Below are 55,217 nucleotides of genomic sequence, written 5' to 3' on the forward strand. Positions count from 1 at the left end.
CGGCGCGATGTTCGGCTGCCGCCTGATGCTCGGCATCGGCGAGGCGGGCGCTTATCCGTCCTGCGCGAAACTGGTCGCGCAATGGTTCAGGCCGGCGCAGCGCGCGATTGCCACCAGCATCTTCGATAGCGGTTCGCGGGTCGGCTCGGCGCTGTCGATTCCGGTGGTCGCGCTGATCATCAGCGCGGCGGGCTGGAAGGCGTCGTTTGTCATCACCGGTCTGCTCGGCGTGGTGTGGATCGTCGGCTGGCTCGCGATCTACCGCAGCCCCGCGCACGGCGACATGACCGGCCCCGAGGACGTCGCGCCGCAGCGCCAAACCCGCTCCGGCGAGCCGCGCGCGACATGGGCTTCGCTGTTCCGTCACCGCACGCTGTGGGGCATGATGCTCGGCTTCTTCTGCCTGAACTTCGTGATCTACTTCTTCATCACCTGGTTTCCGAGTTATCTCGTGCAAACGCGTGGCTTCTCGCTCAAGTCGCTCGGCACGCTCGGGATGATTCCGGCGCTGATGTCGATTCCCGGCGGCTGGGTAGGCGGTCTCGTCTCCGACGCGCTGTACCGGCACGGCTGGAGCCTGACCGCGTCGCGCAAGACCTGCATGGTGGGCGGCATGCTGATGTCGTCGGTGATCACCTTGTCCGCATTCACCTCGGACATGTATCTGATGCTGGCGTTTTTCGGCATCTCCTACGGCAGCCTCGCGTTCGCCGCCGCGAGCATCTGGTCGCTGCCCGCCGACGTCGCGCCCACGCCCGATCACGTGGCGTCGATCAGCGGCATCCAGAACTTCGCGTCGAATCTGGCGGGGATCGTCATTACCACTTTTACGGGGGTGATGGTCGCGCTGACCAAGGGGTCGTTCACGATTCCGCTGGTGGTTGCCGGCGGGTTCTGCTTTCTCGGGGCGTTCAGCTATCTCCTGATCGTCGGCAAGATCGAGCCTTTGCCGGCCAAGCCGGGACGAAGCCATGAGGGCGACGCGGCGCATTCGGTGGTTTGACTGGATGCGTGGGTGCGGGCTTGGCTAGGGACGTGACTGCGGGCGCTTGACGTTGATCCACCGGTTTGCTCCGGCGGCTCGCCCCGGCGGTTTGACTAAAGGTTTGATCCAGCGGTTTACCGCCGGCCCGCGCGCGGTGTGACAATAGCGGGCTTTGCGTCGCCAGCCGTGTCGAGCTAGCCGCGCCGCCGCTTTTTCACGCTTTTGTCTCCGTCACCGCGCCCTCATCCGCATGCATACGCCACCCAACTCGTTCGATTCCGCCTGCGTCGCCGTCATCGGCGGCGGCCCTGCCGGACTGATGGCCGCCGAGGCGCTGGCCCAGGGCGGCGTGCGGGTCGACGTGTACGACGCCATGCCGTCGGTCGGACGCAAATTTCTGATGGCGGGCAAAGGTGGCATGAACATCACGCACTCGGAGCCGCCCGAGCCGTTTCTCGCCCGTTACGGCGCGAGACAGCCGCAGATCGCGCCGCTACTCGATGCATTCGGCCCGGACGCCCTGCGCGCATGGCTCACGGAGCTCGGCGTCGAAACCTTCGTGGGCAGTTCAGGCCGTGTATTCCCCACCGACATGAAAGCGGCGCCAATGCTGCGCGCCTGGCTGCATCGTCTGAAAGCGGCGGGCGTGCGGTTTCACATGCGGCATAAGTGGATAGGCTGGAGCACGTCCGACGCCGCCGCGCCTGACGCGCTTGACGCCCCTCCCGCACTCCGCTTCATGACGCCAACCGGCGAGCAGGACGTGCGCGCCGACGCCGTCGTGTTCGCGCTCGGTGGCGCGAGCTGGCCGCGCCTCGGCTCGGACGCCGCGTGGGTTGCGCTGATGAGCGAACGCGGCGTAGCGGTCGAGCCGCTGCGTCCGTCGAACTGCGGCTTCGACGCGAACTGGAGCGAGTATTTCCGCGCGCGCTTTGCCGGACAGCCGGTGAAACCGGTCGCCATCACGCTGTCCGGCATCGACGGTGGCGTGCAGCATCGGCAAGGCGAGTTCGTCGTCACCGAGACGGGCATCGAAGGAAGTCTGGTGTACGCGCTCTCGGCGCCGATCCGCGAACGGCTACAGGCCGAAGGCGGCGACGGCGAGGTGACGATCACCCTCGATCTGCTGCCCGGACTGAGCGAGCAGCGCGTGCTGGACGAAGTCACGCGGCCGCGCGGCTCCCGGTCGATGTCGAGTCATCTGCAAGGGCGTATCGGCCTCGCCGGCGTCAAGCTCGGCTTGCTGCACGAGGTGTTGTCGAAAGAGGAATTTGCCGACACGACGCGCCTCGCCCACACGATCAAGGCGCTGCCGCTCAAGCTCGTGCGTCCACGGCCGATTGAAGAGGCCATCAGCAGCGCGGGCGGCGTGCCGTTCGAAGCGCTGGATTCGCGTTTGATGATCGCGCGTCTGCCGGGCGTGTTTTGCGCCGGCGAGATGCTCGACTGGGAAGCGCCGACCGGCGGCTATCTGCTGACAGCCTGCTTTGCGAGCGGACGGGCGGCGGGACGCGGGGCGCTGGATTATCTGGCGGGGCTGAAAGGCTGAGAAGGCTGAAAGGGCCGATCCAATCCAGGCTGAAAGATTGATTCAGACCCACTGCGCCTCTTAAAAATCAGCGTCCTATCGCGCCTTCAACCGCCACAACGACGTCACCTCGGCCACCCGCGCCGCATGCAGCGGATCGCTCTCATCCGTCGACTTCGGATGGCGCGGTTTGATATCTTCCCGGCCGACGACGGTAAGCCCCGCCTTCTCGATAGCCGCCAGCAAAAACTCGCGGCTGCGCAGACCGAGATGCTCGGCGAAGTCCGACAGAATCAGCCAGCCCTCGCCACCGGGCGAGAGATGGTCCGCGAGGCCATCCAGGAAGCCGAGCAGCATACGGCTGTCCATATCGTAGATGGCGTACTCGATCGGCGAGGCGGGCCGCGCCGGCAACCACGGCGGATTGCAGACCACGAGCGGCGCTCGGCCTTCGGGGAACAGATCGGCCTCGATCACGTCGACCTGCTGCGCGTAGCCGAGCCGCGCCAGATTCTCGCGCGCACAGGCGAGCGCGCGCGGGTCCTGATCCGTGGCGACGATCTTCTTCACGCCGCGTTTGGCCAGCAAGGCGGCGAGCACGCCCGTACCGGTGCCGATATCGAACGCCTTGTTCAGCGACGGCAACGGCGTGCGCGCCACCAGATCCACGTATTCGCCCCGCACCGGCGAAAACACCCCGTAGTGCGGATGAATCCGCTCGCCGAGCGTGGGAATCTCGACGCCCTTCTTACGCCATTCATGCGCGCCGATCAGACCGAGCAGCTCACGCAACGACACCACCGACGGCTCGTCTGTCGGCGGCCCGTAGGTTTCCGTGCAGGCCTGCGCCACTTCCGGCGCGCGACGCAGCGGGATGGCGTAGGCGGCGTCGAGCGGAATCAGGATCATGCCCAGCGTGCGCGCCCGCTGCGACTGCGTCTGCCGATGAAAATTGAAGGCGTCGATCAGCGTCTCGGCCTGCTTGCGCGGCTTGCGCTCGACACGGCGCGTGACCGCCTGCAAAAGCTGACGGGCATTCTGGAAATCGCCTTGCCACAGGAGCGCCGTGCCTTCGCAGGCGAGACGGTAGGCGGTGTCGGCGGTGGTGCGATCATCGGCCACGACGACGCGTTTGGGCGGCGGCACGGCCGCTTCCGAGCGCCAGCGGGCGGTACGCGGGCCGTCTGCTTCAGGCCACGTAATGGTGGGAGGTTGCGTAGGATGCTGCGAGGGGTGTTGGTTCATTGAGCAAGGTGGGGGATCCGATATGACAGGGATATCGAATAGACCTGTATGGTAACGGATGGGACTGCGGGTGTCGCTCGCCGGGTAGCCGTTCGCTTCGTCTTGGCTTATAATGGCGCGCTGCTTTCGCCCCCTTAGCTCATTTGGTAGAGCACTTGACTTGTAATCATGAGGTGGTCTGTTCGAATCAGACAGGGGGCACCAAACAATTCAAGCACTTAGCCCGGCCTACATGGCTGGGCTTTTTGCTTTCTGGGGTTCGTGTAGGCGCGGTGTAGGCATTTTGAGTCAGCATCAATCCATATCGATCAATCCCGCCCTTTGGGAAGAAATGATGCTGTCACACGCGTGGCTCCAAAAACACACGAGTCAGCCGAGAAGTGGATCAGCATCAGATCAGCTACGCTGTCACCGCGCCAACCACTCGATTCCTGCACACACAACCGCGTTGAGAGGTTCGCCGATGACTGTTTTCGCCATAGGCTACGAAGATCTGAATATCGACACGTTTGTGTCGATGCTCGCCGAGTACAACATCGGGACCGTCGTGGACATCCGTGAGCTACCCGTCTCGCGCAAGCGTGGTTTCTCAAAGACAGCTCTGGCTGGCAGGCTCAATCCATCGGGCCTCGAATATGTCCACATGGCCAAACGGCGATGCAAATTACTGCGTAGGGTGGGTCAGGATTCCGTGCAAATCAACAACCAGACGCTCTTCAGCGTCGCCCCCTCTCCCAGTACACGCAGACGTGCCGCGCCCAAACGAGCAATCGGTCTAACAGAAAACCGCACAGACCAACCATTAGCAAGCCAGCATAGACATTTTGATATTGAAAGCGCGTACTGAAAATAGTCACGTAATAACCCAATCCACTACTGTCGCCGATCATCTCAGTTACCACCACCACCGTAATCGCAACAGGCAGTGCGATTCGAATGCCCGCGAAAATGGATGGTAATGCCGCAGGGAAGATGACCCGACGGAGCAATTGTGCGGGCGAAGCTCCGAGGTTTCTGCCCGTCCACAGCCAACGCTCCTGGATCCCTCGCATACCCACGTATGTGGTAATGACGATGGGATACAGCGCCTCCAGAAAGGTAAACGCTATTTTTGACGGCGTTCCAATACCAAAGATAAAGGTGAAAACCGGGAACAATGCAATCTTCGGAACGGGATAACCGGCAAAGAACGTGGGCTCGAGTAACCTCGAACACCACTTCGATCGGACCATTACAGTCGCTAATGGAACGCCCACTAGTAGCGCAAGCATAAATCCCGCAAGAGCACGTCCCATCGTGATCATCGCGGCATGTAACAGGACTCCATTAATCATGTCGTGCACAAATGCGTCTGCGATCTTCAGAAGACTCGGCACCAGTTGCGAAACGACAATCCCCGTACTCACGCACAGTTGCCATATCACGAACAGCAGTGGCAACGAATACCATTTTCCTACCATCGACATTGTACGGTTCATGGCCGTTGTAGCTCCAATGTGCCGACCGTTTGACCACGCAACACTCTCGCACGTACCAGCAGCAAAATTCGATCTGAAATGAAGCCGAGCACCGCAAAAGCGACGATGCCGGCTAACATCAGATCATAGCGAGCGGCATTTTCTCCCTGCTCAATGAGCCATCCCAAGCCCGACTGAGCGCTGATCAACTCCGAAGCAAATAGCATCACGAACGTCATCGACAAACCAATTCGAAGACCAACGAACACCTGCGGTGCCGTTGCAGGAAGGATCACGCGAAAAAATATCGTGACGCGTGATGCACCCATGTTTTGCGCCGACCAGACGTAGTTTGGGTTAATCGATGCAACGGCGTCGCGAGAAGCCAGAAACGAGGGGAAAAACACGGAAAGCGCTACGATTGCAATCATAAGGCCATGACCAAGCCCTAATAGCAGCAGAAAAACCGGCAAAAAAGCGATCTTGGGAATTGGATTAAAAAACGCCACAACGGGATCGAAAAAATTCCGAACCGGCTTCCAAAGCCCCGCTGCCAATCCTATTAGCACGCCGTCAACGGATCCAAGCGCGAATCCGACAAACCCACGGTAGAGACTCGCCGCGACTGCCGTGGCCAGTTCACCATCCCGAATAATCTCGTCGAATGCAAGAAATACGGCCAACGGCGAACTCAGATACTCGGGCAGATAGCCCAGCGAGGCAGTCAACTGCCACAAAATCACCACGCCGATGGGCAAAAGCGCGCCCTGCAGGGCGTGCACTGAATCGAAGCGCCCCCGACGCACAGTCGACGTATGCTTCGCCCGCGTAACGGCGGTCGCCGCAAGCGGCGTTGAAGCTCTTGAAATGCCCTTCACGCCGATTCCTCCTGGGCCCGGACCTTTAACACTTCCTCCCTCAACAGGTCCCAAACGTGATCACGCGTACGATGGTAAGCGTCGCTCTTGCGGAAATTCGCATCACGTTCCGGCCCAGCGGGCACCTCGACGTCGGCCTTGATACGGCCAGGATGCGCAGCGAACACGAGTACTCGCGTACTCAGGAAAATCGCTTCGTCGAGATCGTGTGTCACGAACATCACCGTCTTTCGGTGCGCCTGCCCCGCGCCTTCACTCGAAAAACGAAGCCACAATTGCAGCAGTTCCTCTTGAAGCAGTTCGCGCATTTGAGCATCCAGGGCTCCGAATGGCTCGTCCATCAACAACATCTCGGGATCGAGCGCCAGCAACCTCGCCAGCGCCACACGCTGCTTCATGCCGCCTGACAGCTGGGCTGGGTAAAAGTCGGCGTAGCGGGTCAAATTCACCGTCTCAAGAATACGTCGCGCACGCTCAATTCGTTCGGACTTCTCAATTTTCTTCATTTCCAGCGGCCAGCAAACATTTTGCAACACGGTGAGCCATGGATATAAAGAGAAGTCCTGAAACATCATGCCCCGCCGCGGAGAGGGCGCATTGATCGGGACGCCATGCATTGTCATGGTGCCCCCGGTGATCGACTCGAAGCCGCCAACCATATGCAGGAAGGTACTCTTCCCGCAACCGGACGGTCCCACAACACTGACGAATTCGCCCGCATTGATATCGAGTGAAAGGCCCTTGATTACACTAGCGCCTCCAGGCGTAAAAGCTTTCTCGAGATCACGGACCTGCAGAACTGGGGATGTGGCGGGCATAGTAGTCTAAAAGCACCGAAAGATAGGTTCACTAATACGTATCGAACTTCAATGAATGGCAGTTGCCAGCTTCACGTTCAGCTTTTACCCGGAGCAGGCAGATACTCATCGTCGACGCGTGTCTTGAGATCGGCCCGCTTCTGTTGAAAACCTGCCTTGACCTGCTCATCCTGCATCATCTCGAGTTCCGCAAGATCCGGACGACAGGTCGGATCCCGGTAATAGTCCGTCATGTGCAAATAAACGTCCGGGGCAACGCGTACAAGCTTGGCGTCGAGAATGTCCTGGCGCGCCTGCTGCATGTGTTGCGCATAATAGGTCGTTGCGCTCACAACATCCGCCATAAAGGCCTTCACAGCATCAGGATGCGCCTTAAGAAAATCGGTACGCGCAACAATGAGCATCAGTTCCTCTTCCTGCGGCACGGCGTCCTTCGAAGAAAATAGCACACGTGCGCCGCCCTGCTTTTGCATCAAGGCGGCGAACGGCTGCGGAAACATACCCGCATCGATCTTGCCGGAACGTAGCGCGTCACCCTGAGCCGCGAAATCCTCCGGGACCAACGTCACGTCGTCCTGGCTCATGCCGTGGTTCTTTAGATAAGCGTCCACCCACAAATTGCCTGATCCGCTGAAACCGTTAATACCGATCGTCTTACCCTTCAAATCCGCAGCCGTCCTGATTGGCGAATCGGCGCGCACCATGAACTGGGTAGCGAAGCCTCGGGCGCTTTCACGCGACAGTGAGCCAATAATCTTGAAATCGAGCCCTTCCGCTGCAGCGAAAATCGCCGCATTGGCGCTGACAGTGGAGACATCCAACGCTCCGGCCGCGAACGCTTGCATACGTTTGTCGGCCCCGGAAAATCGGCTCGGCTGAAGAGAATATTCGTGCCCTTGATGAACCGCTAACGCTGGCTTGGCAATAACGAGCCAGACCGGCTCTTCTACTGCAACGCCATAACCCAAACGGATCTTCACCGGATCGGGCTGGGCGGCCGTACAAACATCCATGGAGGCCAGCAAGATCATTGCAATAAAAACTGCTCCGAATCCACGCAATCTCGCCTTTACATGCATGCCAATTGTCATTTTTCTCACAATAGTCCTTCTCGAAGATTGGGGAGCGGAACGAAGCCATAAAGGCACTCACAAACGATATTTGTTCCATATATGAACTAGCGTTTATTAAGTGGAATAAGGATAAGATGCCAGAATCCCGGTGTCAACTGCGTCAAAACCGGTGTGCACGCATGATCTGTTCTGGCAAAACGGGGAACCGACGTCAACCGAACCGTAAGGAATCGCTCGAGAAAACGTGGACTATTGGACGTGGACTATTGGGTGTCGCTGCGCGGCGCTACAGACGGCAGCAGCTCGCAGGTCGTTGATGGGGCGGCGCAGGACAGAGCAGGTCGCTCGGAGTCTCAGCGTGAAGTAAGAGTGGCACGCTGGGCCAGCCGTACCGTGGGGTCGTCTACGCTCAGGCGATAGCCGAGTCGCACCGATACATCAATCGCTGCGCCACAAACGGCTATCACCAAGGGCTCTCGCTCGGCCAGATTACCCAGGTCAGAGCGCGGTACCGTCGCTGTCACCGTCGCCACGATGCTGCCCGTTTGATCGCGTACCGGCGCCGTAACCACTGAAATCCCTCTTTCGAAGGACGCCTCGCTTACTGCATAACCAAGTACTGCGGCTTCGCGAATGCGTTTGTACAACTCGTCGACCGTCGGCGGCGTCTGATCCGTGAAGCCTTCGAGCTTGCGCTCCGGATACAGTTGACTTAACTCCTCGCGCGTCAGATCACCCAGCAATATCTGACCATGCACGGTTGCATGAGCCGGCAAGCGCGTACCGACATGTACCTTCACCGAACTGAACATGGGCTCACGCGCCTGAGCCTTGGCGACAAATACCACTTCGCGCTGGTCGCGGATCAATAAATGCGTACTCAAGCCCGTTGCATCTCGCAGCCGTTCGAGTACGGGTGTGCCGACTTCAGTCAGTTCCAACGAGTTGAGATATTCGAACCCCAGCCGTAGTACAGCGACACCAAGCTTGAAATGCCGATCGCTAGCTCCTCGCTCGAGAAAGCCGAGCGCCTCCAGGGTTTGCAACAGGCGAAAGGTTGTCGTGCGCGGTATGCCGATGCGTTTGGACAGTTCAGGAGCGCCAAGCTCCGGTTCGCGGGCGGAGAATTCAGACAAAATTCGCAAGCCTCGCTCAAGGCCGGGTACCAGATAAGCAGAGGACGTTTCACCGTCGGAATTCAGGTCAGCGAGCAAGTCTTCATTCCCCTGTCGAACGGGGAAGTTTTCGAGAGCGATGCTGGGCTGATCGGACAGGCTACGTTCGCGTCCGGCCGTTTTGTCCTTTTTGATAGTCACGGTTATCTGCTGGTCTCAATATTAGAAACCAACATGATAGCGCGACCCAGCGGCGACCTATGGGACAGACCGGTGCGGACGACGGCAACCGTCGTCCGCTCACGATCAGCAATGGCACCACCTAAAAAAACAATGCGAGGAAATGGCCGCCTCCCGAATCAGAAGATCTGTCGGATCGCCAGGCGGACCAAAACCTGATGGTTCGTCGCCGAGTCGCCGAACTGATCCACGTTCGCCACCGCCGACTGACCGAGCGAATTGGTCCCGCTCGCCGTCTGATAGGTACACGCAGCGTAGATGTCCGTTCTCTTCGACAGCGACTCGTCCACGATAATCGAGAACTGGTTGTACGCCTGGTCGCCGAGATCACCCTTGACCGCGTTGCCCTTCGTGTAGCTATAGCTCAGGCCGGCGAACAGCGCCGGGTTGATCTGGATGCGACCATTGATGTCGAAAATATTGAACGTGGCCGATGCGCCCCCAAGGCTGCCGATATTGCCGTAGCGGACGTTCGAATACGTGCCGGCCAGCGTGTACCTTCCGAACAGATAGGATGCGCCCGCCACGATGTCCTGCCACGAACTGGCCGGATTGGCAGTGGCGAGATAACCTGCGTTGACCGAGCCGAATGCGTGTGAGTTAGCCGGCGTAACCGCGCTGCCGCCATTATTCAGGACGCCGCCAACGCTCGACGGATTCTTTTCGAACTCGTATGCAACGCCAGTGGAGAAGTAGCCGTGCGTATACTCCACCCCGAGCGTATAGCCACTATTCTGCGTGATCTCCCCCGCCACGCCGCCTGCCGTCACGGTTCCGCCGAACGTGAGTCCGCCCCAGTTAGGGCTCGCGTACTTGAGTGTATTGTTCAGCCGGTAATCGCGCGTCAGGTTGTCCATGTCGCCAGGGTGATTCGCGCCGCTTCCCCAGGGATCGAGCGGTCCGAACTGCGAAACGTAATCGTTGACGCTGTCGTACTGGCGGCCCAGCGTAACCGTGCCGAAGTGCTCCTGGCTGATACCGACGAACGCCTGCCGGCCAAACAACAAGCCGCCTTGCGCCATCCCACCGGTATTCACGTTGATCCCCGATTCGAGGGTGAAAATCGTGTGCAGGCCGCCACCCAGATCCTCCGTGCCCTTGATCCCCCATCTGGAGCCCCACGGACCGGCGAGGGAATCCAGCGCGTATTGCGGCGAGCCCACTTTCACGCCGTTCACTACGTGACTCACGTTGTTGATGTAGTCAACCCCTTCATCAAGAGCGCCATACAGCGTCACACTACTTTGGGGAAAAGCCGCCGCCGAATAGGCCACGAACCCCAGCGCGATGATTTTGCACTTCATTGCTTTTCTCCAGATTATTGATTCACGGCACCTTTGCTTCGCTTCACTTATCGGGGCAATTTCCCGGCACATAGAACGCGCCGCTGGCCCACCAGACGTTGGCTGCACGTCACATTTTCTCGTCTTTTTGTTCCATATATAGAACAATGATTATTCTATGGAAAACAATGCCCTCGTCGCAACGATTTCAAAAAAGATCTGCGTCGCGTTTACCCGACAGGGCACGTCGAGGCGAAACCGCCACCAGCGGCCTGGATCACCCGGTTAGCGGTAGCGTTAGCGTTTTCCCTTAGTGCCCCTAGATTTTTATTTTTCCGTAGTCCAACAGCTTCTATAATTATCCACATAAGAATCGCTGTTCCATATTAGGAACAAAATGGCCAAGTGAGAAGGTGACTAATCAATGAGTGAACAATGGCGTTGCGCTGGCTCTGCCGGTGACCTGTCCGACGACGTGCCGCTCGAATTCGAGTTCGGTGGCACCGAGATCGGCATCTACAAGGTGGGCGACGAGTTGTACGCGCTGGAGAACGTCTGCCCCCATGCATACGCGTTGCTGACGCAGGGCTTTGTCGACGGCGATACCGTCGAATGCCCGTTGCACGAAGCCGTGTTCCATATCCCGACTGGCAAGTGCCTGAAAGAGCCAGGCGGTCGCGACCTGAAGGTGTACGAGGTCCGTCTTGCCGGTGAAGAAATCCAGATCAAGGTGGAATGACATGCGAGAGCAAGCCGTGAAATTCAATCCCTCCCTGAAGCCGTGGCTCGCGCCGCAGCCGAACAACGTGGCCGGCAAGGGCGTCATCGAAAGGCCGGGCGAAGCGCAAAACCTCGTTTGGCAGACCCGCAAGGCCGAGCCGACGCAATACGAGAACGACTTCGGCGACGCGCTTGAAAAAGTGTTCGACGCAGGCGCCGTGGAGCTGGAGGAAGTCGTTGCCGGCCTGAACCGCGTCGGCTTCCGGACCCCGGATGGAGCGGCGTGGACCGCCGAACGCCTCGCCGCCGAATTCCGCCTGCTCGCCGAATAACGCGCCCCCGAACCATCGAGCGAACCCGTCTCACGCATCCGGAGTCTTCCCATGACGTCCCCCACTACGCCCCATACGACAGACCACGGCACGACCGATCCGCTTCAGGCTTACCTCGACCTCGGCCTGCGCAACTACTGGTATCCGGTCGCACCGAGCTGGCAAGTCGGCAATGCGCCGATTGGCCTGACGCGGCTCGGCGATCAGATCGTCCTGTGGCGCGATCAGGAAGGCCATGTCCACGCGCTTGAAGACCGCTGCCCGCACCGCGGCGCGCGTCTGTCATTGGGCTGGAATCTCGGTGGCAGCATCGCGTGCTGGTACCACGGCATTGAAATCGACGGTGGCGGCACGGTCACCAAAGTCCCGGCCGTGCCGAACTGCCCGCTCGAAGGCCAGAAGTGCGTGAAATCGTATCCCGTGCAGGAACATGCGGGCGCCATCTTCCTGTGGTTCGGCGATGACGCCCACAAGGAACCCGCCCCACTGGTGTTGCCGCAAGAACTGGTGAGCGAGGAGTACGCGAGCTTTCTGTGCATGTCGAACTGGAAGTGCAACTACCAGTTCGCGATCGACAACGTGATGGATCCGATGCACGGCGCGTATCTGCACGCTACCTCGCACTCGATGGCCGAAGGCGACAAGCAGGCCGAGATGCGCGTGCGCAAGACCGAAACCGGCTTGATGTTCGAGAAGGTCGGCCAGCGTGACGTCAATTTCGACTGGGTGGAACTCGGCGAAACCGGTTGCCTCTGGATGCGCCTTGCGATTCCCTACAGGAAAAAGGCCGGCCCGGGCGGCAACTTCGGGATCATCGGTTTTGCCGTTCCCGTCGACGAAAGCAACTGCCAGGTGTACTTCTGGCGCACGCGCAAGGTGTCGGGATGGCAGCGCGACGCATGGCGTTTCATGTATCGCAACCGCCTCGAAGGGCTTCATTGGGAGGTGCTGGAACAGGACCGCTATGTCCTCGAAAGCATGGCGCCGGATGCCCGCCAGCATGAATTCCTGTATCAGCATGACGTCGGTATGACCCGCGTGCGTCGCATGTTGCGGCAGCGCGCGCAGCAGGATTTCGATGCACTTGCCGTGCATCGTGCGCAAGCGGCCACCGCCACGGCGAGCGCGACAGCAGGGCATAGCCATGCATAACGCCAACGCCGCCCCCGCGGCACTCACCGGCCGGCGCGTGATCGTCACGGGCGGGGCGCGCGGTCTCGGCGCGGCGTTTGTGCGCTCGCTGGCGCAGGCCGGCGCGCAAATCGTGTTCGGCGATGTGTTGCACGACGAAGGTCGTGTGCTCGCCGAGACGCTGCAGAGCGAAGGTCACGCGGCGCACTTTCTGCCCGTGGATCTCGCTGATCCATCGAACATCCAGAGCTTTGTCGCCCAGGCGGTGAAGCAGCTCGGCGGCCTCGATGCGCTCATCAACAACGCGGCGATCACCAACTCCGGCGGCAAGTTTGCCGGCGAGCTCTCGGTCGATACGTGGGATGCGGTGATGAACGTCAACGTGCGCGGCACGTGGCTGATGAGTGCCGCGGCGCTGCCGCATCTGCGCGACTCGGGCCGCGGCAGCATCGTCAATATCGCTTCCGATACGGCGCTGTGGGGCGCGCCGAAACTGCTGGCTTATGTCGCCAGCAAAGGCGCCGTGATAGCGATGACGCGTTCGCTCGCGCGTGAATTCGGTGTCGACGGCATCACGGTCAACGCGATCGCACCGGGGCTGACCGAAGTCGAGGCCACCGCCTACGTGCCGGCCGAGCGTCACGAGCATTACCTGAAAGGCCGCGCGTTGACTCGCGCCCAGGTTCCCGACGATGTGACGGGGCCGGTCCTGTTCCTGTTGTCCGATGCCGCACGTTTCGTGACCGGCCAGTTGCTGCCGGTGAACGGCGGCTTTGTGATGAATTGATCTTGTCTTGACCGAAAGGAGAAAGAGATGGCGGACACCGATTTCGAACGTAAGTCGTGGGATCAACCCGCGGAAGCCAGTTTTGCGCAATGGATGGACACGCGCGTTGCACGTCTTGAAACCCGTCGTTACGACTGGGACGCGCTGAAGTTCCAGGCCGACTACGACCCGAAGTATCGCCGGGCGCAAATGCGCTATGTCGGCACGGGCGGCACGGGTGTCGCAAAGGATGTCAACACGGTGCCCGCAGGCGGCTTCACGTTCTCAACCATGGTGATTCCGGCCGGCAATATCGGACCGAGCCATATTCATATGGATGTCGAAGAAATTTTCTTCGTGCTGCGCGGCAAGATGAAAGTGATCTGCGAACGCGACGGCGAGGTTTGGGAATCGGTGCTCGGCGAACGCGATCTGATTTCGGTGCCACCGGGCGTGTATCGCACGGAAGTGAATATCGGCGAAGAGGACGCGCTGATGTGCGTGATGCTCGGTTCCCCGAAGCCGATCACGCCGACGTATCCGCCGGACTCGCCGCTTGCCGGGCTGAAGCGATAAGCGGCAAGCACCTGGGAGCGAAGCGCAGGGCACTGCCGGTTCGACGCCTTGCGCTAGAAATACCCACGCGACAACCCGCTCCGCACAGTCACCGTACTGAAGTCACCTTACTTTGCACTTGCAGATAGAAAACATGCCCGCTGTCCCGTCCGTCACTGCCGATCTCGCCGTCTCGCTGGAAGCGCGTCTTGCGCGATTTCCTCTGCAGCAGGCCGTTACCGCGGCGACGCAGACCGTGGGTTATCGCGAAGCGCGTGAACCGGCCTCTGTGCGCGACGAGGTATTGCCGCTTGTGCTGCTACATGGCATTGGCTCGGGCGCAGCGTCGTGGCTGCAGCAGTTTGAAGCGCTGGGCGCGACGCGGCATGTGTTTGCGTGGGATGCGCCGGGATACGGCGTTTCGACGCCGGTTGTTCCACCTTCGCCTCACGCGGCCGATTACGCAGACGTTCTGCGCGGCTGGCTCGACGCGCTCGGCGTCGAGCGTTGCGTGCTGGTAGGGCATTCGCTGGGCGGGATTGTCGCTGGTGCATTTGCTGCTGCAAATCCGCACCGCGTCGCTGGCCTTCTGCTGCTGTCGCCTGCTGGTGGTTACGGCGCGGCCAGCAAAGACTTGCGCGAAACGAAGCGCGAGCAGCGTCTAGCGATGCTCGCCGAACTCGGCCCTGCAGGCCTCGCCGAAAAGCGCGGCGCAAACATGCTGTCCGCGCACGCCGACGAGACAGCTCGTGCATGGGTGCGCTGGAACATGGCGCGCATCCTGCCGCAAGGATACGCGCAAGCGACGCATCTGCTCGCCAACGCCGATCTTGCCGCCGACCTCTTGCGCTTTCACGGACTCGTCAACGTTGCCGTAGGCGCTGACGACACCATCACGCTGCCGTCCGCCTGCGAACGGCTGGCGCAAATTGCACGCACGCCCTTGCAGGTCGTGCCGCGTGCCGGCCACGCCGGTTATATCGAAGCCGCTGACGCGTACACCGCGATCATCGACACGTTCTGCCGCGCCAGTGCGGCACCACGGAACCATTGAATGACGCCCGACACGATCAAGGCCGAGCGCGTAATAGACGAAGACAGCGCTGAATCCGGCTACAAAGTGCCCGGTCTCGAACGCGGTCTGAAGATTCTCACTGAGTTCTCGCCGCGCGAACCGGTACTGGGCGCACCCGAGTTGTCCCGGCGCCTGAAGATTCCCCGCACGACGGTCTTCCGTCTGCTGCAGACGCTCGAATCGCTTGGCTTTCTGGAGCGAGCCGACAAGGACCGCAACTATCGCCTGGGCGTTGCAGTGCTACGCCTCGGCTTCGAATTCCTGAGCTCGCTCGAACTGACCGACCTCGGCTTGCCGATCATCGAGGCCTTGCGCAACGACACCGGTCTGACAAGCCATATCCTGATTCGCGATGGACGCGATGTCGTATTCGTCGCCAAGGCGCAGAGCCACGCCGCCTTTTTCAGTTCGGTAAAGGTAAATGTCGGCACCCGTCTGCCAGCTTATGCCACTACACATGGCCAGGTGCTGATGGGCGATCTGTCGCTCGCCGATTTGCGCGCGCTGTACCCCGAACCGAAGCTGCATTGCTTCACGAAGCTGACGCCGGCCACCATCGAAGAGTTGTACGAACGGATTCTCGTCGACGCGCAGCGTGGCTTTGCGATCAGCGAGTCGTCGTTCGAGCGTGGCATTTCGGTGGTGACGGCGCCGGTTCGCGATGACACCGGCCGCATCGTCGCAGTGATCACCACGACGATCCCGCGGCCCGAGATCGAGGCCGCGCTGCTCGACAGCGGTCTGATCGACAAGGTGCGCGGCGCGGCTGACGAACTCTCGCAACGCCTGAACTATCGGCCCAAGAACGGACCGACGACGGGCAGCAAGTACATGAAGGCATTGGGGCTCTAATGATCCAGATCGATTTGACCGGTCAGGTAGCGGTGGTGACGGGCGGCTCGTCCGGCATCGGTCTTGCAACCGCCGAACTGTTTTTGCGTGCGGGTGCATCGGTCGCTATCTGCGGACGCGACGCCGAACGCCTCGCGCACGCGGAGACGGCTCTGATGATGCAATTTCCGTCTGCGCAACTGCTGGCCGCGCGCTGCGATGTGCTCGACGCAGAGGAAGTCAACGCCTTCGCACAAGGCGTGCAGCGCCGCTTCGGTCGCACCGACATGCTGGTGAACAACGCCGGCCAAGGCCGCGTCTCGACCTTCGCCGACACCACCGACGATGCCTGGCGCGAAGAACTCGACCTGAAGTATTTCAGCGTGATCCACCCGACTCGCGCGCTCCTGTCGATGCTGCGCGACGCGGCCGGCATGGGCAATGCATCGATCGTCTGCGTGAATTCGCTGCTCGCGCTGCAGCCGGAGCCGCATATGGTGGCGACTTCCTCGGCACGGGCGGGTTTGCTGAGTCTCATCAAGTCATTAGCGGTAGAACTCGCGCCGCAGCGTATTCGCGTGAATTCGATTCTGATCGGCATCGTCGAATCGGGCCAATGGCGCCGCCGGTTCGAGACGCAAGCCGAGCCGGGCCAGAGTTGGGAAGACTGGACCGCAGAACTCGCACGCAAGAAGAACATTCCGCTTGGCCGCTTCGGTCGTCCCGAAGAGGCCGCACAGGCGCTCTTTTATCTGGCTACCAACCTGTCGTCGTACACGACAGGCAGTCATATCGATGTTTCTGGAGGCAATGCACGACATGTCTAATAAAACCACCGTCGGCGAACTGATTGCCGCCTTTCTCGAGCAATGCGGCGTTCGCACTACGTTCGGCGTGATTTCGATCCACAACATGCCGATCCTCGACGCGATCAACAGCCGCGGCAAGATCCGTTATGTCGGCGCACGCGGCGAAGCTGGCGCGGTCAACATGGCTGATGGCCTGGCGCGTGTGTCCGGTGGCCTTGGCGTCGCGTTCACCAGCACGGGCACCGCGGCTGGCAACGCGGCAGGCGCGATGGTCGAAGCGCTGACCGCAGGCACGTCGCTGCTGCATATCACTGGCCAGATCGAAACCGAGTACCTCGACAAGGACCTCGCGTATATCCACGAAGCGCCGGACCAGTTGTCGATGCTGTCGTCGATCTCGAAGGCCGCCTACCGCGTCCGCACTGCCGAGGCCGCGCTCCCGACCATCCGCGAAGCGGTGCGCGTTGCGCAGACCGCGCCGAGCGGCCCGGTGAGTGTCGAGATTCCGATTGACATCCAGGCCACGGAAATCGAATGGCCTGCGGACCTCAGCGCACCGCACGTGACGACGCTCACGCACGACAGCCAGCGCGTCGTGCAACTCGCCGATGCGCTGGCCAGGGCCACGCGTCCGCTGCTGTGGCTTGGCGGTGGCACGCGTCACGCGCGCGCAGCGGTTGAGCGTCTGGTGGCGCTGGGCTTTGGCGTCGTGACCAGCGTGCAGGGCCGCGGCATCCTGCCGGAAGATCATGCGGCGACGCTCGGCGCGTTCAACGTGCACGCGTCGGTGGAGAGCTTCTACAAGACTTGCGATGCGGTCCTCGTGGTCGGTTCGCGTCTGCGTGGCAACGAAACCTTGAAGTATAAGCTCGCGTTGCCGCAACCGTTATACCGCGTCGATGCCGATGCACTCGCCGATAACCGCGGCTATCGCAACGAACTGTTTGTGCATGGCGACTCCGCTGCGGTATTGGAAGAACTCGCAACGCTGCTCGAAGGCCGTCTCAAAGTGGATCCGGAGTTCGCCGCCGATCTGGCCGCTGCCCGCGAGATCGCCGTGGCGGATGTAGGCAAGGGGCTGGGGCCGTACAAGCGCCTCGTCGATGCGCTGCAACGTTCGGTGGGTACGGACTATAACTGGGTGCGCGACGTGACGATTTCGAACAGCACGTGGGGTAACCGCCTGCTGCAGATTTTCACGCCGCGTGCCGGGGTGCACGCCTTGGGCGGTGGTATCGGTCAAGGGATGCAGATGGCCATCGGCGCGGCGCTGGCGGAAACCGCGGCGAAGACGGTGTGCCTCGTCGGCGACGGTGGCCTGATGGTCAACGTCGGTGAACTGGCGACGGCCGTGCAGGAAAATGCCAACGTCATGATCGTGCTGATGAACGACCAGTGCTATGGCGTGATCCGCAACATTCAGGACGCGCAATATGGCGGCCGCCGCTGCTTCGTCGATCTGCATCAACCGGACTTCGCGCAGTTCTGCGAAAGCCTGAAGCTCACGCATTACCGCATCAGGTCGCTCGACGACGCGGACGAGGTCATCCGCGAGGGTCTGGCGAAAACCGGCCCGGTGCTGGTTGAAGTGGACATGCTGTCGGTCGGTTCATTCGCCACTGCGTTTGCTGGGCCGCCGGTCAAGGAGCAGGAGCCTGAACATGCTTGATCTTCGCCACGCGGGACATCACGCGCCCGTCGACGTTGCGATGATCGGCTTCGGGGCGATCGGCCAGGCGGTGTATCGCTCGGTCGTGATGGATCCGCAGGTGCGTGTGTCGCATGTGATCGTGCCCGAGCGGCATGCGGCGTCGGTGCGAGAGGTGGTGGGCGCGTCGGTAGATGTGGTGTCTTCGGTAGCTGCGCTGAGCAGCCGCCCGCAGTTCGCGCTGGAATGCGCGGGCCACAGTGCGTTGGTCGACCACGTTGTTCCGTTGTTGAAAGCGGGCACCGATTGCGCGGTGGCTTCGATCGGCGCGCTCTCGGACGTGCTGCTGCTCGACGCTCTCTCGGCCGCTGCGGATGAAGGCGATGCCACGCTGACGCTGTTGTCCGGCGCCATTGGCGGCGTAGACGCTTTGGCCGCGGCGAAACTGGGGGGCCTCGACGAAGTGCTGTACACGGGTCGCAAGCCGCCGCAAGGCTGGCTCGGCACGCCCGCCGAACAAATCTGCGACCTGCAGAGCCTGACGGAAGAGCGGATCATTTTCGAAGGTAGTGCCCGCGAAGCGGCGCGGCTTTATCCGAAGAATGCCAACGTGGCGGCGACGATTGCATTGGCAGGTCTCGGCCTCGATCAGACCATTGTGCGTCTGATCGCAGACCCGGCGGCGACGCGCAATGTGCACCGCATTCTGGCGCGTGGCGCGTTCGGCGAGATGTCGCTCGAAATGTGCGGCAAGCCGTTGCCCGACAACCCCAAGACGTCCGCGCTGACCGCGTTCAGCGCGATCCGTGCGCTACGCAACCGCGCGGCGCGTTGCGTGATCTGATGAGAAGTAACTGAGCGGATGACCGACATGACTCACTTCGATACCAGCCTCGTGCCCACCGGCGATATTTTCATCGGCGGCGAATGGCGGCAAGGACGCGGCAACCCGTATAAAAGCCTGTATCCGGCGGATCAGTCGGTCAACATGGAAATCTCGACCGCCAGCGCCGACGATGCGCGCGATGCGGTCAAAGCGGCGGACATTGCATGGCGCAAAGCGGACTGGGCCGGTCTGAAGCCGCATCAACGTGCCCTGGTTCTGTACCGTATCGCCGATCTGATCATGGCGCGTCACGAAGCATTGGCGCATCTGCAGCGGCGCGATAACGGCAAGCCGATCGGCGAAACACGCGTACTGGTGGCGAGCGCCGCCAACACGTTCCGCTATTTCGCCGCGTGCCTCGAAACGCTCGATGAAGAGCTCACGCCGTCGCGTGGCGACTACATGACCATGAGCGTGCATGAGCCGATAGGCGTGATCGCGGCTATCACACCGTGGAACTCGCCGATCGCATCGGATGCGCAAAAGCTTGCTCCTGCGCTTGCGGGTGGCAACGCGGTGGTGTTGAAGCCCGCTGAAGTGACGCCGCTGGTCTCGCTCGCGTTGGCGCGCATCTGCGAAGAAGCGGGCGTGCCGAAGGGCGTGTTGAGCGTGTTGCCCGGTAAAGGTTCGGTGATCGGTGATGTGCTGGTGCGTCATCCGCTCGTGAAGAAAGTGTCGTTCACTGGCGGGACCGAAGTGGGTCGTGGCATCGCGCGCATTGCCGCGGACAAGCTGATGCCGGTATCGCTGGAACTGGGCGGCAAGTCGCCGACCATCGTCTTCGACGATGCGGATATCGATCACGCGGTGAACGGCGTGCTGTACGGCATTTTCAGTTCGTCAGGCGAAGCATGCATCGCGGGCTCGCGGTTGTTCGTGCATCGCCCGATCTACGAAGCGTTCATGAAGCGCTTGACGGAAGGCGCACGCAGGTTGCGCGTGGGCGACCCGTCGAGTTCAGAAACGCAGATGGGCCCGTTGATTACGCCTGCGCATCGCGAAACGGTGGAACGTTATGTCGCTTTGGGGCTGGAAGAAGGTGGACGCCTGTTGTGCGGTGGCGAGCGTCCCGTTGGCGACGGACGCGAACAAGGCAACTTCTATCAGCCCACGATTCTCGAAGGCCTGTCGAACAGCGCCCGCATCTGCCAGGAAGAAATCTTCGGACCGGTGCTGGTCGCCATGCCATTCGATGACGAAGCCTCGCTTCTCGAGCAGGCTAACGACAGCGTGTTTGGTCTCGCTGCCGGCATCTGGACGCGCGACTACAAGCGCGCCTGGCGCGTGGCCCGCGCGCTCGAAGCGGGCACCGTGTGGATCAACACCTACAAGCTGTTCTCGATCTCGACGCCGTTCTCCGGCTGGAAAGAGAGCGGGATGGGTCGCGAGAAAGGGCGTCTCGGCATTCGCGAGTACATGCAGCAAAAGAGCCTGTATTGGGGCTTGAACGACGCACCTTTAGCCTGGGCCAATGCGCCCCAGACGAATTGAGGAACAAGAGGCACGACATGACGATTCTCGGCATTGAACAGATTACTTACGGTGTGATGGACCTCGAAACCTGCCGGCGTTTTTTCGCCGACTGGGGTTTGAAAGAGACCGCACACGACGCAACCCGTGCCCGCTTCGAATCGCTGAACGGCTGCACGATTCTGGCCGTGGATTCTAACGATCCGTCGCTGCCGCCCGCTTTCGAACAAGGTCCGACGCTGCGTGAGGTGACGTGGGGTGTAGCGACGCGCGCCGAACTCGACGCGTTGCGCGGCCGCTTCGCAGGTCAGCCTGGGCACTTCGAAAACGACGACGCGGTGGGCTGCATCGACCCGAACGGCATGGCGATTCGTGTGGAAGTCACCCGCAAGCGCGACGTCGAAACGCATGGTTCGCCGTCGAACGTGTGGGGCCAGACGTTACGCGTGAATCAACCGTCGCCGATCTATGAACGAGCCGAACCGGTGGAAGTGGGGCATGTGGTGTTCTTCACCAACAACCTTGCCGAAACGGAGAAGTTCTATCAGGAACTGCTCGGCTTCGAGATGTCGGACCGTTACCCGGGACGTGGCGCGTTTCTGCGCTGCGCGCCGCATGGCGGACATCATGACCTGTTCCTGCTGGCGTTGCCGAATGGCAAACGTGGCCTGAATCACGTGGCCTTCACCGTGCGCGATATTCACGAAGTGTTCGGCGGCGGCATGCATATCAGCCGCTGCGGCTGGGACACGCAACTTGGGCCGGGGCGCCATCCGGTGTCGTCGGCGTACTTCTGGTATTTCCAGAACCCGGCCGGTGCGCTCATCGAGTACTACGCGGATGAGGATCAACTGACGCCCGAATGGCAGCCGCGCGATTTCGAGCCGGGGCCGACCGTATTCGCCGAATGGGCGATCGATGGCGGCATCGACGGCAACACGCGTCGCCAGAAGAATGCGAAAGCGCCGGAAGGAAAGTTCATGACGGAGCGCAAACATGACTGACGTCGCGGCATCAAGCGCACACGCAAGCCTGGAGGTACCACGCACGATCGTCGTGATCGGCGGTGGCCAGGCCGCCGGATGGGTCGGGAAGACCTTGCGCAAGGAGGGCTTTGACGGTCGCCTTGTAATGATCGCTGATGAGATCCACTTGCCGTATGAGCGGCCACCGCTGTCGAAGGCGGTGCTGGCGGGAGAAGCGGATATCGACACCGTGCGCCTCGTCAAGCCAGACGACTTCGACGCCCTGAACATCGAAGCGTGGCAACCGGATACCGCTACGTCGATTGATCGTGAGCAGCGCATCGTGCGCACTCTGTCGGGTCGTGAAGTGCAATACGATCGTCTCGTGATCGCCACGGGTGGAGCAGCGCGACGCTTGCCCGATGCGCTGGTGAAGACTTCCAGTATCGCTTACCTGCGCACGCTCGATGAGGCGGTCGCTCTCGGCGAACGGTTGCGCGCGAGCCAGCACGTTCTGGTGATCGGCGGCGGCTGGATCGGGCTGGAAGTGGCGGCAACTGCACGCAAGCTTGGTGTTGCAGCAACCGTCGTCGAAGGCGCGCCGCGTCTGTGCGTCCGATCGGTGCCGCCGGCTATTTCCGATTTCCTGGTTGAACTGCATCGGGCCAATGGCGTGGACGTGCGCCTCGATTCAGGCCTTGTATCGCTCGACGATCACCCCGATAACGCTCACGGCGTGCGTGCCACGCTGGCCGACGGCACAACGCTTGATGCCGATTTCGCCGTCGCGGGTATCGGTCTCACGCCGCATACGGCGCTGGCGCAAGCAGCAGGACTTGCGATTGCCGATGGCATCGTGGTCGACCATTTCGGCGCGACCTCCGACCCGCGCATCTTTGCATGCGGCGACGTGGCGAACCATCCGAGCGCGTGGCTGAAACGCCGCGTGCGGCTCGAATCCTGGGCGAACGCGCAGAACCAGGCTATCTCCACGGCGAAAGCCCTACTTGGCACGTTCGAGCCGTATGCGGATATTCCGTGGTTCTGGTCCGATCAGTACGACGTGAACCTGCAGATCCTCGGCGACATTCCCAACGACGCGCAACTCGTCGTGCGCGGCGATCTGCCGGGCAAACGCGCCACGCTCTTCTACGTGGAAGACAGTGCGATTCGCGGCGCGATTGCGATCAACACGCCGCGCGATCTGAAACTCGCGCGCAAATGGATGAACCAGGGCCGCACGGTCGACCTCGCAACCCTCACTGACGCCAGCACGGCGCTCGCGTAACTCTTTTCGGACGGCGACAACGGCATGAGAACCATCGCCGACACCGTGGGCGACCGTAGCAGCGCCGGTGTCTCGGGCCGTGTGACCCGGGGCTCGATCATTGCGCGTCTGGAACGCTTGCCGGGCGATGCGATGCAGGTTCGCGCGCGGATCCTGACCAGATTCGCCACGTTCTTCGACGGCTTCGATGTAATCGCCTCGCGGCCACGTTGCCGATCCTGATCCAGAAATGAGGGCCCACGCCGTGGGAAATCGGCTTTCTGATCGCGTCGGGATCGATCGGGCAACTGTAGGTACGTCCGTGTTTCCGTGGTGCGCGGAGCGCAAAGGGCGCGTGCGCGCGATTGCCGTGAGTTCGGGGATCATCGGCGTAACGAGGATTGAACCGCCCCCGGGAATCGTGGCGGCTGGTTGGGTTAAGTTGATGCGGGCACAGCAGCAGTATTGCTGGATCGCCGGGCGTACTCAGCTTCTGCGGGCAGCATATAGCCGGGCGATTCCACGAGCCGATGATGGTTGAACCAGGCCGTCCACCCCCGCAATGTTTGTCTAATGCAGCCGGTTTCCGGGCGACGGATTCGATCGCCGCCCACTGTGACGGATACTCTGATGTTCGTTAGCGAAACAGCTTCGGCTGTGATCGCTCGCCGGGCTGCGTCAACCACTCAAGCTTCCGGCAGAAGTAGTTCCACGAGTGCTCTACATGGACGGGACTCATGATTTGAGCATGGCGCCGTTCGCGAATCGCAGCGGTTGGCATCGAGGTCGCAAAACCGGCGCTCGCACCGACAATATGCGCCTTCGCCGCCTTTTCAAGGAAAACGCCAACACAGGTCGCGTGTTCGATCGACGTGCCGCAGAATGTGACCCCGTGGTTGCTCAGCAGCAACGCGAAATGGGAACCTAGCGCCTTGGCCATTGCGACCCCTTCGTCGACTCTCGTGATCAGCGCGACATCGTCCACGTGCCTCGGCACTTCACCGAAGTAGTCCGCATCCAGCGTAAAAGGCAATAACGGCTCTGTCGATGCCGACATCACACAGCTATAGAAAGGATGGGTATGTGCGACGACGTTGACATCGGGTCGGATTCGCAGAACCTCTGAGTGGATGGGCCACTCGGAATGGCGGCCACCCTCTCCCTCCAGTTTCTCCCCGTCAAAAGACACCAGCACGAAGTCGTCGGGGCCGCAGACCTCTCCCAGCCCGATCCGATTGCGCTTCATCCAGAAGCCACGTCCGTCAGGATCCCGTAGGGACAGGTGACCGAGGGTCAAGTCACCGTGCCCCTCCATTTCAAGGATTCGACAAGCTTGAGCGAGCTTCTTAAGTGACTCATCCAGTGAAGAATTTTCCACCATTTCCTTTCCTTATTGCGGGTAGCGCTAACTGTCTGGCGTGGCCTTACGGATCTATCCAAGCAGCACGACTAAAGGACGATTTACGTCTTAAAGACGTACAAGACAATTCTATTTAAGATACGGAGCGCTCGTCCAATACCTAATGCATCTTGAACTAAGACGAATCTCGTCTTAAAGAGGTTTTATGGAAATCCGCCGTCTACAATATTTCGTCGTGTTAGCCGAGGAGTTGCACTTCACAAAGGCGGCCGATCGATTGAACATGAGCCAGCCACCGCTCAGTCAGCAAATCAAAATGCTCGAAGCCGAAATTGGCGCCCAGTTGCTGCAACGGACCAAACGTTCCGTTTCGTTAACACCAGCCGGTCGAGCTTTGTACGAAGAAATCGTTCCGGTCCTCGCAACCCTCGACTCCATCGCCTGGCGCGTGCGCCGGATCAGCGAAGGGGAGGAAAGAGAACTCAACATTGCCTGCAGCTTTTCTACGTCTCAGGGCCTGTTGCCACAAGTCGTGATGGAATATCACGCGCGCCACCCAAGGATAACCCTCAAGGTGAACGAATTACCCATCGAAATGCAACTCGATGCGATCACTAAAGGAATTGTCGACGTTGGCTTCTTGCGTCTACCCGTGGAGCAACCTCATTTGTCGGTCGCACCACTTTACGAAGAGGCCCTCATGGTAGCCTTACCCGCATCTCACTGGCTCGCAACGAGAAAACAGCTGGCTATCGACGACCTCAAGAACGAAACGTTCCTGAAAGCAGCGGCACGTCAGTCCGTTGCGTTGTTCGAATCAGTCGAAGCACTTTGTCTACGTGCCGGTTTCGTTGCGAAAGTCGCCGAAGTTTCTTCCAATCTCAATACAGCGCTAGGCCTGGTAGGGGTCGGTATGGGGATCGCTCTGATACCGGAATCCATGAGTTCACTCAGACCCGCTAGCGTGGTTTATCGGCCTCTAAAGAATTCCCCCCATTCTGCAGTTGCTGCGGTCTGGCGACGAGACAATGACTCGCTGGAAGTCCAGTTGTTTATCGACCTCGCGCGCTCATTGGCAACCACCAGGTAGGATTACCTGGTATGCGGAAGTGATTTACGGCGAACCCCTTACAGCGACGGGTTCGCACCACCGTATGGACCTGGCACCGGCGACGCATCGGCGCGAAAGCGGGGTCTGTCCGCTTAACTGGCGGATCTGCCGGAGACGGCGCCCATCACGATGAACTGCCGCTCGATCCCCTCCGCCGCCCGGCGCAGGGGTGGCAACAGGCGAGCTTCCGCTTTCTCCAGCGTGAGCGCAGAATTCAGATAGGAAACGGTGAGGGCGCCCGAAGCCTCGCCATCGACGCGCAGCGGCACCGCGAGACTCGTCGTATTTGCCTGCACCTCACCAACACGGATCGCATAACCGTTGCGGGCATTGTCGCGAAGAATTCGGCTGACCAGCAGCGGGTTGCGCGCCTCCTCGTCGAGCGGGTTGGACGAGCAGGCGAGAAAGTCGAGCACGATTTCGCGCTTGCGCCGCGAGCAGGCGGCAAGGAAGGCCCGACCGGCGGCCGTTTCCAACACCGCGTGGTGTGCGCCAATATGTCCACGGTCGAATACGAACGGACTATAGGGACGAGTCGTCGCTCGCGTAACCATGCGGCCCTTGTCGAAGATCTGCAGCGAGGAAGGCCAGAGTATCTCCCGCTGTAGTGCCCGCATCAGCGGCGCGGCGACAGCGGCGAGGCGCTCAGTATCGCTCACCCGATCGCTGAGCTCGTGCACAGCAAGGGTCAGTTGGAAGCGCGCCTGGTCGGGCAACTGTTCGGCGTAACCCAACTGCTGCAAGGTCGTGAGCAAGCGGTAGATCGCCGCACGAGACAGGCCGGTCTCCTCATGCAACACCTGGACGCTGCTTGCCCCATTCTGATTCAGAACCTTCATCAGTTGCAGCAGGCGCGCCGCGCTGTTCGATCGCATGAGAGATCCTTTCAGTGCCCCGAACGGCGACACTCGCCGCCGAAATTCACGTAGGGTACTCCCACCTGTTGCCCCTTGACTAGCCGCATTCCGCACGATGCCGGCCTCGCCGATCGCCTTGTGCAGAGACGTGAAACGCTTCGTCAGGAACTCGGCTTCTTGTCGATGCGCAACTCGCGCTGCTCCTCATAGACCCGCTCCATCGCGCCGCGCGAGATCTTTAGCTTTTCTCGCGCATAGTGCCAGTGCTTCATCGGGGTACCGGTTAGCAACGCCTTGAGTTCACGGCCCCAGATACGGCGGCGCAGTATCAGCGCCCGGTCGGAGTGGCCAAGGTTCTCGGCATCGTAGTCCGGCAACACCCCCTGCCCAACCTGCACGACGTGATCCTGAATGTGCAACAGGTCGCAGGTCGACGGATCGAGTTCGTCGAGCTCGATTTCGCCGCGCAACACGCGCAGCGCGATCTCCATACCGGGCGCGACGCGGGCTGCAAGGCGCCGTTCGCGGCGCTCCATGTATTCGCGTGCCTTGTCGCCAGTCACCTCGACGCGGGCAACGAGGAATAGCATGTGGCTCTCGTCGTCGATCGGTACCCACCATGACAATAGTTCGCGGAAGATCGCGACCTCGTGATCGCTCGGTTGCCCTTTGAAGTGCATGATGTTGGGCATGCCAAACTGCGAGATGCGAGTATCGTTGGTAAAGCGGCTGTAGATGGTCATTCCCCAATCGCTTTCCTCGGCATCGATCGCCGGACATTCCGCGAACCCGTCGAACGACCCCGGATTGTTACGATGGGCAAAGCCGGAATGGGCATGATCGCCGCCATTGTCCATGTCGTTATAGTAGTTACAGCCACGCACACAGCTGTCATGATCGAGGACGCCGTCGAAATTCTCGAAATCCGGATAGCGAGGCATCTCTGGTGGCTCGCCCTCGCCAAGGTAGGCAAATACGAAGCCCAGATAGTCACGGCAGGGATATGTCGTGAGTTTGATCTGCTCGAGGAACGGCTTCGGCTCTGCCGGTTGGGCCACGCAGGCGCCCGACGAGCCGAACTTCCAGCCATGGTAGCGGCAGCGGATGCTGTCGCCTTCGACCCAGCCGACCGAGAGCTGGGCACCGCGATGCGGGCAGCGGAACTGCGTCAGATGCGGCTCGCCGTCCTCGCCGCGATAGAGCGTGTATTCGACATTCATGATCTTGATCGGCTTGGCTTTGCCGGGCTTGAGATCGACAGAGTGGAAGATCGGATGCCAGAACATTCGCATGTAACGGCCGGCGAGCGTGCCGGGGCCGGTCCGCTGAAAATCCTTGGGCGTCAAACGCCGCGGCGTCGCGCTCTTTTCTACTGTCATGTCGCTCAAAGCAAATCTCCGTTCGGGTTGCAGGTTTGTCATAGCCGAAGTTATAGGCGCGGCGCCGCAGACGCGTCAACACGGAAGATGAACTCTGTGCGTTTAACGGACAAATCGTTCCAGAAGCAAACCGAGGCGCTCTGTTCGAATCAGACAGGGAGACCCAGATTGAAAACGGGCTACGCGAGGTTTGCGTAGCCCGTTTTGTTTTGATGGACGCCGCGCGCGGCGACTGTATCCAGGCTAGTGCCCGCCCCCGTCTCTTAATCCACGCCCGCAAAAACAAACAGGCCGCGCAAACCTCGCGCAGCCTGTATCACCCCATGACCGGCGGCAAACCGCCCCAGCCAACGGATCACTTCATTTGACCACCTTCAGGTGGCCTCGTCCGCCGCCTTTCGAGCCATCGTCGTCCGGACGCGGCGTGTCGTCCGTGTCCGCCTCGTCGGCCTTCGCGCGCGGCGCCGGCTCCGATTCGACCGCCCGGGGTCCGCTGCCCGCCACCTTCACCGGCGGCTCGACCGCTTCGGCATCTTCAGCATCGGCGCCGGAATCCGTCGCTTCGCCGCCGGCCGATTCCACCGGGAAGGCCATGCCCTGGCCGTTCTCACGCGCGTAAATGGCCAGCACATTGGCCACCGGCACTTCGATCTTGTGCGACTTGCCGGAAAAGCGCGCGCTGAACTCGACCCATTCGTTGCCCATCTGTAACTGGCTGGTCGCCTCGAAACTGATGTTCAACACGATTTCGTTGTCCCGCACGAACTGGCGAGGCACACGCGTCTGATTGTCGACCCGTACCGCGATATGGGGCGTATAGCCGTTATCCGTGCACCACTCGTACAGCGCACGCAGCAGGTAAGGCTTCGTGGAAATCTCTGACATCAACAGTCCTCTTACTGAGCAAGGCGCCGCGGCCGCCCGCGCTGACACGCACGCGTGGCGCGACGCCTCCACCCTCAAGCCAAACTCAACGACGCATCACCTTTTCCGAGGGCGTCAGCGCTTCGATATAGGCCGGACGGCTGAAAATCCGTTCGGCATATTTCATCAGCGGCGCGGCGTTCTTCGACAGTTCGATGCCGTAGTGATCCAGACGCCACAGGAGCGGCGCGATCGCCACGTCGAGCATCGAAAACTCTTCGCCGAGCATGTACTTGTTCTTCAGGAAGATCGGCGCGAGTTGCGTCAGGCGATCGCGGATCGCAAGACGTGCCTTCTCGTGATTCTTCTCGGCGGCCTTGCCCTTCTCGTTTTCGAGCGTGCCGACATGCACGAACAGTTCCTTCTCGAAGTTGAGCAGGAACAGGCGGGCGCGGGCGCGTTGCACCGGATCGGCCGGCATCAGTTGCGGATGCGGGAAGCGTTCGTCGATATACTCGTTGATGATGTTCGATTCGTACAGAATCAGGTCCCGTTCGACGAGGATCGGCACCTGACCATACGGATTCATCACAGCGATGTCTTCCGGTTTGTTGAACAGGTCGACGTCGCGGATCTCGAAGTCCATGCCCTTTTCGAACAGCACCAGCCGGCAACGCTGGGAGAACGGGCAAGTTGTGCCGGAATACAGAACCATCATGTTTACGTTTCCTCAAAAAGCTGAAGGGCCAGCGCGCAGAAAAACCGTCCAGCAGGTTTTTCCTTGCGCCGGCCCCACGCCGGTTATGGCGTGATTATTTGATATCTTTCCAGTACGCGGCGTTCAATCGCCAGGCGAAAAAGCTCAGGATGCCGAGGAAAAACAGCACCCACACACCAAGCCGGTGGCGGGTTTGCTGCGTCGGTTCGGACATCCAGGACAGGTACGACACGAGGTCGGCCACATCCGAATCATAATCCACCGCCGACAACGTCCCCGGCGTGATCTGCTGGTAGCCGACGAATTTATGGACTGTTTCCCCGCTCCTTTCGTCGACGACGTCGTCAAACTTCGCCGTGCGCTGCCCCTGAAGCTGCCACAACACGTGAGGCATGCTCACGTTTTCATACACCAGATTATTCCAGCCGGTTGGCCGCGTATCGTCGCGATAAAAGCTGCGCAGATACGTGTAAAGCCAATCGCGGCCACGCGCCCGCGCTTCCACTGACAGATCCGGCGGCGCCGTGCCGAACCACGACTTCGCGTCGCCCGGCTGCATGGCCACCGTCATCGTGTTGCCGACTTTATCGGTCGTGAAAAGCAGGTTTGTCTGAATTTCCTGCGGTGAAATGCCTAAACTGGTCAATGCGCTGTAACGCATCAGATTCGCACTGTGGCAATTCAGGCAGTAGTTTACAAACAATTTGGCGCCATGCTGCAAAGAAGCAAAATTGTCCGCGTTATCGGGCGCGCGGTCGAGCGGGAAATTGTCGTCCGCATAGGCCGGCGTGGCCAGCAGCGCGAGCGCCAGAGTGAGCGATGCGGCCCCGATCACCGCGAGCCTCGCAAGCATTTTTCTCATGTTCGTGTCTCCTTGGCCGGCGATTAGTGAGGCTTGAACCGCACACGTTCGGGTGGCTGCCTGAAAGTTCCAAGCCGCGTCCAGAACGGCATGCCAAGGAAAAACGCAAAGTAGATCAGCGCGCAGACCTGCGCGATCAGCGTCGCGGCGGGTGACGGCGGCTTGGTTCCGAGGAACGCCAGCGTCAGAAAGACCAGCACGAAGATCCCGTAAAACACCTTGTGGAAGAATGGCCGGTAGCGGATCGACTTGACCGGCGAGCGGTCGAGCCACGGCAGGAAGAACAGCGAAACCACCGCGCTGCCCATCACCACCACGCCCCAGAATTTCGACTGGGTGAAGTACATCGCCAGGATCACCAGCACGGCGAGCACCGGCAGCCCCACCTTCCACTTGCCGCGCGCCCGCAGCAGCGCCAGCACGCCGAGGAGCGCGATCACGATCATCAGCACGATCTTGAACGGGTCCGTGGTGGCGCGCAGCATCGCATAGAACGCCGTGAAGTACCACACCGGCGCGATTTCCGGCGGCGTCTGCAAGGGGTTGGCCGGCACGAAGTTGTTCGCCTCGAGGAAGTAGCCGCCCATCTCCGGCGCGAAAAAAATGATCGCCGCGAAGATCAGCAGGAACACCGAGACGCCCATGAAGTCGTGCACGGAGTAGTACGGATGGAACGGGATGCCGTCGAGCGGAATGCCGTTCTCGTCCTTCTTCGCCTTGATCTCGATGCCGTCCGGATTGTTCGAGCCCACTTCGTGCAGCGCCACCAGATGCGCCACCACCAGCCCGATCAGCACCAGCGGAATCGCGATCACGTGAAACGCGAAGAAGCGGTTCAGCGTGACGTCCGACACCACGTAATCGCCGCGAATCCACAGCGACAGATCCGGCCCGATGAAGGGAATCGCCGAGAACAGGTTGACGATCACCTGTGCGCCCCAGAACGACATCTGGCCCCACGGCAGCAGGTAGCCGAAGAAGGCTTCCGCCATCAGGCACAGGAAGATCGCGCAACCGAAGATCCACACGAGTTCGCGCGGCTTGCGATACGAGCCGTACATCAGCCCGCGGAACATGTGCAGATAGACCACCACGAAGAACATCGACGCGCCGGTCGAGTGCATGTAGCGGATCAGCCAGCCCCACGGCACCTCGCGCATGATGTACTCGACCGAGGCGAACGCGAGCGTCGAATCCGGCTTGTAGTTCATGGTGAGGAAAATGCCGGTGACGATCTGGTTGACCAGCACCAGCAGCGCGAGCGAGCCGAAGAAATACCAGAAATTGAAATTTTTCGGCGCGTAATACTCGGAGACGTGCTTCTTCCACGTCGAGGTCATCGGGAAACGGCGGTCGATCCAGCCGGCCAGCCCGGTTGTCTCCACTTCGTGTTCGATCGCCATTTACGCTTCTCCTTTCTCGTCCTTGCCGATCACGAGCTGGGTAGCCGACGTGAACATGTAGGGCGGGATATCCAGGTTTTGCGGCGCAGGTTTGTTCTTGAAGACGCGGCCGGCCATATCGTAGGTCGAGCCGTGGCACGGACACAAAAAGCCGCCTGGCCAGTCGTCCGGAAGATTGGGCTGCGCGCCCTCCTGGAAACGCGGCGTCGGCGTGCAGCCCAGATGGGTACACACGGCAACGGCGACGAGAAGGTTCTTATGATCCGGCCGCGAGCGGAATTCGTTGTTGCAGTATTCCGGCAACGGCATCGAGAAGGGATGTTCGGTATGGGGATCGGCAACTTCGTTATCGGCTTTCTGCACGTCGGCGAGCATCTTGTCGGTACGGTTGATGATCCAGACCGGCTTGCCGCGCCAGGCAACGGTCATCATGTCGCCCGGCTTCAGATTGCTGATATCGGCCTCGACCGGCGCGCCGGCTGCCTTGGCCTTTTCAGATGGTGCAAACGAACTAACAAAGGGTACGACAGTGGCAACGCCTCCTATGCCACCTGCTACGGTCGTCGCTATCAGCCACGTACGCCGGCCGCCGTCGACGAGCTCATCTTCTTTGTCTCGCATCACACGCCCCACTTCTGAGTTGGATTTTTCCTTCACGTCGCTTCTACCGACGCTAGTTTGCTCGAATGGAGTCGTCATTTACAAGGCCCGAATGCCAAAAACCATGCGAAGTCTTTGATATCCAAGGGTTTCCCCGCACGAATCAGAAACTTTTCTGGAGTTTCTTTTAAGTGGGCCCTGTGTATTTCGTGCGGTTTAGTTCAGTAATCACACGGGATTGTGAATATCAATAAAGAGGTGTTCGATATCAAATGATTCCGACAGATGCGCGCCCAACGCCTGCACGCCGAAACGCTCGGTTGCATGATGGCCAGCGGCCAGAAACGCCACGCCGCTTTCCTGCGCGGTATGCATGCTGGGTTCGGAGACTTCACCGGTGAGGAACACGTCGGCGCCGGCTTCGATCGCCGCGTTGAAGTAGCCTTGCGCGGCGCCCGTGCACCAGGCGACGCGCCGCAATTCGACGTCCGGGTCGCCGAACGCGAGCGGCGTGCGGCCGAGCGTCTCCTCGACCTCCGCGGTAAAGTGCGCGAGCGTGACCGGCATCGGCAACGTGGTCATCCAGCCGAGGTCGTTGTCGCCGAAGCGCGACTCGCCGATCCAGCCCATCTTCGCGCCGAGTTGCGCGTTGTTGCCGAATTCGGGATGGTCGTCGAGCGGCAGATGGTAGGCGAACAGGTTCAGGTCGTTGCCGAGCAGCAGCTTCAGGCGGTTATATTTGCGGCCGGTAATCTGCGCCGGCTCGTTGCGCCAGAAGTAGCCATGATGAACCAGCACGGCGTCGGCGCCCCAATCGAGCGCCGCCTCCAGGAAGGCCAGCGAGGCGGTGACGCCGGTCGCCAGCTTGTTGACCCGGCGCCGCCCTTCGACCTGCAGGCCGTTCGGGCAGTAGTCCTTGAAGCGCGCGGTTTCAAGGACTTTGTTCAGATACAATTCAAGTTCGATCCGATCCATATAATCCTCTAATCTTCAGATGCTTAGACGCTTTTGGCTGTTCTTTGCCCAAGCGGTGACCGTGCTGTTGGCACTGATGTTCATCATTGCCACGCTCAAACCGCAATGGCTGCAACGCCAGGGGCAGTTCGGCAAGCAGCTCGCCGAACCGATCGTCGCGCTGCGGGAGGTGGCACCTGGCATCGGTAGCAGCGGCCCTGCACAGGCATCCTATGCCGACGCCGCGCAGAAGGCGTCCCCCGCGGTCGTCAACGTGTTTTCGAGCAAGGACGGCTCTTTGCCGCCCGACCCTCGCGCGAAAGATCCGCTGTTTCGTTACTTCTTCGGCAACAAGAACAACAACAAACAGCAGGAACAGCCCGCAGCAAATCTCGGCTCGGGTGTCATAGTGAGTTCGGAAGGTTACATTCTAACGAACCAGCACGTGGTCGACGGCGCGGATCAGATCGAAATCGCGCTCGCCGACGGCCGCACCACCACCGCCAAGGTGATCGGCGTCGATCCGGAGACGGATCTGGCCGTGCTGAAGGTGAACCTCACCAACCTGCCCACCATCACGCTCGGCCGCATGGACCAGACGCGCGTGGGCGACGTGGTGCTGGCCATCGGCAACCCGTTCGGGGTCGGCCAGACGGTCACCATGGGGATTGTCAGCGCGCTCGGCCGCAATCACCTCGGCATCAACACCTTCGAAAACTTCATCCAGACCGACGCGGCCATCAATCCCGGCAACTCGGGCGGCGCGCTGGTGGACGTGAACGGCAATCTGCTCGGCATCAACACCGCGATCTATTCGCGTTCGGGCGGCTCGCTGGGGATCGGCTTTGCGATTCCTGTGTCGACGGCGCGCAGCGTGCTGGAGAGCATCATTACCACCGGCTCGGTGACGCGCGGCTGGATCGGCGTCGAGCCGCAGGACGTGACACCGGAGATTGCCGAGTCGTTCGGGTTGGAGCAGAAGTCGGGAGCAATCGTGGCGGGCGTGCTGAAGAACGGGCCGGCCGACCGTGCCGGCATCAAGCCGGGTGACATTCTCGTCAGCGTGGACGGTCAGGACATCACCGATACCACGCGTCTGCTGAACCTGATCGCGCAGATCAAACCGGGTTCCAGCGCGAAGATCCATCTGGTGCGCAAGAACCGCGAGCTGGATCTGGACGTGATGATCGGCAAGCGCCCGCCGCCGCCGAAACAGCCGACGGACGATAGCGGCGGCGATCAGGACGACGATGGGGGTTGAGGCAAGGCGTTGCCGCCCTCAGCTCGCCGCCTGCTCCCCGTCATCCGCGATTTCCTTCTGCTTGCCGACAATCAGGCGCGCCGCGACGATCCCCGCCTCATAAAGCACGATCAGCGGCAGCGCGAGAATGAGCTGCGAGAACACGTCAGGCGGCGTCACCACTGCCGACACCACGAACGCCCCGACGATCACATACGGACGGATCTGACGCAGCTTCTTGACCGTCACAATGCCCATCCGCACCAGCAGCACGACCACAATCGGGACTTCGAACGTCACCCCGAACGCGATGAACATGGTCAGCACGAAACTGAGATAGTTGTCGATGTCCGTGTTCATGGCCGCGCCGAGCGGCGCGTTGTAGTGCGCCATCACGCGGAAAATGGTGGGGAACACCACGAAGTAGGCGAACGCCATGCCGCACAGGAACAGGATGTAGCTGCTGCCCACCAGCGGCACCACCAGCTTTTTCTCGTGCTGGTAAAGCCCCGGCGCGACGAACGCCCAGATCTGGTACAGCACCACCGGCAGCGCAATCACCAGCGCCACCATCATGGTCACCTTCATCGGCACGAAGAACGAGCCGGTGACGTCGGTGACGATCAGCTTGCCGTCTTTCGGCAGATTCACCATCAAGGGCCGCGCGAGCAGCCTGAAGATGTCCGGCGCCCAGTAGACGAGCCCGAGAAACACCACGATGACGGCAATGCCGGCGCGGATGATGCGATCACGCAGTTCGACGAGATGCGAGATGAAGGTCTCTTCAGCGCCTTCGCTCTGGGTTTGCTGGGGGTCGCTCACACCGGCCCTCGGTAGGAGATTATCGGTAGGGTCATCAGAAGAAGCGCGTCGGCCGGCGCAGGCTCACCGGCGTATGACGCGCCACGCGCGCCGCGCCCGACTGCACCCGCGTGCGGCGGGCGGTGGCACGCTTGTACCACGTCGGCATGGCAGTCTGCTTGACACGCCAGTTCTTGCGTTTGGGCGCCGCAGGGGATGCGGCGCGCCAGGAGGTCGAACTGGTCATGAGGTTGTTGTTACCCGCGGCGCCTTCCAGCGCGCCGCCGGCAATGCTCGGGCTCACCGGCGAACCCGAATTCCACGCGTCGTTCAGTTCGCTTTCATGCTTGCGCAGGTTGTCGTGAACCGAGGTTTCGACGTTGCTCGCCGCCGTTTCGAACTCGCTTTTCATACGGCGCAATTCGTCGAGCTCGATTTCACGCGTGACTTCGGCCTTCACGTCGTTGATATACCGTTGCGCACGGCCAAACAGCGCCCCCGCCGTGCGGGCGACGCGCGGCAGCCGCTCCGGCCCGAGTACGACCAGCGCGACGACGCCGATCAGCGCCATCTTGGTTAGACCGAGGTCCAGCATGAAGTGGGGTTCCCGTCAGTACGCGGATGGACCGCGGCTTAGCGGTAGTCGCTCGAGCGCGGTGTCTTTTCTTTGGCGTCGACATCCACCGTGTCGGTGCGCGGCAGCTCGCGCTGTTGCGCGTCGCCGGCCGGAGTCTCCGCTTCTTTCATGCCTTCCTTGAAACCCTTCACTGCGCCGCCCAGATCGGTGCCGATATTGCGCAGCTTCTTCGTGCCGAAGACCAGTGCCACGATCAGCAAAACGATCAGCCAGTGCCAAATACTCAACGAACCCATGACTACTCTCCTTAACCCCGACAATGCGTTTGCACGCGTCGAACATCTGCGCCTTACGGCTCGAATCGAAGCGCGTGCGCCTCATCTATACGTTGCCGCCGCTGCTTCAGATTCGGCGCAGCGGCCCTCAGCATGCCTGATTGTGTCCGGGCAACCGCGACGGCCTCATTACATTGCCAGAGAAAAATGCCCTGAAGCTGCCTTCGCGCCGCCGTCCGCCATCATACGCAGTTCAGGCGCCCAATGAATACGCTTGTAACGTGCGCGTTCGCAACGGACGCCCGGCACGTCACCCCATCCGTTGCCACGGGCGCGGCCCCGCCAGAATATGCGCATGCAGGTGATACACCTCCTGACCGCCGCCCGGCCCGGTATTGATTACCGTGCGAAAGCCGGTCTCGCCGCCGCTGTAGGCGACGCCAAGCTGCGCGGCCAGACGCGCCACCAATACAAGCATTCTACCAAGCAGCGGCGCATCGCTTTCGGTGCAGTTCGACAGCGTTTCGATGTGCTTGCGCGGAATCACCAGCACATGGGTTTCGGCCGCCGGGCGAATGTCGCGGAAGGCGACGAACTCGTCGTCCTCGTGGACTTTGGTCGAAGGAATTTCGCCCGCGGCGATCTTGCAGAAAAGGCAGTTTGAATCGTGGCTCATGGAGGTCCTGAAGCGCAAACGTGCGGGCAGAGCGGCCTGGCGTCAGAACCACGCCCGCGGATTCAGCAGCGGCTTGTTATCGTACAGAAACAGCCAGCCCTTGATGATACGGTACAACATCCAGATCCCGACAGCCCACAGGACCGGAATGCCGATCACGACGAAAAACAGCAGGCCGCCGATCAGATAGCCCAGCATGCACCACCAGAAGGTGCGCATCTGCCACTGGAAATGCGCTTCGTAAGGCGTGCCGGCGACATCCGGCCGCTTCACATAATTGATGATGATGGCGATCAGCACCGAGATGCCGCCCGTCAGCCAGTACACCGCGTAGAGCGCGTACAGCACGTGGGTGAGGGTACGGGCGCTGCGTTCGCGGTCGGATTCGAGGGCATTACGGTAAGCGGGCCGCGGATATTCGCCCGGCGACTGTTCCATGCTTGCGTCCTCCTTCCTGTTGGCCTGCGGTTTGCGCATTCCGGTTGCTGCCGGTTGGCGGCGTCCGGTTGATCCGCAGGGCGAATCAATCGCCCTGTTGCTCGCGCTCGCGGCTCTTGCGCAGCGCTTTCTCTTCGATGCCCGACATACCCTCGCGGCGCTCAAGTTCGGCGAGCACGTCGGCCGGGCTCAGGTCGAAGTGCGACAGCATCACGAGGCAATGGAACCACAGATCGGCCACTTCGCCCACCAGCGCGGCGGGCGCGCCGCCCTGGCGCACGTCCTTGGCGGCGAGTACGACTTCGGTGGCTTCCTCGCCGATTTTCTTCAGGACCGCGTCGTCGCCCTTATGGAACAGGCGTGACACATAAGAAACGTCGGGGTCGCCGCCCTTGCGGCCGTCGATTACGGCGGCGAGGCGCAGCAGCGTGTCGTGCGTCGATTGCGAGTTTTGCGTCATTTGTAGATGTGTTCGGGGTCTTTCAGGACGGGTTCGACCGCGACCCAGTCGCCGTCTTCGACCGTCCCTTCGAATTTCTGGAAAAAGCACGAATGGCGGCCCGTGTGGCAGGCAATGCCCGACACCTGCTCGACCTTCAGCAGCACGACGTCTTCGTCGCAATCAAGCCGCACTTCATGCACGTGCTGCACGTGGCCGGACTCTTCGCCCTTGAACCACAGCCGCTGACGCGAGCGCGAGAAATACACCGCGCGCTGCGTTTCGATGGTTTTGGCGAGCGCCTCGCGGTTCATCCACGCGAACATCAGCACGTCGTTGCTGGCGGCTTCCTGGGCGATCACCGGCACGAGGCCGTTCGCGTCCCACTTCACCTTGTCGAGCCAGTCCACAGCCGTAGGATTCACCACGTCACAACCTCACTGAAATGCCTTGATCGGCCATGAAGCGCTTGGCTTCGCCGACCGTGTGTTCGCCGTAGTGGAAGATGCTGGCGGCCAGCACGGCGTCCGCGTGACCGTCCTTGATGCCGTCGGCCAGATGCTGCAGCGAGCCGACGCCGCCCGAGGCGATCACCGGAATCGAAACCGCATCGGACACCGCGCGCGTAAGCGCCAGATCGAAGCCGCTCTTGGTGCCGTCGCGGTCCATGCTGGTGAGCAGGATTTCGCCGGCGCCGAGTTCGGCCATCTTGCGCGCCCATTCGACCGCTTCCAGCCCGGTCGCCTTGCGCCCGCCGTGCGTGAAGACTTCCCAGCGCGGCGTTTCGCCGTCGGCGGAAACACGCTTGGCGTCGATCGCTACCACGATGCATTGCGAGCCGTACTTATCCGTGGCGTCGCGCACCAGTTGCGGATTCGCCACGGCCGACGAATTCATGCTGATCTTGTCCGCCCCCGCATTCAGCAGACGCCGCACGTCTTCGACCGCGCGCACGCCGCCGCCGACCGTCAGCGGAATGAATACCTGCGACGCCACCGCTTCGATGATCGGCAGGATCAAGTCGCGCTGATCGGAGGTGGCGGTGATGTCGAGGAAGGTGAGTTCGTCGGCACCCTGCTCGTCGTAGCGACGGGCAATTTCGACCGGATCGCCCGCATCGCGCAATTCGACGAAGTTGACGCCCTTGACCACGCGGCCAGCCGTGACGTCGAGACAGGGGATGATGCGTTTAGCTAGAGCCATGATCGTGCAAATTCTGCCAATACCGCTGATGAGGCCGCCCACCTTGGGGCGGCGCTGTGCCGGCGCGCGTGGCTGCCGTGCCGGGCTCTCGGGCCCGGCGCTACCAGGCGGTCGTGCTGCGCCCCGTATTCAGGCGTCGTCCGACTCGCGCAGCTTGTCGGCAAGGGTCTGGGCGGCCGCAAAGTCGAGATCGCCCGAATAGATGGCGCGCCCGCAGATCACGCCTTCGATGCCTTCGACTTCCACTTCGCAGAGCGCTTCGATGTCCGCGAGATTCGACAGGCCGCCGCTCGCGATGACCGGAATCTTCACCGCGCGCGCGAGACGCACCGTCGCGTCGATGTTGACACCTTGCAGCATGCCGTCGCGGCCGATATCAGTATAAATGATCGATTCGCAGCCATAGTCCTCGAACTTGCGCGCAAGATCGGCAACTTCGTGGCCGGTCAGCTTGCTCCAGCCGTCCGTGGCCACTTTGCCGTCTTTGGCGTCGAGGCCCACAATGATGTGGCCGCCGAACGCCGTGCAGGCGTCCTGCAGGAACCCCGGATTCTTCACCGCCGCCGTGCCGATGATCACATACGACAGACCGTCGTCCAGATAGCGCTCGATGGTGTTCAGGTCGCGGATGCCGCCGCCCAGCTGGACGGGAATCTCGCCACCGACTTCCTCGATGATCGCGCGGATCGCGTCTTCGTTCTTCGGCTTACCGGCAAATGCGCCGTTCAGGTCGACGAGGTGCAGGCGCCGGGCGCCGCGGTCGACCCAATGTCGGGCCATCGCCGCCGGTTCCTCGGAAAAAATCGTCGCCTGGTCCATGTCGCCCTGTTTGAGGCGGACACACTGACCATCTTTCAGGTCGATGGCGGGAATCAGCAGCATAGCAATCGGGTCTAGTCAGGGAAGAAGGTTTAAGGTCGGGCGGCGCCGGGAAAGCCGGATCAGGCCGCTCGGCCGCCGTTTCGCTAGTTTAGTACAACTCTTTGAGGAGCCCGGCGCACGTGCCTCAGGCACGCGGGCGCGGTGAAACGGAACAGTGACGGTAGGCGCTCACGGGTTCCAGTGCACGAAGTTTCGATACACACGCAGACCCGCTTCAGCGCTCTTTTCCGGATGGAATTGGGTTGCAAAGATGTTATCCCGCGCCACCGCCGAGGTAAAGGGCACGCCGTACACGGTCTCGCCGGAGGTATGCGCGGCGTTGTCCGGCTGCACGTAATAGCTATGCACGAAGTAGAAGAAACTGCCATCCGCGACGCCGTCCCACAGCGGATGCGGCAAAGTCTGACGCACGCGGTTCCAGCCCATCTGCGGGACCTTGAAGCGCGAGCCGTCGTCCTGCAACTGGCCTTCCAGATCGAAGCGCAACACCTTGCCGGGCAACAGCCCGAGGCCGGGCGTGTCGCCCTCGGCGCTCCAGTCGAACAGCATCTGCTCGCCCACGCACACGCCCATCAGCGGCTTGCTGCGCGAGGCTTCGATGACCGCCTCCTGCAGGCCGGATTCGCCGAGGCTGCGCATGCAATCGGGCATCGCGCCCTGGCCGGGCAACACGACGCGGTCGGCGGCGCGAATCGCTTCCGGCTGGTCGACGATCGCCACCTCCGCTTCCGGCGCGGCCTTGCGCAGCGCCTGGGCGACCGAACGCAGGTTGCCCATTCCGTAATCCACAATCGCAATCGAAGTTTTCATTTCAGGTCAGGCAGTGACGCCCCAGGTTTGGGCCGTCGCACGCCTTGCCAGGCAGTGCGGCGGGCCGTGGGGTGCTTACAGGCTACCCTTGGTCGACGGAATCTGTCCCGCCGCGCGATCATCCAGCTCAACCGCCATGCGCAAGGCCCGGCCGAAGGCCTTGAACACGGTTTCCATCTGATGATGGGCATTCAGGCCGCGCAGGTTGTCGATATGAAGCGTCACGCCGGCGTGATTCACGAAGCCGCGGAAGAATTCGATGGAAAGGTCGACGTCGAACGTGCCGATGCGCGCGCGCGTGAACGGCACATGGAATTCGAGGCCCGGACGGCCGGAAAAATCGATCACGACACGCGACAGGGCTTCGTCGAGCGGCACGTAAGAATGACCGTAGCGACGGATGCCCTTCTTGTCGCCGACCGCCTTCGCGACCGCCTGCCCCAGCGTGATGCCGACGTCTTCGACCGTATGATGATCGTCGATCTGCGTGTCGCCATGCGCTTCGATGTCCAGATCAATCAACCCATGCCGCGCGATCTGGTCGAGCATGTGGTCGAGGAACGGCACGCCGGTGGCGAGCTGTTGCTTGCCGGTGCCGTCCAGATTGATCTTGATACGGATCTGCGTTTCGCTAGTGTCGCGAACGACTTCCGCCTGGCGCATGGTAATTCCTCGAATCTGACTATGAAAGAAAGGCTGTGGGGGGAACGCCAAACGCCGCGCCCGCCATGCGGTGCGCGGCGCGACGGCACGCCGTTTAATGCAGCACGAGTTGCAGTGCGGCCAGCAGTTGCGCGTTTTCGTCAGGTGAACCGACCGTCAGACGCACGCAATTGGCCAGCAATGGATGCATTTTACTCACGTTTTTGATCAAAACCCGTGCAGAAAGCAGCGTTTCGAACATAACGGATGCGTCAGGCACCCGCACCAGCAGGAAGTTGCCGGCGCTCGGAAACACTTGGGCACCCGGCAACTGACCCACGGCCAGCGCCAGTTTCGTGCGCTCCTCGCGCAGTTGCGCGGCCTGGGCGTCGAGCACGTCGAGGTGGTCGAGCAGGAAATCGGCGGTGGCTTGCGTCAGCACATTGATGTTGTAGGGCGGCCGCACCTTGTCGAATTCGGTAAGCCAGGCCGCGCGTCCGACCAGGTAGCCGAGGCGGATGCCGGCGAGGCCGAGCTTCGAGACCGTGCGCATCACCACCACGTTGTCGAATGCGTCGGCGCGCGGCAGCCAGCTTTGCTGCGCAAACGGCTGGTAGGCCTCGTCGATCACCACCAGGCTCTGGTTTGCGGCGGCGATGATGCGTTCCATGTCGGCGGCGTCGTAGAGCGTGCCGGTCGGATTGTTCGGATAGGCCAGATAGACGATGGCGGGCCGATGCTCGGCAATCGCGGCGAGCATCGCTTCGGTGTCGAGCGTGAAGTCGGCCTTGAGCGGCACGCCGACGAACTCCAGTTGCGCCAGTTTCGCCGACACCTGATACATCACGAAGCCAGGCACCGGCGCGAGCACCTTGGCGCCCGGCTGGGCGCAGGCCATCGACATCATGCTGATGATTTCATCCGAACCGTTGCCGAGCAGCACTTCGCAGTTCGCGGGCACGCCCATCGTGCGCTTGATCTTTTCGAGCAGCGCTTCCGGACGCGGTGCCGGATAGCGGTTCAGCGCGACACCCGCCAGATGTTCGCCGAGTTGCGCGGCAAGCGGCGCCGGCAAGGAGAACGGGTTTTCCATCGCGTCGAGCTTCACGTAGCCCGTGGCGTCCGGAACCGGATAGCTCGTCATCGCGAGGACGTCGCGGCGAATGATGTCTTGAGGTGTCGTCATGGGTAGGCGGACCGGATCGCACAGCGCACCGGTCATGCAAGGACGGCCCGAAAGCCGCCCCGATTGGTCAATTGAGGTGATGCGATGCCTGGCTTGCGTCAGGCCGGCGCGCTCAGCCGTTCTGCTTCATCCGGTACTCGGCGCTGCGGGCATGCGCCGGCAGTCCTTCGCCGTAAGCCAGCTCCGCTGCGATCTCACCGAGCGTCTGCGCGCCTTCCGCGCTGACTTCGATCACACTCGAACGCTTGAAGAAATCATAGACCCCAAGCGGCGAGGAGAACCGTGCGGTACGCGACGTAGGCAGCACGTGATTCGGCCCCGCGCAATAGTCGCCGAGGCTTTCGCTGGTGTAGCGGCCGAGGAAGATCGCGCCGGCGTGGCGAATCAGCTTGCCCCACTGATGCGGCTCCAGCGCGGAGATTTCGAGGTGCTCCGGGGCGATGTCGTTGGCGATCGCGCAGGCTTCGGCCATGTCGCGCACCTTGATCAGCGCGCCGCGCCCTTCCAGCGAGGCGCGGATCACGTCGCGGCGCGGCATGGTGGGCAGCAGTTCGTTGATCGCGTCATGCACGCGGGCAATGAAAGCGTCGTCCGGGCATAGCAGGATGGATTGCGCGAGTTCGTCGTGCTCGGCTTGCGAGAACAGGTCCATGGCGACCCAGCGCGGATCGGTGGTGCCGTCGCATAGCACCAGGATCTCGGAAGGACCGGCGATCATGTCGATGCCGACCGTGCCGAACACGCGACGCTTGGCCGACGCGACATACGCGTTGCCGGGGCCGCAGATCTTGTCGACGGCGGGCACGGTGGCGGTGCCATACGCCAATGCGCCCACGGCCTGCGCGCCGCCGATGGTAAACACGCGGTCGACGCCACCCAGCAGCGCCGCCGCCAGCACCAGCGGATTCTTCACGCCGTCGGGCGTGGGCACGACCATGACGATTTCGCGCACGCCGGCGACGCGCGCCGGAATCGCGTTCATCAACACCGACGACGGATACGCAGCCTTGCCGCCCGGCACATAGATGCCGGCGCGGTCGAGTGGCGTGACCTTCTGGCCCAGCACGGTGCCGTCCGCTTCGGTGTACTGCCAGCTATGGCTGCCGCATTCGATCTTCTGCTTCTCGTGATAGCCGCGCACGCGGGCGGCGGCCGCTTCGAGCGCGGCGCGGCGGCGCGGGTCGAGCCCTTCCAGCGCGGCTTCGAGTTCCGTCATCGGCAGTTCGAGCGCGGCGACGCTGGTCGCCTCCAGCCGGTCGAAGCGATTGGTGTATTCGAGTACGGCGGCGTCGCCGCGCGTCTTCACGTCGGCCAGAATCTGCGCAACCGACTTTTCGATCGCTTCGTCTTCGCTCGCCTCGAACGCGAGCACCGCGTGCAACGCCTTCTGGAAGTCGGGAGCACTGGAATCGAGTTTGCGAATCTTGATAGACATGCTGGTATCCGTTTCGGTAAGGCGCGCCTGACGCCTCTCAAGCTACGTCAGGCCAGATCAGGCGCGCTCAGGCAGCCGCATCGGCGCGCCGCGACGCGCGTTCGAACGCGTCGAGGAACGGCCGCAGCGCGGCGCGCTTGAGCTTGAGCGCCGCCTGATTCACGACGAGGCGCGAAGAGATCTGCATGATCTCTTCCACCTCGACAAGGTTGTTCGCCCGCAACGTGCCGCCCGAGCTGACCAAGTCGACGATCGCGTCGGCGAGGCCCACGAGCGGCGCGAGTTCCATCGAACCGTACAGCTTGATCAGGTCGACGTGCACGCCCTTCGAGGCGAAATGCTGGCGCGCGGTTTCCACGTATTTGGTGGCCACACGCAGACGCGCGCCCTGGCGCACCGCGTTCTCGTAATCGAAGCCCGCCGCTACGGCCACCGACATCCGGCACCGCGCGATATCGAGGTCCACCGGCTGATACAGGCCGCTGCCGCCGTGTTCGAGCAGCACGTCTTTACCCGCTACGCCGAAGTCGGCCGCGCCGTATTCGACGTAGGTCGGCACATCCGTGGCGCGCACGATAATCACGCGCAGATTCGCAGCCGTGGTGGGCAGGATCAGCTTGCGCGAGGTTTCCGGATCTTCGGTCACTTCGACGCCCGCCGCGGCGAGCAGCGGCAAGGTTTCTTCGAAGATACGCCCTTTCGACAGCGCCAGCGTGAGCGGCGCGCTCACGGCCGGCGACGACGAGGTTTGCGGCTGCGCGCTCATGCCTGGCTCCCCGCGATGCGGCGCACTTTCGCGCCGACTGCCGTCAGCTTCGACTCCATCCGGTCGTAGCCGCGGTCGAGGTGATAGATGCGGTCGATCAGCGTCTCACCCTCGGCGCACAGGCCGGCGATCACGAGACTCGCCGATGCACGCAGGTCGGTCGCCATCACCTTGGCGCCCGACAGCCTGGCGACGCCGCTCACCAGCGCCGTATTGCCGTCGATCGTGATGCTGGCGCCGAGACGGTTCAGTTCCTGCACGTGCATGAAGCGGTTTTCGAAGATCGTCTCGACCACCTGCGACGTGCCGTCGGCAATGGCGTTGAGCGCCATGAACTGCGCCTGCATGTCGGTCGGGAACGCCGGGTATTCGGAAGTGCGCACGCCCACCGCATGCGGACGCCGGTCCATGCGCACGCGCATCCAGTCGTCGCCTTCCTCGATCGTCACGCCGGCTTCGCGCAGCTTTTCCGTCACCGCTTCGAGGATCAGCGGACGCACCTTGCGCAGGATCACGTCGCCGCCCGCCGCCGCGACCGCGCACAGGAACGTGCCCGCTTCGATGCGGTCGGGAATCACCGTATGTTTCGCGCCGTGCAGTTTGTCGACGCCCTGGATCACCAGACGGTCGGTGCCGATGCCGTCGATCTGCGCGCCCATGGCGACCAGCAGATGCGCGAGGTCGCCCACTTCCGGCTCGCGCGCGGCGTTCTCGATGACCGTTTCGCCGTCGGCCAGCACCGCCGCCATCAGCAGATTCTCGGTGCCGGTGACGGTGATCATGTCGGTGACGATGCGCGCGCCCTTCAGGCGTTTCGCCCGCGCTTCGATAAAGCCATGTTCGATGGCGATGTCCGCGCCCATCGCCTGCAGACCCTTGATGTGCTGGTCGACCGGCCGTGCGCCGATGGCGCAGCCGCCCGGCAGCGACACCTTCGCTTCGCCGAAGCGCGCGAGCAGCGGCCCGAGCACGAGGATCGAGGCGCGCATCGTCTTCACCAGTTCATACGGCGCGACGAGGTTGTCGACCTTCGAGGCGTCCAGCGACACCCGTCCCTCACCCGCTTCCGTGCGCACGCCCATCTGGTTGAGCAGCTTGAGCGTGGTACGGACGTCCTGCAGATCCGGCACGTTTTCGAGATGTACCGGTTCCGCGCTCAGCAAGCCGGCGCACAGGATCGGCAAGGCGGCGTTCTTCGCCCCCGACACCACGATCTCACCGGCCAGCCGCTGGCCGCCTTCAATGACGAGTTTGTCCATACCTGTCGTCTCCTGATCGATCCGGCCTGCCGCCGGGGCTGCATTGCTTGCTGCGGCGGCGCCGCTACCGGCTTCGCGCCTGTCTTGTGTAATTCGCACTAACTTTCCAGATTACGCGTTTTGCCATTCGGCGGGCGTCAGCGTCTTCATGCTGAGCGCGTGAATTTCTTCGCGCATGCGGTCGCCGAGCGCCGCATAGACGAGTTGATGCCGCTGGATCAGCCGCTTGCCTTCGAAGCTCGGCGAAACGATGGTCGCGAAGAAATGCTGACCGTCGCCTTCGACTTCGAGATGCTCGCAGGCGAGCCCAACCGCGATGTATTGCTTGACCTGTTCGGGAGTCGGCAACATGGGGAAAGCTCCTCGTCAGTGGCGCAGTTTGTAGCCGGAGGCGAGCATGCGCATCGCCACCACGGCCAGCACCACGAAGAAACCGGCGACAATGCCCAGGCTCACGAGCGGATCGATATCCGAGACCCCGAAGAAACCGTAGCGAAAGCCGTCGATCATGTAGAAAAAGGGATTCAGCCGCGACACTTCACGCCATACAGGCGGCAGCGTGTGGGTCGAATAAAACACGCCCGACAGGAACGTGAGCGGCATGATCAGAAAATTCTGGAACGCGGCGAGCTGGTCGAACTTCTCGGCCCAGATGCCGGCGATCAGACCGAGCGTGCCGAGTATCCCCGCGCCCAGCACGGCAAAGGCGACGATCATCAGTGGCGCGCTGAAACTGAGCGGCACGAACCAGATGGTCACGATAAACACGCCGAAGCCGACCGCCAGCCCGCGCACCACCGAAGCCAGCACATACGCGCAGTACATCTCATAGTGGGACAGCGGCGGCAGTAGCACGAACACCAGGTTGCCGGTGATTTTCGACTGGATTAGCGAGGACGAACTGTTGGCGAACGCGTTCTGCAACACGCTCATCATCACGAGGCCGGGGATCAGGAAGCTCGTGTATTCGACGCCCGGGTAGACCTGCACATGGCCGCGCAGCGCGTGGCCGAAGATGGTCAGGTACAACAGCGCGGTGATCACCGGAGCCAGAACCGTCTGGAAGGCGACCTTCCAGAAACGCAGAATTTCCTTGTAAAACAGCGTGCGAAATCCGTTAAACCCGCTCATGCAAGCCCCTCGATCACTTCCGGACCGTTCATCACCTGAACGAAGACATCTTCGAGGTCGGCTTTGCGCACCTCGACTTCTTCCAATTTGCAGCCTGCGCTGCGGCATTGCGCGAGAATCCGCTCGACGTCGTCATAGCTCGCAAGGCGCAGCAGATGTTGCCGGCCATTGCCGTTGCCCGCGTGCGCGTCGACTTCGAGCGGACGCAGTTCGGCCGGCAGCACGCCTTCGGTAAAGCGCAGGAACAGTTGCATGCCGGCAAAGCGTTGCAGCAGCGCGCTGGTGCGCTCGAGCGCCACCACCTCGCCGCGCCGCAGCATGGCGATCCGGTCGCACAGCGACTCCGCCTCTTCCAGATAGTGCGTGGTCAGCACGATCGTGTGGCCCTCGCGATTCAGGCGCGAGATGAATTTCCACAAGGTCTGACGCAGTTCGACGTCGACACCCGCAGTGGGCTCGTCGAGCACGATCACCGGCGGCCGGTGCACCAGCGCCTGTGCGACCAGCACGCGGCGCTTCATGCCGCCCGACAGCGCGCGCATGTTGACGTCGGCTTTTTCGGTGAGATCGAGATTGGCCATCACCTCGTCGATCCACGCGTCGTTATTGCGCAGGCCGAAATAGCCGGACTGGATGCGCAAGGTTTCGCGCACCGTGAAGAACGGATCGAACACGAGTTCCTGCGGCACGACGCCGAGCGCGCGGCGCGCGTCGCGGAAATCGCTGACCACGTCGTGGCCGCGTACCGCGATATGGCCTTCATCGGCGCGCGCGAGACCGGCGAGTATGCTGATCAGCGTCGTTTTGCCCGCACCGTTCGGACCGAGCAGTCCGAAAAACTCGCCTTCTTCGACCGTGAGGCTGACGCCCTTGAGCGCCTGAAGATCTTTGTAGCGCTTCTTGACGTTACGAATTTCTATGGCTGGCATGACTGTGCGCCGCGTTGGATGACGGCGCCTGATAGGTGCGCAAAGTGCTGGAAGGGAACGAAATTGGGGTTCGCCAAAGTCAAACCTGAACCCCAAAAAACGTTTGATTATAGGGCAAAGTCTGACCGGCAGACTTTGCCGAGGGGATTGGAAGGCGACGCGCGAAGCGTCAGCAGAGCGTCAATGTCGCTCGGAGACCAGCGTATCGACGCCGTAGGCATGCGCGAGGCTGGCGAGACCAGCCGGCAGATTGACGATATCAAGCGCGGCGCCGCGTGCCTGGGCGGCCCGCTGCCATGCGATCAGCACGGCAAGCGCCGACGAATCGAACTGCGCGAGCGGCGCGCAATCGACGCCGGTCGCACCCGCCGCGATCCGCTGCAGCCCGGCGGCGAGCGCGGCCTTCGCGCTCGCGTGGGTCAGCGTCGTGCCGGTTTCGAAACGGCCCGCCGTTGGGCGGACCCCGGCGTTCACCGCTGAGCTCACGACTGCTTGCCCGCAGCGAGTTGCTGGTTACGCTGCGTGAGGAACTGGATCAGGCCGTCCACGCCGTGCTGCTGGATCTGCTCGTTGAACTGCTGCTGATACGCCTGAATGAGCCATGCGCCGAGCACGTTGATGTCATACACGCGCCAGCCTTGCGGCGTCTTGTACAGACGGTAGTCGAGTTCCACCGGCGAGCCGTTGTTCATCACCACCGAACGGACCACCGTGTCGGTATCGTCCGGGTTCATGCGGAACGGCTTGTACTGGATCTGCTGGTCTTTGACCTGCGCCAGCGCGCCCGAATACGTGCGGATCAGCAGCATCTTGAACTGCTCGACCACGGCGTCCTGCTGCGCCGGCGTGGCAGCACGCCAGTTGCGGCCCATTGCCAGTTGCGTGGTGCGGCGGAAGTCCGTGTACGGCAGGATCTTCTCGTTGACGAGTTGCGTGATGTGCGAAATGTCGCCCTGCTGGATCGACTTGTCGCTGCGGACCTGGTCCACCACCTGCTGGGTGACGGTCTTGATCAGCGCGTCGGGCGCGCTGGTGTCGACCGCTTGCGCATGGGCCACGCTACCGAAGGAAAACAATGCGGCAAAAAACGGAACGAGGAAGAATTTTTTCATATTAAGCCTGGCAAGAGGAATAGTGCAGTGCACACCTTGGAACCGACAATAGCACGCGAGTTCATCCGCGATCCACGCGCAAACTGCGAGAGTCGTTTCCAGGTGTTACGGCTGCGACCTCAACGCAATTTGAATGTCGGGAAGTTAAGCCGCGGCGGCACCACCTGATCGGCCGGAACCTGATCGTTCTCGGGACCGCCGTTCATATCCAGCGGCGGCGTGGCCGGCGTACCGGAAGCCGGCGCCACGGTGGCAGCGGTGGCGCCCGAACCCGAAGCGCCCTGCGGCGCCGCTGGGTTGGCAGGAGCAGACGCCGTGCCCGGCGCCGAAGCCGCGCCCGGAGCGGAGGCTGCGGTGGCGCCCGCCGCCGGCGCTGCGGCGCTGCCGTCCACGTCGTCATACTTGGGCAACGGCGCGTTGTCGCCGTAATCCGGCAGCGCGGCGTTGCCGCCGCTCTTGCCTTGCGCGAGCAGGTAGTTGCGGCGCTGCAGATAGGCGTTGCGCACGAACGAGTACTTGTCGAGCGCCGCGCCTTCCAGCACGTCGCTCGCGCTCAGCAGGTTAGCCCGCGTATTGACGATGTTCACGCCATACAGCGCCCAACTCAGGCCATCCGGATGAATGTACGACAGCGGATTGACGTAGTAAGCACCAATCGACCCCACCGCGTCGCGCACCGTGCTCGGCCCGAACAGCGGCAACACGAGGTACGGACCCGCCGGCACGCCATAGTGACCGAGCGTGAGACCCAGGTCGTTGTCGTGCTTCGGCAGTTTCGCGAGCGTGGCGACGTCGAACAGGCCGCCCACACCGAACGTGGTGTTGATGACGATCCGCATGATGTCTTCCACGCCATCGGTGATCTTCAGTTGCAGCAGGTTGTTGGCTGCCACGTAGACGTCACCGATATTCGAGAAGAAGTTCGTCACGCTGTCGCGCACCGGCTGCGGCGTGATGTACACGTAGCCCTTGGCGACCGGCTTCAGCGCGTACTGATCGACCTTGTCGTTGAACTTGAAGATCGTGCGGTTTACACCCTCGAGCGGATCGCCCTTGGTGGGGTTCTGGACGGTCGCACAGCCGGCCAGCATGGCCGCGCCGAAAGCGAGCGCCGAGAAACGGACGCGCATGGTCTGCATTCTTGTTCTCCTTATTGACCCGACGCGCCCGCAGGCACGGCCGGTGCCGGTGCCGCCGGCGCGGCGGCCGCAGCGGATGCGCCCGACTTGGCGGCGCCCGAATCTGCCGCCTTGCTATAGAGGAATTGTCCAATCAGGTTCTCGAGCACGATGGCCGACTGGGTCATCGAGATCGTGTCGCCTGCTTTCAGCATTTCACTATCGCCGCCCGGTTCGAGACCGATGTACTGCTCACCGAGCAGGCCCGAGGTCAGGATCTTGGCGGAGGTGTCTTTCGGAAACGGGTATTGCTTGTCCAGATCGATCGTTACGACGGCCTGGTACGAGTTGCTGTCGAAGCCGATCGAATCCACCCGGCCGACCGTCACGCCCGCGCTCTTCACCGGCGCACGCGCTTTCAGGCCACCGATATTGTCGAACTTCAGCTTGACCGGGTAAGTTGCCTGAAACGACAACGAGCTCATGTTGCCGGCCTTCAGCGCCAGGAACAGCAGCGCTACGAAGCCCAGCACCACAAACAGGCCGACCCAGAAGTCGAGAGCAGTCTTTTTCATCGTCATCCCAAAGTGAATCCAGCGCGCCGGCCGCGCCTTCCGCGCGGCGCGGGCAAGCCGGTGCCCGCGGCGGAAAGCGCGTCGCGCGGTTTTTTAGCCGAACATCAATGCGGTCAGCAGGAAATCGAGGCCGAGTACGGCGAGCGAGCCGTACACCACCGTCTTGGTCGTCGCCCGCGAAACGCCTTCCGGGGTCGGTTTGGCTTCGTAGCCCTGGAAGAGCGCGATGAACGTCACCGCAAAGCCGAACACGATACTCTTGATTACCCCGTTGCCCACATCGGCCCACACGTCGACGCCGCCTTGCATCTGCGACCAGAACGAGCCGGCGTCCACGCCGATCATCAGCACGCCCACCACATAACCGCCGCCAATTCCGACCGCACTGAAAATGGCCGCGAGAATCGGCATGGAGATGATGCCGGCCCACAGGCGCGGCGCGACCACGATCTTGATCGGATCCACCGCCATCATTTCCATGGCCGTCAGTTGCTCGCCCGCCTTCATCAGGCCGATTTCCGCCGTGAGCGACGTGCCGGCGCGCCCCGCGAACAGCAGCGCCGTGACCACCGGACCCAGTTCGCGCACCAGCGACAGCGCCACCAGCAAGCCGAGCGCCTGCTCGGAACCATAGCGGTTCAGCGTGTTGTAACCCTGCAGCCCCAGCACGAAGCCGACAAACAAACCCGACACCGCGATGATCACCAGCGAATAATTACCCACGAAGTGGATCTGCTTCGTGACAAGACGCGGACGGCGCAACAAAGGGAAAAATTCGAGCACGAGGCGCAGGAAGAGCCGCGTGGCGTAGCCGACGGTTTCGAGGCTGCCGAGCACCGAACGTCCGATCGAACTGATCATGCCTGTCCCCCGCCGATGCCGAAATCTGCCGCAAGCGGCGTATTACTGGGATAGTGGAATTTGAACGGGCCGTCTGGCGCGCCGTCGATGAACTGCCGCACGGTGGCATCGGTCGAGGCGCGCAGTTCGGCGGGCGTGCCTTCCGCGTGGACCCCGCCGTTGGCGAGAAAGTACACGTAGTCGGCAATCGCGAACGATTCCGGCACGTCGTGCGTCACCAGAATGGAGGTGGCGCCGAGCGCCTGGTTCAGCGCGCGAATCAGGTTCGCGGTGATGCCGAGCGAAATGGGATCGAGACCGGCGAACGGCTCGTCATACATCATCAGTTCGGGGTCGAGCGCGATGGCGCGGGCGAGCGCCACGCGCCGCGCCATGCCGCCCGAAATCTCGGATGGCGCCAGTTCGCGCGCGCCGCGCAGACCCACCGCGTTGAGCTTCATCAGCACGAGATCGCGGATCAATTCCTCGGGCAGATCGGTGTGCTCGCGCAGCGCGAACGCCACGTTTTCGAACACCGACATGTCGGTGAATAGCGCGCCGAACTGAAACAGCATGCCCATCTTGCGACGCAAGGCATACAGGCCGTCGCGCGTTTGCGCGCCGATGTCCTGGCCTTGAAACAGAATCTGCCCGCGCTGCGCGCGCACGAGGCCGCCGATCAGCCGCAGCACGGTGGTCTTGCCACACCCCGAGCCGCCCATGACCGCGACGACCTGGCCGCGCCTGAAGCGCAGGTTCAGGTTCGACAGGACGAGCCGGTCGCCGTAACCGAAGTCGACGTCGCGGAGCTCGAGAAGGGTCTCGGAGGAGGAAGGCACGAAGCTGACAATCCTTTTACACAGAAGGCCGAATTATAGGGCCATCGTGCAAAAGTTGCCGTGACGCGCCCTGTCCCCGAAAGCGCGGACTTCGCGATTATGGCGTAAACCCTCGCTGCATTGCAGCGACCGCGCTGGCGGGGTCCGCGGCCTCTGTGACGGCGCGCACGACAGCCGCGCAGCCCACCCCGGTCGCCAGTACCTGAGGCAGTACCTGCTGGTCGATGCCGCCGATCGCGACCAGCGGCACGACGCCGTCGAGCAGTCGCACATAGCGCGCGAGACGCGCGAGTCCCTGCGGCGCGGTGGGCATCACTTTTGTGGTGGTCGGGAACACCGCGCCGAGCGCGACGTAGCTCGGGCGGAAGTGCAGCGCGGTAAGAATCTCGTAGTAGCCGTGGGTCGACAGGCCGAGCCGGATGCCGGCGGCGGCGAGCCTCGCCAGATCGGCTTGGTGCAGATCTTCCTGACCGAGGTGGACGCCATACGCGCCGGCTTCGAGCGCCAGTTGCCAATGATCGTTGATGAAAACCTGGGCGTCGTGCGCGCGTCCCGCTGCGACGCAACGGGAAATTTCCTGCACCAGTTCAAGCGGTTCCGCCGTCTTGCGACGAAGTTGGAGCGTCTTCACGCCGAATCCGGCTACACGCTCGACCCACTCCGCGGTCGGCAAAACGGGATATAGGCCAAGACGCGCCGGGCAGTGCGCGAACGGCTGCTCGGGCGCCGCCGGCAAGCCCAGCACGCGCGGGAAGCGCGCCAGGTCGGTGGGCCAGGCGTCGTCGGCCCGGGTTTCGTCGCCGTCGCGCCAGGCGAGCGCCAGCACCAGCGCGTCGTGCGGGCCGAAGCCGCAATCGAGAAACGCGGCCAGCGCGGCAATCCAGTCTTCGGCCAGATGGCCTTCCAGCGGATAACGCTCGCCGCCCAGATGCAGTGTCGCGCGTCCGGCGGCGGCTTCGATCACGCCGGCGCCCCGCACCTGCCAGCGCGCCACCTGTTCGCCGTGCTGCTGGGCGTCGGCGACGATGATCAGATCGCCGCCGTTGGCGTCGTCCGGCGCGCTCAGGCAAATGCGCCACGGCGCGTGAGTCGGCGGCCATTCGCCGAGGCGGGCGCGGATGCGCTCGGCCGCTTCGGTCAGTTCATCGGCGGGCGGCCAGAACAGGTCGCGGCCGCCGAGCGGTGAAGTCTGCGTGGACGGCTGATTCATGCCGCGCTCCCATCCTGATGCCAGAACGGCATGCCGACCACCGGCGTGCTCGCATGGGCGCTTTCGCGTTCGGCCATCGGGCCGGCCAGATATGCCTGACGGCCTGCTTCGACGCCGAGCGCAAAGGCGCGCGCCATCGCCTCGGGATGAGTGGCCTGCGACACCGCCGTGTTCAGCAGCACGCCGTCGAAACCCCACTCCATCACCTGCGCGGCATGCGAGGGCACACCCAGGCCCGCGTCGACGATCAGCGGCACGTCCGGCAGCCGTTCGCGCAACACCCGCAGGCCGTAGGGATTGATCACGCCCTTGCCGGTGCCGATCGGCGCGCCCCATGGCATCAGCGCCTCGCAGCCGGCATCGAGCAGACGCCGGCCGATCACCAGGTCTTCCGTGCAGTACGGCAACACCTTGAAGCCGTCCTTGACGAGTCGCGCGGCCGCTTCGATGAGGCCCACCGGATCGGGTTGCAGCGTGTAGTCGTCGCCGATCAGCTCCAGCTTGATCCAGTCGGTCTCGAATACCTCGCGCGCCATGTGGGCCGTGGTGACCGCCTCGCCGACGCTCTGGCAACCGGCCGTGTTCGGCAAAAGCGGCACGCCGTGGCGCTTGAGCAGGTCGAAGAAGCCGGCTTCGGCGCCGCCTTCGTTCATCTGCCGGCGCAGCGCGACGGTGATCATGCCGGGCTTCGCGGCGTCGATCGAATCGGACAGCGACTGCAGCGACGGATAGCGCGAGGTGCCGAGCAGCACGCGGCTGGCGAAGGTTTCGCCGTACAGCGTGAGCGCGTCGGCGCAAGTGGGAGAAGTCATCGGTAAATCCTTGTCTCTGGCGATACACGGCCACCCGGCCGCGAGCGGCGTTTAACCGCCGGCGACCGGTTGCACGACGTCGAGCCGGTCGCCCGTTTGCAGCGCGCGCGCGGCGTGCTGGGTGCGGGCCACGAAGTCGCCGTTCAGCGCGACAGCGAACGGCGGACGCGCGCCGTAGGCGGCCAGCGCGTCGGCGACGGTCGCCCCGTCGGGGAGCGACAACGGCTTCTGATTGATATGAATGTCCATGGTGTTCAGATACGGTTCAATCGATAACGCAGACGGCCCGCGAGACGGTGGCCGCCGCCGACATACGGCGCGCAACCCTCATGCCGGCACCTGCGGGCAATCCCGGGAGTCGAGCCGGGCAAGCTGAAACAGCTCGCTCCAGCGGGCCTCGCGCTGCCAGCCGGCGAAGGCATCGGCGTCGCCGATGCGTCCTTCGAGCAGCGCGGCGGCGAAGCGGGCGGCTTCGTCCGCGACTTCCGGCACGATCATGTAGCCATGCCGGTACAGGCCGTTCACGCGCACGGTCTGCGCGCCATCCCAGACCAGCGCCGGACGATGGTCCGGCAAGGTCGGGCGGCACTGCGAGTTCAGCTCGAGTATGCGCGCCTCGCCGAAGCCGGGATGGACCGAGAACGCCGCGCTCAGCAACTCCAGCGCGGAACGCACGCTGACGGGCGACATGTCCTCGCCTTCCACTTCGGTGGCGCCGATCACGTAGAGATCGTCCTGCTTCGGCGCGATGTACAGCGGATAACGCGGATGCAAGAGACGCACCGGGCGCGTGAGATTAATGCCCGGCGCATGGACGCGAGCGACCTCGCCGCGAAT

At 62.2% G+C, this 55,217-nt stretch carries 61 protein-coding genes, 1 tRNA gene and 2 pseudogenes (2 of these 64 cut by a window edge); 20 read left to right on the plus strand and 44 right to left on the minus strand.

What is annotated here, in order from left to right; translation table 11 throughout:
• Both FQ755_RS03485 and FQ755_RS03490 read left to right on the plus strand, forming a co-directional pair.
• On the plus strand, positions 1–1,003 hold the 3' portion of the coding sequence (locus FQ755_RS03485; protein ID WP_144151036.1) for an MFS transporter. Its footprint begins 284 nt before the window's first position; 1,003 of the gene's 1,287 nt are visible here — the last part of the coding sequence; the start codon falls outside the window, past its left edge; the stop codon is at positions 1,001–1,003.
• Positions 1,004–1,235: 232 nt separating this feature from the next.
• Entirely contained in the window at positions 1,236–2,534 is a 1,299-nt protein-coding gene (locus FQ755_RS03490) for a TIGR03862 family flavoprotein (protein WP_144151038.1), read from the plus strand.
• A gap of 75 nt (positions 2,535–2,609) precedes the next feature.
• Here FQ755_RS03490 and FQ755_RS03495 read toward each other — a convergent pair whose 3' ends face one another.
• On the minus strand, positions 2,610–3,758 hold the full coding sequence (locus FQ755_RS03495) for a methyltransferase (RefSeq protein WP_144151040.1): 1,149 nt from the start codon (positions 3,756–3,758) through the stop codon (positions 2,610–2,612).
• Between the two features lie 128 nt (positions 3,759–3,886).
• On the opposite strand from FQ755_RS03495, the gene FQ755_RS03500 reads away from it, so the two are divergent.
• Both FQ755_RS03500 and FQ755_RS37945 read left to right on the plus strand, forming a co-directional pair.
• Positions 3,887–3,962, plus strand: a tRNA-Thr gene (locus FQ755_RS03500).
• Positions 3,963–4,221: 259 nt separating this feature from the next.
• Positions 4,222–4,395: pseudogene (locus FQ755_RS37945) on the plus strand (DUF488 family protein); the annotation flags it as partial.
• Between the two features lie 79 nt (positions 4,396–4,474).
• On the opposite strand, the gene FQ755_RS37950 reads toward FQ755_RS37945, so the two are convergent.
• The 6 genes from FQ755_RS37950 to FQ755_RS03535 all read right to left on the minus strand — a co-directional run bounded on the left by FQ755_RS37950 (position 4,475) and on the right by FQ755_RS03535 (position 10,643).
• Complete coding sequence (locus FQ755_RS37950; RefSeq protein WP_144151044.1) at positions 4,475–5,236, minus strand: ABC transporter permease; 762 nt, start codon at positions 5,234–5,236, stop codon at positions 4,475–4,477.
• A complete protein-coding gene (locus FQ755_RS03515; RefSeq protein WP_186308407.1) occupies positions 5,233–6,093 on the minus strand; it encodes an ABC transporter permease in 861 nt (286 codons plus the stop codon). The genes FQ755_RS37950 and FQ755_RS03515 overlap by 4 nt, the downstream gene beginning before the upstream one ends.
• Positions 6,090–6,911 carry an ABC transporter ATP-binding protein gene (locus FQ755_RS03520; RefSeq protein WP_144151048.1) on the minus strand — a complete coding sequence of 274 codons (822 nt, stop codon included), beginning with the start codon at positions 6,909–6,911 and terminating at the stop codon, positions 6,090–6,092. The genes FQ755_RS03515 and FQ755_RS03520 overlap by 4 nt, the downstream gene beginning before the upstream one ends.
• Positions 6,912–6,988: 77 nt before the next feature.
• Positions 6,989–8,002 (minus strand): ABC transporter substrate-binding protein, encoded by a 1,014-nt coding sequence (locus tag FQ755_RS03525; protein ID WP_144151050.1) that lies wholly within the window; start codon positions 8,000–8,002, stop codon positions 6,989–6,991.
• A gap of 335 nt (positions 8,003–8,337) precedes the next feature.
• Positions 8,338–9,198: an IclR family transcriptional regulator gene (locus FQ755_RS03530; protein ID WP_260858287.1), complete on the minus strand. Its 861-nt coding sequence runs from the start codon at positions 9,196–9,198 to the stop codon at positions 8,338–8,340.
• 260 nt (positions 9,199–9,458) lie between these two features.
• On the minus strand, positions 9,459–10,643 hold the full coding sequence (locus FQ755_RS03535) for a porin (protein ID WP_144151052.1): 1,185 nt from the start codon (positions 10,641–10,643) through the stop codon (positions 9,459–9,461).
• 403 nt (positions 10,644–11,046) lie between these two features.
• On the opposite strand from FQ755_RS03535, the gene FQ755_RS03540 reads away from it, so the two are divergent.
• The 14 genes and pseudogenes from FQ755_RS03540 to FQ755_RS03605 all read left to right on the plus strand — a co-directional run.
• Positions 11,047–11,361 (plus strand): non-heme iron oxygenase ferredoxin subunit, encoded by a 315-nt coding sequence (locus FQ755_RS03540; protein WP_144151054.1) that lies wholly within the window; start codon positions 11,047–11,049, stop codon positions 11,359–11,361.
• Position 11,362: 1 nt separating this feature from the next.
• Positions 11,363–11,674: a recombinase-like helix-turn-helix domain-containing protein gene (locus FQ755_RS03545; RefSeq protein WP_144151056.1), complete on the plus strand. Its 312-nt coding sequence runs from the start codon at positions 11,363–11,365 to the stop codon at positions 11,672–11,674.
• Between the two features lie 51 nt (positions 11,675–11,725).
• The gene (locus tag FQ755_RS03550; protein WP_144151058.1) at positions 11,726–12,826 is read left to right on the plus strand and encodes an aromatic ring-hydroxylating oxygenase subunit alpha; all 1,101 of its coding nucleotides are present in this window, start codon (positions 11,726–11,728) and stop codon (positions 12,824–12,826) included.
• On the plus strand, positions 12,819–13,592 hold the full coding sequence (locus FQ755_RS03555; protein ID WP_144151060.1) for an SDR family oxidoreductase: 774 nt from the start codon (positions 12,819–12,821) through the stop codon (positions 13,590–13,592). Before FQ755_RS03550 ends, FQ755_RS03555 begins: the two co-directional genes overlap by 8 nt.
• A 27-nt stretch (positions 13,593–13,619) precedes the next feature.
• Positions 13,620–14,147 carry a cupin domain-containing protein gene (locus tag FQ755_RS03560; protein WP_144151062.1) on the plus strand — a complete coding sequence of 176 codons (528 nt, stop codon included), beginning with the start codon at positions 13,620–13,622 and terminating at the stop codon, positions 14,145–14,147.
• A gap of 133 nt (positions 14,148–14,280) precedes the next feature.
• Positions 14,281–15,180: an alpha/beta fold hydrolase gene (locus tag FQ755_RS03565; protein ID WP_144151064.1), complete on the plus strand. Its 900-nt coding sequence runs from the start codon at positions 14,281–14,283 to the stop codon at positions 15,178–15,180.
• Positions 15,181–16,053 (plus strand): IclR family transcriptional regulator, encoded by an 873-nt coding sequence (locus tag FQ755_RS03570; protein WP_144151066.1) that lies wholly within the window; start codon positions 15,181–15,183, stop codon positions 16,051–16,053.
• A complete protein-coding gene (locus FQ755_RS03575) occupies positions 16,053–16,859 on the plus strand; it encodes an SDR family oxidoreductase (protein ID WP_144151068.1) in 807 nt (268 codons plus the stop codon). The genes FQ755_RS03570 and FQ755_RS03575 overlap by 1 nt, the downstream gene beginning before the upstream one ends.
• Positions 16,852–18,510, plus strand: coding sequence for a thiamine pyrophosphate-binding protein (locus FQ755_RS03580; RefSeq protein ID WP_144151070.1), 1,659 nt, complete (start codon positions 16,852–16,854; stop codon positions 18,508–18,510). The genes FQ755_RS03575 and FQ755_RS03580 overlap by 8 nt, the downstream gene beginning before the upstream one ends.
• On the plus strand, positions 18,503–19,333 hold the full coding sequence (locus tag FQ755_RS03585; RefSeq protein ID WP_144151072.1) for an aspartate dehydrogenase: 831 nt from the start codon (positions 18,503–18,505) through the stop codon (positions 19,331–19,333). The genes FQ755_RS03580 and FQ755_RS03585 overlap by 8 nt, the downstream gene beginning before the upstream one ends.
• A 27-nt stretch (positions 19,334–19,360) precedes the next feature.
• A complete protein-coding gene (locus FQ755_RS03590; protein WP_144151074.1) occupies positions 19,361–20,866 on the plus strand; it encodes an aldehyde dehydrogenase in 1,506 nt (501 codons plus the stop codon).
• Positions 20,867–20,883: 17 nt separating this feature from the next.
• Positions 20,884–21,849: a VOC family protein gene (locus FQ755_RS03595; protein WP_144151076.1), complete on the plus strand. Its 966-nt coding sequence runs from the start codon at positions 20,884–20,886 to the stop codon at positions 21,847–21,849.
• On the plus strand, positions 21,842–23,098 hold the full coding sequence (locus FQ755_RS03600) for an NAD(P)/FAD-dependent oxidoreductase (RefSeq protein ID WP_144151077.1): 1,257 nt from the start codon (positions 21,842–21,844) through the stop codon (positions 23,096–23,098). The genes FQ755_RS03595 and FQ755_RS03600 overlap by 8 nt, the downstream gene beginning before the upstream one ends.
• Before the next feature lie 24 nt (positions 23,099–23,122).
• Positions 23,123–23,480: pseudogene (locus FQ755_RS03605) on the plus strand (MFS transporter); the annotation flags it as partial.
• Positions 23,481–23,714: 234 nt separating this feature from the next.
• Here FQ755_RS03605 and FQ755_RS03610 read toward each other — a convergent pair.
• Complete coding sequence (locus FQ755_RS03610) at positions 23,715–24,458, minus strand: class II aldolase/adducin family protein (RefSeq protein WP_144151079.1); 744 nt, start codon at positions 24,456–24,458, stop codon at positions 23,715–23,717.
• A 184-nt stretch (positions 24,459–24,642) separates the two neighbouring features.
• Here FQ755_RS03610 and FQ755_RS03615 point away from each other — a divergent pair, with 184 nt between their 5' ends.
• Positions 24,643–25,527: a LysR family transcriptional regulator gene (locus FQ755_RS03615; protein WP_144151081.1), complete on the plus strand. Its 885-nt coding sequence runs from the start codon at positions 24,643–24,645 to the stop codon at positions 25,525–25,527.
• A gap of 113 nt (positions 25,528–25,640) precedes the next feature.
• Here FQ755_RS03615 and FQ755_RS03620 read toward each other — a convergent pair whose 3' ends face one another.
• The 8 genes from FQ755_RS03620 to FQ755_RS03655 form a co-directional block, all read right to left on the minus strand.
• Complete coding sequence (locus tag FQ755_RS03620) at positions 25,641–26,423, minus strand: helix-turn-helix domain-containing protein (RefSeq protein ID WP_144151083.1); 783 nt, start codon at positions 26,421–26,423, stop codon at positions 25,641–25,643.
• A gap of 143 nt (positions 26,424–26,566) precedes the next feature.
• Positions 26,567–27,784, minus strand: coding sequence for a Rieske 2Fe-2S domain-containing protein (locus tag FQ755_RS03625; protein WP_260858288.1), 1,218 nt, complete (start codon positions 27,782–27,784; stop codon positions 26,567–26,569).
• Between the two features lie 360 nt (positions 27,785–28,144).
• Positions 28,145–28,669, minus strand: a complete 525-nt coding sequence (locus tag FQ755_RS03630) for a ClpXP protease specificity-enhancing factor (protein ID WP_144151087.1) — start codon at positions 28,667–28,669, stop codon at positions 28,145–28,147.
• Positions 28,670–28,754: 85 nt separating this feature from the next.
• Positions 28,755–29,366: a glutathione S-transferase N-terminal domain-containing protein gene (locus FQ755_RS03635; protein WP_006052302.1), complete on the minus strand. Its 612-nt coding sequence runs from the start codon at positions 29,364–29,366 to the stop codon at positions 28,755–28,757.
• 94 nt (positions 29,367–29,460) lie between these two features.
• Complete coding sequence (locus FQ755_RS03640) at positions 29,461–30,228, minus strand: cytochrome c1 (RefSeq protein ID WP_144151088.1); 768 nt, start codon at positions 30,226–30,228, stop codon at positions 29,461–29,463.
• 23 nt (positions 30,229–30,251) lie between these two features.
• On the minus strand, positions 30,252–31,631 hold the full coding sequence (locus FQ755_RS03645) for a cytochrome b (protein WP_144151090.1): 1,380 nt from the start codon (positions 31,629–31,631) through the stop codon (positions 30,252–30,254).
• Entirely contained in the window at positions 31,632–32,252 is a 621-nt protein-coding gene (gene petA, locus FQ755_RS03650; RefSeq protein ID WP_144151227.1) for a ubiquinol-cytochrome c reductase iron-sulfur subunit, read from the minus strand. It lies immediately after the preceding gene.
• Positions 32,253–32,459: 207 nt separating this feature from the next.
• Entirely contained in the window at positions 32,460–33,206 is a 747-nt protein-coding gene (locus FQ755_RS03655) for a Nif3-like dinuclear metal center hexameric protein (protein ID WP_144151092.1), read from the minus strand.
• Positions 33,207–33,225: 19 nt separating this feature from the next.
• On the opposite strand from FQ755_RS03655, the gene FQ755_RS03660 reads away from it, so the two are divergent.
• Positions 33,226–34,446, plus strand: a complete 1,221-nt coding sequence (locus tag FQ755_RS03660; RefSeq protein WP_144151095.1) for a Do family serine endopeptidase — start codon at positions 33,226–33,228, stop codon at positions 34,444–34,446.
• An 18-nt stretch (positions 34,447–34,464) separates the two neighbouring features.
• Here the strand turns inward: FQ755_RS03660 and tatC are convergent, their stop codons facing one another.
• The 28 genes from tatC to FQ755_RS03800 all read right to left on the minus strand — a co-directional run.
• Positions 34,465–35,247, minus strand: a complete 783-nt coding sequence (gene tatC / locus FQ755_RS03665) for a twin-arginine translocase subunit TatC (protein WP_144151097.1) — start codon at positions 35,245–35,247, stop codon at positions 34,465–34,467.
• A gap of 34 nt (positions 35,248–35,281) precedes the next feature.
• Positions 35,282–35,821 carry a Sec-independent protein translocase protein TatB gene (tatB, locus tag FQ755_RS03670; protein WP_144151099.1) on the minus strand — a complete coding sequence of 180 codons (540 nt, stop codon included), beginning with the start codon at positions 35,819–35,821 and terminating at the stop codon, positions 35,282–35,284.
• A gap of 38 nt (positions 35,822–35,859) precedes the next feature.
• Positions 35,860–36,099: a Sec-independent protein translocase subunit TatA gene (tatA, locus tag FQ755_RS03675; protein ID WP_074301476.1), complete on the minus strand. Its 240-nt coding sequence runs from the start codon at positions 36,097–36,099 to the stop codon at positions 35,860–35,862.
• Between the two features lie 289 nt (positions 36,100–36,388).
• Complete coding sequence (locus FQ755_RS03680; RefSeq protein WP_144151101.1) at positions 36,389–36,754, minus strand: histidine triad nucleotide-binding protein; 366 nt, start codon at positions 36,752–36,754, stop codon at positions 36,389–36,391.
• Between the two features lie 42 nt (positions 36,755–36,796).
• On the minus strand, positions 36,797–37,192 hold the full coding sequence (locus FQ755_RS03685) for a DUF4870 family protein (protein ID WP_144151103.1): 396 nt from the start codon (positions 37,190–37,192) through the stop codon (positions 36,797–36,799).
• Positions 37,193–37,277: 85 nt separating this feature from the next.
• Complete coding sequence (locus FQ755_RS03690) at positions 37,278–37,652, minus strand: phosphoribosyl-ATP diphosphatase (RefSeq protein WP_144151105.1); 375 nt, start codon at positions 37,650–37,652, stop codon at positions 37,278–37,280.
• Positions 37,649–38,059: a phosphoribosyl-AMP cyclohydrolase gene (gene hisI, locus FQ755_RS03695; RefSeq protein WP_186308409.1), complete on the minus strand. Its 411-nt coding sequence runs from the start codon at positions 38,057–38,059 to the stop codon at positions 37,649–37,651. The genes FQ755_RS03690 and hisI overlap by 4 nt, the downstream gene beginning before the upstream one ends.
• A 1-nt stretch (position 38,060) precedes the next feature.
• Positions 38,061–38,834 carry an imidazole glycerol phosphate synthase subunit HisF gene (gene hisF / locus FQ755_RS03700; RefSeq protein WP_144151107.1) on the minus strand — a complete coding sequence of 258 codons (774 nt, stop codon included), beginning with the start codon at positions 38,832–38,834 and terminating at the stop codon, positions 38,061–38,063.
• 129 nt (positions 38,835–38,963) lie between these two features.
• A complete protein-coding gene (hisA, locus tag FQ755_RS03705; protein ID WP_144151109.1) occupies positions 38,964–39,716 on the minus strand; it encodes a 1-(5-phosphoribosyl)-5-[(5-phosphoribosylamino)methylideneamino]imidazole-4-carboxamide isomerase in 753 nt (250 codons plus the stop codon).
• Positions 39,717–39,884: 168 nt separating this feature from the next.
• Positions 39,885–40,526 (minus strand): imidazole glycerol phosphate synthase subunit HisH, encoded by a 642-nt coding sequence (gene hisH / locus FQ755_RS03710; RefSeq protein ID WP_144151111.1) that lies wholly within the window; start codon positions 40,524–40,526, stop codon positions 39,885–39,887.
• Between the two features lie 75 nt (positions 40,527–40,601).
• Entirely contained in the window at positions 40,602–41,189 is a 588-nt protein-coding gene (hisB, locus tag FQ755_RS03715) for an imidazoleglycerol-phosphate dehydratase HisB (RefSeq protein WP_144151113.1), read from the minus strand.
• 94 nt (positions 41,190–41,283) lie between these two features.
• Entirely contained in the window at positions 41,284–42,354 is a 1,071-nt protein-coding gene (gene hisC / locus FQ755_RS03720) for a histidinol-phosphate transaminase (RefSeq protein WP_144151115.1), read from the minus strand.
• Between the two features lie 112 nt (positions 42,355–42,466).
• Complete coding sequence (gene hisD / locus FQ755_RS03725) at positions 42,467–43,789, minus strand: histidinol dehydrogenase (protein ID WP_144151117.1); 1,323 nt, start codon at positions 43,787–43,789, stop codon at positions 42,467–42,469.
• 67 nt (positions 43,790–43,856) lie between these two features.
• A complete protein-coding gene (gene hisG, locus FQ755_RS03730; RefSeq protein ID WP_144151119.1) occupies positions 43,857–44,555 on the minus strand; it encodes an ATP phosphoribosyltransferase in 699 nt (232 codons plus the stop codon).
• The gene (murA, locus tag FQ755_RS03735; RefSeq protein WP_144151121.1) at positions 44,552–45,814 is read right to left on the minus strand and encodes a UDP-N-acetylglucosamine 1-carboxyvinyltransferase; all 1,263 of its coding nucleotides are present in this window, start codon (positions 45,812–45,814) and stop codon (positions 44,552–44,554) included. Before murA ends, hisG begins: the two co-directional genes overlap by 4 nt.
• A gap of 111 nt (positions 45,815–45,925) precedes the next feature.
• Positions 45,926–46,165, minus strand: coding sequence for a BolA family protein (locus FQ755_RS03740; protein ID WP_074262648.1), 240 nt, complete (start codon positions 46,163–46,165; stop codon positions 45,926–45,928).
• A gap of 15 nt (positions 46,166–46,180) precedes the next feature.
• Positions 46,181–46,945 (minus strand): ABC transporter permease, encoded by a 765-nt coding sequence (locus FQ755_RS03745; protein WP_144151123.1) that lies wholly within the window; start codon positions 46,943–46,945, stop codon positions 46,181–46,183.
• Positions 46,942–47,874 (minus strand): ABC transporter ATP-binding protein, encoded by a 933-nt coding sequence (locus tag FQ755_RS03750; protein WP_144151125.1) that lies wholly within the window; start codon positions 47,872–47,874, stop codon positions 46,942–46,944. Before FQ755_RS03750 ends, FQ755_RS03745 begins: the two co-directional genes overlap by 4 nt.
• Before the next feature lie 180 nt (positions 47,875–48,054).
• Positions 48,055–48,348 carry a lipid asymmetry maintenance protein MlaB gene (locus tag FQ755_RS03755; protein ID WP_144151126.1) on the minus strand — a complete coding sequence of 98 codons (294 nt, stop codon included), beginning with the start codon at positions 48,346–48,348 and terminating at the stop codon, positions 48,055–48,057.
• An 8-nt stretch (positions 48,349–48,356) separates the two neighbouring features.
• Positions 48,357–48,986 carry a phospholipid-binding protein MlaC gene (locus tag FQ755_RS03760; RefSeq protein WP_144151128.1) on the minus strand — a complete coding sequence of 210 codons (630 nt, stop codon included), beginning with the start codon at positions 48,984–48,986 and terminating at the stop codon, positions 48,357–48,359.
• 119 nt (positions 48,987–49,105) lie between these two features.
• Entirely contained in the window at positions 49,106–50,125 is a 1,020-nt protein-coding gene (locus FQ755_RS03765) for a VacJ family lipoprotein (protein ID WP_144151130.1), read from the minus strand.
• Positions 50,126–50,136: 11 nt separating this feature from the next.
• On the minus strand, positions 50,137–50,679 hold the full coding sequence (gene mlaD / locus FQ755_RS03770; RefSeq protein WP_144151133.1) for an outer membrane lipid asymmetry maintenance protein MlaD: 543 nt from the start codon (positions 50,677–50,679) through the stop codon (positions 50,137–50,139).
• A gap of 93 nt (positions 50,680–50,772) precedes the next feature.
• Positions 50,773–51,540: a lipid asymmetry maintenance ABC transporter permease subunit MlaE gene (gene mlaE, locus FQ755_RS03775; RefSeq protein WP_144151135.1), complete on the minus strand. Its 768-nt coding sequence runs from the start codon at positions 51,538–51,540 to the stop codon at positions 50,773–50,775.
• Positions 51,537–52,358, minus strand: coding sequence for an ABC transporter ATP-binding protein (locus FQ755_RS03780; RefSeq protein WP_144151137.1), 822 nt, complete (start codon positions 52,356–52,358; stop codon positions 51,537–51,539). The genes mlaE and FQ755_RS03780 overlap by 4 nt, the downstream gene beginning before the upstream one ends.
• Positions 52,359–52,455: 97 nt before the next feature.
• A complete protein-coding gene (gene thiE / locus FQ755_RS03785) occupies positions 52,456–53,568 on the minus strand; it encodes a thiamine phosphate synthase (RefSeq protein WP_144151139.1) in 1,113 nt (370 codons plus the stop codon).
• Positions 53,565–54,380 carry a thiazole synthase gene (locus FQ755_RS03790; protein WP_144151141.1) on the minus strand — a complete coding sequence of 272 codons (816 nt, stop codon included), beginning with the start codon at positions 54,378–54,380 and terminating at the stop codon, positions 53,565–53,567. The genes thiE and FQ755_RS03790 overlap by 4 nt, the downstream gene beginning before the upstream one ends.
• 51 nt (positions 54,381–54,431) lie before the next feature.
• On the minus strand, positions 54,432–54,629 hold the full coding sequence (gene thiS, locus FQ755_RS03795) for a sulfur carrier protein ThiS (RefSeq protein WP_144151143.1): 198 nt from the start codon (positions 54,627–54,629) through the stop codon (positions 54,432–54,434).
• Between the two features lie 78 nt (positions 54,630–54,707).
• A protein-coding gene (locus FQ755_RS03800; protein ID WP_144151145.1) for an FAD-dependent oxidoreductase crosses the window boundary here: on the minus strand, positions 54,708–55,217 show its 3' portion. 645 nt of this gene lie beyond the right edge of the window; 510 of the gene's 1,155 nt are visible here — the last part of the coding sequence; its start codon lies off the right edge, out of view — the gene reads right to left on this strand; the stop codon is at positions 54,708–54,710.

This window comes from Paraburkholderia sp. BCC1885, assembly GCF_900996235.1.
In the GTDB taxonomy this organism is placed as follows: domain Bacteria; phylum Pseudomonadota; class Gammaproteobacteria; order Burkholderiales; family Burkholderiaceae; genus Paraburkholderia.

Bases quoted from the DNA above. Each gene is read 5' to 3' on its own strand.
- FQ755_RS03490 (WP_144151038.1), top strand. From the start codon at position 1,236: ATGCATACGCCACCCAACTCGTTCGATTCCGCCTGCGTCGCCGTCATC.
- FQ755_RS03495 (WP_144151040.1), bottom strand. From the start codon at position 3,758: ATGAACCAACACCCCTCGCAGCATCCTACGCAACCTCCCACCATTACG.
- FQ755_RS37950 (WP_144151044.1), bottom strand. From the start codon at position 5,236: ATGAACCGTACAATGTCGATGGTAGGAAAATGGTATTCGTTGCCACTG.
- FQ755_RS03520 (WP_144151048.1), bottom strand. From the start codon at position 6,911: ATGCCCGCCACATCCCCAGTTCTGCAGGTCCGTGATCTCGAGAAAGCT.
- FQ755_RS03525 (WP_144151050.1), bottom strand. From the start codon at position 8,002: ATGACAATTGGCATGCATGTAAAGGCGAGATTGCGTGGATTCGGAGCA.
- FQ755_RS03535 (WP_144151052.1), bottom strand. From the start codon at position 10,643: ATGAAGTGCAAAATCATCGCGCTGGGGTTCGTGGCCTATTCGGCGGCG.
- FQ755_RS03540 (WP_144151054.1), top strand. From the start codon at position 11,047: ATGAGTGAACAATGGCGTTGCGCTGGCTCTGCCGGTGACCTGTCCGAC.
- FQ755_RS03545 (WP_144151056.1), top strand. From the start codon at position 11,363: ATGCGAGAGCAAGCCGTGAAATTCAATCCCTCCCTGAAGCCGTGGCTC.
- FQ755_RS03550 (WP_144151058.1), top strand. From the start codon at position 11,726: ATGACGTCCCCCACTACGCCCCATACGACAGACCACGGCACGACCGAT.
- FQ755_RS03555 (WP_144151060.1), top strand. From the start codon at position 12,819: ATGCATAACGCCAACGCCGCCCCCGCGGCACTCACCGGCCGGCGCGTG.
- FQ755_RS03560 (WP_144151062.1), top strand. From the start codon at position 13,620: ATGGCGGACACCGATTTCGAACGTAAGTCGTGGGATCAACCCGCGGAA.
- FQ755_RS03565 (WP_144151064.1), top strand. From the start codon at position 14,281: ATGCCCGCTGTCCCGTCCGTCACTGCCGATCTCGCCGTCTCGCTGGAA.
- FQ755_RS03570 (WP_144151066.1), top strand. From the start codon at position 15,181: ATGACGCCCGACACGATCAAGGCCGAGCGCGTAATAGACGAAGACAGC.
- FQ755_RS03575 (WP_144151068.1), top strand. From the start codon at position 16,053: ATGATCCAGATCGATTTGACCGGTCAGGTAGCGGTGGTGACGGGCGGC.
- FQ755_RS03580 (WP_144151070.1), top strand. From the start codon at position 16,852: ATGTCTAATAAAACCACCGTCGGCGAACTGATTGCCGCCTTTCTCGAG.
- FQ755_RS03585 (WP_144151072.1), top strand. From the start codon at position 18,503: ATGCTTGATCTTCGCCACGCGGGACATCACGCGCCCGTCGACGTTGCG.
- FQ755_RS03590 (WP_144151074.1), top strand. From the start codon at position 19,361: ATGACTCACTTCGATACCAGCCTCGTGCCCACCGGCGATATTTTCATC.
- FQ755_RS03595 (WP_144151076.1), top strand. From the start codon at position 20,884: ATGACGATTCTCGGCATTGAACAGATTACTTACGGTGTGATGGACCTC.
- FQ755_RS03600 (WP_144151077.1), top strand. From the start codon at position 21,842: ATGACTGACGTCGCGGCATCAAGCGCACACGCAAGCCTGGAGGTACCA.
- FQ755_RS03610 (WP_144151079.1), bottom strand. From the start codon at position 24,458: ATGGTGGAAAATTCTTCACTGGATGAGTCACTTAAGAAGCTCGCTCAA.
- FQ755_RS03615 (WP_144151081.1), top strand. From the start codon at position 24,643: ATGGAAATCCGCCGTCTACAATATTTCGTCGTGTTAGCCGAGGAGTTG.
- FQ755_RS03620 (WP_144151083.1), bottom strand. From the start codon at position 26,423: ATGCGATCGAACAGCGCGGCGCGCCTGCTGCAACTGATGAAGGTTCTG.
- FQ755_RS03625 (WP_260858288.1), bottom strand. From the start codon at position 27,784: ATGACAGTAGAAAAGAGCGCGACGCCGCGGCGTTTGACGCCCAAGGAT.
- FQ755_RS03630 (WP_144151087.1), bottom strand. From the start codon at position 28,669: ATGTCAGAGATTTCCACGAAGCCTTACCTGCTGCGTGCGCTGTACGAG.
- FQ755_RS03635 (WP_006052302.1), bottom strand. From the start codon at position 29,366: ATGATGGTTCTGTATTCCGGCACAACTTGCCCGTTCTCCCAGCGTTGC.
- FQ755_RS03640 (WP_144151088.1), bottom strand. From the start codon at position 30,228: ATGAGAAAAATGCTTGCGAGGCTCGCGGTGATCGGGGCCGCATCGCTC.
- FQ755_RS03645 (WP_144151090.1), bottom strand. From the start codon at position 31,631: ATGGCGATCGAACACGAAGTGGAGACAACCGGGCTGGCCGGCTGGATC.
- petA (WP_144151227.1), bottom strand. From the start codon at position 32,252: ATGCGAGACAAAGAAGATGAGCTCGTCGACGGCGGCCGGCGTACGTGG.
- FQ755_RS03655 (WP_144151092.1), bottom strand. From the start codon at position 33,206: ATGGATCGGATCGAACTTGAATTGTATCTGAACAAAGTCCTTGAAACC.
- FQ755_RS03660 (WP_144151095.1), top strand. From the start codon at position 33,226: ATGCTTAGACGCTTTTGGCTGTTCTTTGCCCAAGCGGTGACCGTGCTG.
- tatB (WP_144151099.1), bottom strand. From the start codon at position 35,821: ATGCTGGACCTCGGTCTAACCAAGATGGCGCTGATCGGCGTCGTCGCG.
- tatA (WP_074301476.1), bottom strand. From the start codon at position 36,099: ATGGGTTCGTTGAGTATTTGGCACTGGCTGATCGTTTTGCTGATCGTG.
- FQ755_RS03680 (WP_144151101.1), bottom strand. From the start codon at position 36,754: ATGAGCCACGATTCAAACTGCCTTTTCTGCAAGATCGCCGCGGGCGAA.
- FQ755_RS03685 (WP_144151103.1), bottom strand. From the start codon at position 37,192: ATGGAACAGTCGCCGGGCGAATATCCGCGGCCCGCTTACCGTAATGCC.
- FQ755_RS03690 (WP_144151105.1), bottom strand. From the start codon at position 37,652: ATGACGCAAAACTCGCAATCGACGCACGACACGCTGCTGCGCCTCGCC.
- hisF (WP_144151107.1), bottom strand. From the start codon at position 38,834: ATGGCTCTAGCTAAACGCATCATCCCCTGTCTCGACGTCACGGCTGGC.
- hisA (WP_144151109.1), bottom strand. From the start codon at position 39,716: ATGCTGCTGATTCCCGCCATCGACCTGAAAGATGGTCAGTGTGTCCGC.
- hisH (WP_144151111.1), bottom strand. From the start codon at position 40,526: ATGAAAACTTCGATTGCGATTGTGGATTACGGAATGGGCAACCTGCGT.
- hisB (WP_144151113.1), bottom strand. From the start codon at position 41,189: ATGCGCCAGGCGGAAGTCGTTCGCGACACTAGCGAAACGCAGATCCGT.
- hisC (WP_144151115.1), bottom strand. From the start codon at position 42,354: ATGACGACACCTCAAGACATCATTCGCCGCGACGTCCTCGCGATGACG.
- hisD (WP_144151117.1), bottom strand. From the start codon at position 43,789: ATGTCTATCAAGATTCGCAAACTCGATTCCAGTGCTCCCGACTTCCAG.
- hisG (WP_144151119.1), bottom strand. From the start codon at position 44,555: ATGAGCGCGCAGCCGCAAACCTCGTCGTCGCCGGCCGTGAGCGCGCCG.
- murA (WP_144151121.1), bottom strand. From the start codon at position 45,814: ATGGACAAACTCGTCATTGAAGGCGGCCAGCGGCTGGCCGGTGAGATC.
- FQ755_RS03740 (WP_074262648.1), bottom strand. From the start codon at position 46,165: ATGTTGCCGACTCCCGAACAGGTCAAGCAATACATCGCGGTTGGGCTC.
- FQ755_RS03745 (WP_144151123.1), bottom strand. From the start codon at position 46,945: ATGAGCGGGTTTAACGGATTTCGCACGCTGTTTTACAAGGAAATTCTG.
- FQ755_RS03750 (WP_144151125.1), bottom strand. From the start codon at position 47,874: ATGCCAGCCATAGAAATTCGTAACGTCAAGAAGCGCTACAAAGATCTT.
- FQ755_RS03760 (WP_144151128.1), bottom strand. From the start codon at position 48,986: ATGAAAAAATTCTTCCTCGTTCCGTTTTTTGCCGCATTGTTTTCCTTC.
- FQ755_RS03765 (WP_144151130.1), bottom strand. From the start codon at position 50,125: ATGCAGACCATGCGCGTCCGTTTCTCGGCGCTCGCTTTCGGCGCGGCC.
- mlaD (WP_144151133.1), bottom strand. From the start codon at position 50,679: ATGAAAAAGACTGCTCTCGACTTCTGGGTCGGCCTGTTTGTGGTGCTG.
- mlaE (WP_144151135.1), bottom strand. From the start codon at position 51,540: ATGATCAGTTCGATCGGACGTTCGGTGCTCGGCAGCCTCGAAACCGTC.
- thiE (WP_144151139.1), bottom strand. From the start codon at position 53,568: ATGAATCAGCCGTCCACGCAGACTTCACCGCTCGGCGGCCGCGACCTG.
- FQ755_RS03790 (WP_144151141.1), bottom strand. From the start codon at position 54,380: ATGACTTCTCCCACTTGCGCCGACGCGCTCACGCTGTACGGCGAAACC.
- thiS (WP_144151143.1), bottom strand. From the start codon at position 54,629: ATGGACATTCATATCAATCAGAAGCCGTTGTCGCTCCCCGACGGGGCG.